The sequence below is a fragment of the Roseateles sp. FW301-B2 genome (assembly GCF_058788955.1).
Map to the genome: position 1 here is coordinate 68834 of NZ_JBYTBE010000003.1, position 55972 is coordinate 124805.

A 55972-nucleotide genomic window follows, 5' to 3' on the forward strand; every position below is an offset into this window, starting at 1 on the left:
GAGGGCTGGATCTGCGTCACGCCGATGCTGAGCCAGCGCGTCGCGCCCTTCTTGGTGACGCCGAACAGCGCCGTCGCCACCAGCAGCGCCACCCCCACGCTGTAGAGCGGCACGGCCAGCTTCATCAGCCGCTGCGGCGGTATCTGCGCCATCAGGAACATGATGGCGAGCGAGAGCAGCATATTGCGCGCATGGTCGACAAAGCGCGTGCCATGGTCGTAGCCGGCCGAGTACATGCACAGCAGGCCCAGGCCCATCAGCCAGGCGATCGCCAGCAGCAGCGGCAGGTCGAAGCCCTGGAACCAGGGCCGCAGGCGCTGCCAGAGGCTGGGGGCCTTGAAGGCAATATTCATCGCGAGGCTCCCGATGCCGCTGCGCTGGCGGCCGCCGGCACCGCCCCTGGCAGGGGCACTTGCGCGACCGGGCGCGGCTGGCCCACCGGCGCGGTGGTCTTGCCCTGCTGGGTCAGCGCGATGTCCTCCTCGCTGGGGTACTGGCCGGTCAGCACATAGTCGAACACGCGGCGCGCGATCGGCGCGGCCGAGGTCGAGCCGAAGCCGGCGTTCTCCACGATCACCGCCAGCGCGATGGTGGGCGCCTCAACGGGCGCAAAGGCGATGTAGAGCGAGTGGTCGCGCTTGTGCTCGTCGGCCTTGATGGCGCTGTATTTCTCGCCCGCCTTCAGGCCGATGGCCTGGGCCGTGCCGGTCTTGCCGCCGCTGCGGTAGGCCGCGCCCAGGAAGGCGGCGCGCGAGGTGCCCTCGATCGTCACGCCGTTCATGGCGTTGACGATCACCTCCACATGCTCGGGCTTGAGCGGCAGGGGCTCGAGCGCGTCGCTGGCGATGCGGCGCTTCTCATGCCTCACCACATCCTCGATCTCTCGCACCAGGCGCGGCTTGTAGCGCTGGCCGCCGGTGGCCAGGGTCGACACGGCGGTGGCCATCTGCAACATGGTGAAGTTGTTGTAGCCCTGGCCAATGCCCAGCGAGATCGTCTCACCGGGAAACCATTTCTGATTCGCCGGACTCTTGGCGAAGTAGCGGCGCTTCCAGTCCTGCGAGGGCAGCACGCCGGTGACCTCGCCCTGCACGTCGATCTCGGTCTTGCGGCCCAGGCCGAAAGGTTCCAGTTGATCGTGGATCAGGTCCACCCCCATCTCGTTGGCCAGGCTGTAGAAGTAGACATTGGACGAGCTGACGATCGCCAGGCGCATGTCCTTGGGGCCGGGCCGGTCGGTCTCCGGGCTGCCGAAGGTGCGGCCGCCGAAGCTGTAGGTCAGATTGTCCTGCACGATCACGCTGGGCCCGCGCTTGCCGCTGTTGAGCGCCGCCATCGCCATGAAGGGCTTGAAGGTCGAGCCGGGCGGGTAGGTGCCGCGCAGCGCGCGGTTCAGCAGCGGCTTGTCGATGTCCTCGTTGAGCTCGCGCCAGCTGTCGGCATCGATGCCGTCGACGAACAGGTTGGGATCGAAGGTGGGCTTGGAGACGAAGGCCAGCACCTCGCCGCTGCGCGGGTCGATCGCCACCAGGGCGCCACGGCGGTCCTTGTAGAGCTCTTCCACCAGGGCCTGCAGGCGGATGTCGATCGACAGCATCAGCGTGTTGCCGGGCGTGGGCGGCTGGTGCGCCAGGCGCCGCACAGCGCGGCCGCCGGCGCTGGTTTCCATTTCCTCGAAGCCGGTGCTGCCGTGCAGCTCCTTCTCGTAGGCCTGCTCCAGGCCCAGCTTGCCGATGTATTCGGTGCCGCGGTAGTTGGAGAGCTCCTCCTCGGGCCAATCCTCCATGGCCTTCTTCTCGGCCTGGTTGATGCGGCCGATATAGCCCAGCAGATGCGCGCCCACCTGCCCCATCGGATAGTTGCGGAACAGCCTCGCCTTGATCTCCACGCCGGGGAAGCGGAAGCGCTGGGCGGCGAAGCGCGCGACCTCGGTATCCGTCAGCTTGGTGCGGATCGGCAGGGACTCGAAATTCTTGCTCTCCTCCATCAGCCGCTTGAAGCGGCGGCGGTCACGCCCCTGGATCTCCACCACGCCGGCCAGCGCGTCGATGGTCTCGTCCAGATTGAGCACCTTGGAGGGCGTGATCTCGAGCGTGTAGGCCGAGTAATTGCTGGCCAGCACGATGCCGTTGCGGTCCTTGATGAGGCCGCGGTTGGGCACGATGGGCACCACCGTGACGCGGTTCGACTCGGCGCGCTCCAGCAGGGTGTCGTGCTGCACCACCTGCAGGAACACCAGGCGCGCCGCCAGCAGGGCAAAGCAGAACAGCACGAAGCCCGCCGCCGCAAGCACGCGGAAGCGAAAGCGCGAGAGCTCCTGATGGAGGTTCTTCAGAACCGTCATGGCAAGGCGCTAGAGCGGGCGATGCGCATCGGGGTCCGGCGGCCGGCGCTGCGGCGCCAGCAGGATCCAGCTGGCCACCGGCCACAGGGCCGCCTCGAACAAGGGCGCCAGCATCAGGCTCCAACCCGGCGCCATGCCACCCACCATCAGGCGCACCAGCAGCGAGGCCAGGTGCGCCAGCACGAACAGCGGCAGCACCTGTACCGCCTGCACCGGCAGCGAAAACCAGGGCAGGCGCCGGTGCAGGGCCACGGCGCCAAAGCTCAAGAGGCTGTAGGCCAGCGCATGCTGACCCAGCAGCGCGCCATGATGCACATCGATGAAGAGGCCGAACACGAAGGCGAAGCCCACGCCCACGCGGCGCGGCTGGTGCACGTTCCAGAACACCAGGGTGATGGCCAGCAGATCCGGCATGGCCGGCTGGCGGCCCAGCGGCACCATGTCCAGCACCAGGGCCAGGATCAGGGTGAAGGCGATGAAGAGGGGATTGGCGGGCAGCAGCAGCTGGCCCGAGCCGCGCGGCATGATCATCGCGTGTCCCCCTTGTCATTCCCCTTTTCATTCCCCTTGTCCCTGGCGCTTTCGCGCGCCGCATCCTTCTTGGCCTTGGCTTCCGCCTTGACCTGGGCCTTGCGCTCGGCGAACAGCGCGGCCTCCGAGGCCGCCGCCGCGGCCGCTTCGGCGCGCGCCGCCTCATGCACTTCCAGCGGTTCCAGGATCAGCACATGGCGCGCCGCGTCGGGCTCGGCCACCGGCGCCAGGCTCACGCGCGCAAAACTGGTATCGCCGCGGCGCTCCACCTGGGCCACCTTGGCCACCGGCAGGCCGGGCGGATAGACGCCGTCCAGGCCCGAGGTGGAGAGCAGGTCGCCGCTCTTGATGTCGGCATTCGCGGCCATGAAGCGCAGCTCCATCGGGCCCTCGCTGCGCTCGCCGCCATAGGCCACGCCGCGCTGCTGGGTACGGGTGTTGAGCACCGGGATGGCGGCGTCCTTGTCGGTCAGCAGCGTCACCTCGGCGGAGAAGTTGTAGACGCGCGTGACCTGGCCCAGCACGCCGGCATCGTTGATCACCGGCGAGCCGGCGCGCACGCCCTGGTGGCCGCCGCGGTCGATGATGACGCGCCGCGAATAGGGGTCGGCGGCCTCGTACAGCACCTCGGCCGCCAGCGATTTGACCGTCAGCGCCTCGCGCATCTTCAGCAGTTCGCGCAGGCGCTGGTTCTCGGCCTGCAGCTGTTGCGCACGCGAGAGCCGCTCGGCCTGCTGCACCAGTTGCTTGCGCGCCAGGTCTTCGGCCGCCATGGCGCGCTCCATGCCGCGCGAGTAGTCGCCCAGCTGCTCCCAGGCGTCCACCGGCGAGAGCAAGAGGCGCTGCACCGGGTGCAGCAGCAAGGCGAGGGCGGCGCGCGCCGGCTGCGCCACCTTGAAGCGCGCGTCCGCCACCATCAGGAACACCGCCAGCGCCGCGCACAGCAGCAGCTTGGTCAGCGCCGAGGGGCCTTGGCGAAAGAAGGGGGGCGGGGAGCGATCCAGGGTGCCGAAGGGCATGGCGCGTTCAGAACATGTTCACCAAGATGCACAAGAGCCGGCTCCGTGGGACACGTGCCGGCTCGCTGCAGACCATGGCCCGGGCTTATTCCGAGGTGAAGATCGAACCCAGGCGCTCCATGCGTTCCAGCGCCATGCCGCAACCGCGCACCACGCAGGTCAGCGGGTCCTCGGCCACCAGCACCGGCAGGCCGGTTTCCTCGGCCAGCAGGCGGTCCAGGTCGCGCAGCAGCGCGCCGCCACCGGTCAGCATCATGCCGCGCTCGGCGATGTCGGCGCCCAGCTCGGGCGGGGTCTGTTCCAGCGCGTTCTTCACCGCGGAGACGATCTGGTTGAGCGGGTCGGTGAGGGCTTCCAGGATCTCGTTGGACGAGATCGTGAAGCTGCGCGGCACGCCCTCGCTGAGGTTGCGGCCCTTGACTTCCATCTCCTTCACCTCGGAGCCGGGGAAGGCCGAGCCGATGTTCTTCTTGATCGCCTCGGCGGTGGGCTCGCCGATCAGCATGCCGTAGTTGCGGCGGATGTAGTTGATGATGGCCTCGTCGAACTTGTCGCCGCCGACGCGGACCGAGCCCTTGTAGACCATGCCGCCCAGCGAGATCACGCCCACCTCGGTGGTGCCGCCGCCGATGTCGACCACCATCGAGCCGCTGGCCTCGCTGACCGGCAGGCCGGCACCGATGGCCGCGGCCATCGGCTCCTCGATCAGGTAGACCTCGCTGGCACCGGCGCCCAGCGCCGATTCGCGGATGGCGCGGCGTTCCACCTGGGTGGAACCGCAGGGCACGCAGATGATGATCCTCGGGCTCGGCTTGAGCATCTTCGAGTCGTGCACCATCTTGATGAACTGCTTGAGCATCTGCTCGGTGACGGTGAAGTCGGCGATCACGCCGTCCTTCATCGGGCGGATCGCCTCGATATTGCCGGGCACCTTGCCCAGCATGGCCTTGGCCTCGCGGCCGACGGCCTGGATGGTCTTCTTGCCATTCGGGCCGCCTTCGTGGCGGATCGCGACGACCGAGGGTTCGTCCAGCACGATGCCCTTGCCGCGCACGTAAATCAGGGTGTTGGCGGTGCCGAGGTCGATGGCGAGGTCGGTGGAAAAGTAGCGGCGCAGGGAGGCGAACATGATGTGATGGGTTCGTCGGGCAGGCGCATCTGCAGCTGTGGCTCCAGATCACACCCGGTCCGAAAGCAGGCTTTGCGGGTCAGGGTAAGGCGGCAGACCAAGCTGCCACGGGAATCGTTCGCACCATAAACAGCGAGGCTGCGTGGACCTGAACGGCGCGCAGCCCCGATGGCATGGAGATAAGCGGAGATAATACCCGATCACCCCTAGGATCTGACCTAGCGCAAGCCCTTCCAGGGCTTTGTTTTTGACACTTTTGGACTTGCTTCCCCCATGGCCCTGACCCCTCAAGACGTGAGCCGCATCGCTCACCTGGCCCGGCTGGAATTGGCCGACAGCGAGCAGGCCGCCCTGCTCGGGCAGCTGAATGGCTTCTTCTCCATCGTGGAGCAGATGAGCGCGGTGGACACCAGCGGCGTCGAGCCCCTGTACACCCCGCTCTCCGCTGTGCAGGAGGTGGCCTTGCGCCTGCGCGAGGACGCCGTCACCGAGAGCAATCAGCGCGAACTCAACCAACGCAGCGCACCCGCCGTCGAAGACGGCCTGTTCCTGGTTCCCAAGGTCATCGAATGAGCATGAGCACCAAGTCCCTGCACGAAATGGGCGTGGCCGAACTGGGCCAGGGCCTGCGCGCCAAGGCGTTTTCCAGCGCCGAACTGACCCAACACCTGCTTACACGTGTTACCTCCCACCAGGCCCTGGGCGCCTTCCTGCATGTGGATGCGGCGGGTGCCTTGGCGCGCGCCCAGGCCGCCGATGCGCGCCTGGCGGCGGGTGAGGCCGGTGCCCTGATCGGCATCCCGCTGGCGCACAAGGACATCTACGTCACCGCCGACATGCCCACCACGGCCGGCTCCAAGATCCTCGCCGGCTACCGCAGCCCCTTCGACGCCACCGTGGTGGCCAGGCTCAATGGCGCCGGCACGGTCTCGCTGGGCAAGCTCAACTGCGACGAGTTCGCGATGGGCTCGGCCAACGAGAACTCGGCCTATGGCCCCGCCCACAACCCCTGGGACCTGGGCCGCGTGCCCGGCGGCTCCTCGGGCGGCTCGGCGGTGGCAGTGGCAGCGCGCATCGTGCCGGCCACCACCGGCACCGACACCGGCGGCTCGATCCGCCAGCCCGCCAGCTTCACCGGCATCACCGGCATCAAGCCCACCTACGGCGTGTGCTCGCGCTACGGCATGATCGCCTTCGCCTCCAGCCTGGACCAGGCCGGCCCGATGGCGCGCAGCGCCGAAGACTGCGCCCTGCTGCTCTCCGCCATGAGCGGCTTCGACGAGCGCGATGCCACCAGCGTGCAACAGCCGCCGCAGGACTTCCACGCCCAGATGCTGACCGCCCGCGAGGGCGCCACGGCCGCCCAGCCGCTCAAGGGCCTGCGCATCGGCCTGCCACGCGAGTTCTTCCCGGCCGCCCTGGCCGCGGACGTGAATGTGGCGGTGCGCGCCGGCCTGGCCGAGCTGGAAAAGCTCGGCGCCACCCTGGTGGACGTGAGCCTGCCCCGCACCGAACTGGCGATTCCGGTCTACTACATCATTGCCCCGGCCGAGGCCAGCTCCAACCTGAGCCGCTTCGACGGCGTCAAGTTCGGCCACCGTGCGGCCCAGTACGACGACCTGCTGGACATGTACAAGAAGAGCCGCGCCGAAGGCTTTGGTGCCGAGGTCAAGCGCCGCATCATGATCGGCACCTATGTGCTGAGCCATGGCTACTACGACGCCTACTACCTGCAGGCCCAGAAGCTGCGCCGCATGATCGCCGACGACTTCCAGCAGGCCTTCCGGCAATGCGATCTGATCGCCGGCCCGGTGGCCCCCAGCGTGGCCTGGAAGGCCGGCGAGGGCGCCGAGGACCCGGTCAAGGCCTATCTGGCCGACATCTTCACCCTGCCGGGCTCGCTGGCCGGCCTGCCCGGCATGAGCGTGCCGGTGGGCTTCGGCGAAGGCGGCATGCCGGTGGGTCTGCAGCTCTTGGGCAATTACTTCAAGGAGGGTCAGCTCTTGCACGCGGCCCATGCCTTGCAGCAGGCCACCGACTGGCACACCCAAGCCCCCGCAGGAATCTAAGCACATGGCATCTTCTAGCAAACTGATCCGTGGCTACGAGGTCGTGATCGGCCTGGAAAACCACGTCCAACTCTCCACCGCCTCGAAGATCTTCAGCGGCTCCTCCACCGCCTTCGGCGCCGCCCCCAACACCCAGGCCTCGCCGGTGGATCTGGCCCTGCCGGGCACGCTGCCGGTACTGAACCGCGGCGCGGTGGAACGCGCCATCCGCTTCGGCCTGGCGGTGGGCGCCAAGGTGGCGCCGCTGTCGATCTTCGCGCGCAAGAACTACTTCTACCCCGACCTGCCCAAGGGCTACCAGATCAGCCAGTTCGAGATCCCGGTGGTGCAGGGCGGGCGCGTGGAGTTCTTCGTCGGCGACGAGAAGAAGGTCGTCAACCTGACGCGCGCCCACCTCGAGGAAGACGCCGGCAAGAGCCTGCACGAGGACTACCACGGCCAGTCGGGCATCGACCTGAACCGCGCCGGCACGCCGCTGCTGGAAATCGTCTCCGAGCCCGAGATGCGCTCGGGCGCCGAGGCCTGCGAATACGCCAAGACCCTGCACGCGCTGGTGATGTGGCTGGGCATCTGCGACGGCAATATGCAGGAAGGCTCGTTCCGCTGCGACGTCAACGTCTCGGTGCGCAAGCCCGGCGAGCCCTATGGCACGCGCCGCGAGATCAAGAACCTCAACAGCTTCCGCAACCTGATCCAGGCGGTGGACTACGAGGTGAACTGGCAGATCGACGAGATCGAGGATGGCCGCAAGATTCAACAGGCCACGGTGCTGTTCAACCCCGACACCGGCGAGACGCGCGCGATGCGCAGCAAGGAAGACTCGGCCGACTACCGCTACTTCCCCGACCCCGACCTGCCACCGCTGTTGATCGCGCCGGAATGGGTGGAGCGGGTGAAGGGCGAGATGCCCGAGCTGCCCTCGGTGATGGCCGCGCGCTTCGAGCAGCAGGACGGCCTGACCGCCTACGACGCCGCCATCATGACGCAGAGCCTGGCCACGGCGCGCTTCTACGAGGCCGCCAAGCAGGTCTGCGGCGCACCCAAGCTGGTGGCCAACTGGCTGATGGGCGAGGTCTCGCGCCGCCTCAACAGCGAGGAGCGTGAGATCGAGGCCAGCCCGGTCAGCCCGGCCCTGCTGGGCGCGCTGATCCAGCGCATCCAGGACGGCACCATCTCCAACAACGCCGCCAAGCAGGTGTTCGAGGCGCTGTGGAGTGGCGAAGGTTCGGACGTCGACGCGCTGATCGAGGCCAAGGGCCTGAAGCAGATGAGCGACACCGGCGAGCTCGAGCGCATCCTCGACGAGGTGCTGGCCGCCAACCAGAAGTCGGTGGATGAATTCCGCGCCGGCAAGGACAAGGCCTTCAACGCCCTGGTGGGTCAGGCCATGAAGGCCACCAAGGGCAAGGCCAACCCCGCAGCGGTGAACGAGCTCTTGAAGAAGAAGCTCGGCGCTTAGTCGACGGAACCGGGAGCGGCGCCGGCCCAGAGCTTTCTGAGCCGCGCCAGCTCCGCGTCGTAGAGCTTGTTGACGCGCACCAGCTCGGCCTTCTGGTTCTCGATCAGCTCCTTCTGGGCCTGCGTCGATGCGTCGTTGGCATCGAGCTGCAGCTTCAGCTTGGCGGGAAACTGCCTGCCCTTGTAGAACTCGGCCTCGTCCAGCAAGGGCTTGCGCTCCGCGGCCAGGTCCTGCACGCGCTTCTCGGAGATCTGCATCGACTTGACGACGTCGTCCAGCGCCGACTCGCGCGCCTTCTGATGCTGGGCCTCATTGCGGTAGCGCGTCATCAGGTTGCGATCGCGCCGGGCCGCGTCGGCCCTGGCGGCCCGCTCGGCCGCCAGCTTGCGCTCGTTGGCCTCCTGCGCGGCACGCTCTTCGGGCGACATCGACGGCGGCACCACCGTGCGCAAGGAACCGTCGGCATTCAGCACGCGCTGTTCGCGCGCACTGCATTCGGCGATCGGCCGGTCCGAGGTCAGGCGTCGGCCATCGGCGGTGGTGCAGCTGTAAATGCCGCCCGCGGATTTGAGCGGGGTTTGCGCCAGCGCTGCGGCCGCAACGGCCAGCCAGCAGGTGGCGGCAGCAGCGCAGCGAGCGGCAACGACGCGTAGTTCGGAAGCGCGCATCAGACTCCGTAACGATCTCGGTAGGCTTGCACCGCGCCCGCATGGGCGGCGATGGCAGGGCTGCTCGTCGTTTGCAAATACTGCAGCAAGTCCGACAGGCCGGCAATTGCGCTCACGGGCAGTTGCAATTGCTCGCTCACATACTGTACCGCCGACTTCGGGCTCTCCACGCCGTTCTCCACCGCCTTCTCCTGGCGGTCCAGGGCAATCGAGACGCCGCAGGGCGTGGCGCCCGCGGCCTGGATCATCGCGATGGACTCGCGCACCGAGGTGCCGGCCGAGATCACGTCGTCGATGATGAGCACGCGGCCCTGCACCGGCGCGCCCACCAGGGTGCCGCCCTCGCCATGGTCCTTGGCTTCCTTGCGGTTGTAGGCAAAGGGCTTGTTGTGCCCCAGGCGCGCCAGCTCGATGGCCACCGCGGCGGCCAGCGTGATGCCCTTGTAGGCCGGCCCGAAGATCATGTCGAACTGGATGCCCGAGTCAATCAGGGTGCGCGCATAGAAGCCGGCCAGGCGGCCCAGCTTGGCGCCATCGTCGAACAGGCCGGCGTTGAAGAAATAGGGACTCAGGCGCCCCGCCTTGGTCTTGAACTCGCCGAAGCGCAGCACCCCCGCCTCGACGGCAAAGGCGACGAATTCCTGGGCCAGGGGGGTGGTGCGGGTGTTCATGGGCGGGGGCACGAGATGGGATTGGCCGGCATTGTAGGCGGCACAAAAAAGGCCCGGCCCCTTCTGAGGGCCGGGCCTGCGTACCAGGCGATCGGGCCTGTCAGTACGTGGCCTTGAACTGCACGCCGTAGCTGCGCGGTTCGTTCACGATGCCGGTGAGGTTGTTGAAGGCAATCGCCGCCACCGTCTGCAGGTGGTTGGTGATGTTGCGCGAGTAGGCCGCTACCTCGTACTTGCCATTGGCCCAGCCATAACCCACGCGCAGACCGCCTTCCAGCGCAGCCTTCGCCCGGTATTCGATGGCCTCATAGGCAAACATGTTGTACTTGTCCTTGTAGGCCCAGTCGGTCAGCACTGAGAGATCGCCGCCGGCGATCTCGGTGCTGTACTTGAGGGTCCAATTCCACACCACCTTGGGCGCGCGCGGCAGCGGGTTGCCATCGATCGAGACGATCTTGTCGGCCGGATTGGTGCCCGCCTTGATCGGGTCGAGCAGGGTGCAAGGCGCGCCACAGGTCTGCGTGAACAGATTGGGATCCTTGATCTTGGTGTCGTTGTAGGAGAAGCCCAGCGTGGTCTTCCAGTCACGCGCGATGATGGCCTGCGCATCCAGCTCGAAGCCCTGGCCCTCGGCCTTGGCAACGTTTAGCAGCACGTTCTGATTGACCTGGCCGCTGCTGGCGGTCAGTTGCATGTCCTTCATACGGTACTTGAAGATGGTGCCACTGACACGCGCGGTGTTGTTGAGCAGGTCGGCCTTGAAGCCGCCCTCCACCGACAGTACCTTCTCGGCCTTGGCCTCGGAGAAGGTGTCGCCAAACAGCACGCGCCCCTGGATCGAGGGTGCACGGTAGCCTGTGGCCACGCGGGCGAACAGACTGGTGGACTTGTCAACGTTGTAGTTGGCGCCCAGGTCCCAGCTCCAGTTGGTGGACTTGGGGTGCGTGCTCAGGGGGCCGACGGTGGTGAAGCCCTGGGTACGCGAACCGTCCCAGTCTTTCTTGTCGTCGGTATAGCGCAAGCCGCCGCGGATCTTGAATTCGGGCGTGACCGCGTAGTTCAGGTTGCCAAAGGCGGCCCAGGACTTGGCCTCCTGGTGTTGCACGGCATAGCCGTTCTGTGGGTCACCAGCGGCGAAGGTGTCGAAGTTGAAGCTGTCGACCTGCAGCTTCTCGCTGAAGTAATAGACACCGCCGATCCACTGCAAGGCCGCGCTGGTGTTGGACTGCAGGCGGAATTCCTGCGTGACTTGGCGCAGATAGGGGATGCCGTCGGCGGTCTGCGCGTCAAACGGAATGTAGGCTGGCTGGCCGGGATAGTCCGGGCCCATGGGAAGTTGCTTCGGGCCGCCAAAAATGGCATCGCTGCCGAAGCCGCCATCCACATCACCACGGCTGTAGAACTTGGCGCGGTCGTAGGCGGTGATGGAGTGCAGCGTCATGCCGTCCAGCTCCCAGCGCAGGCGCGCGCTCAGCTCATGGGACTTCAGCGTCTGACTGTTGTAGCCATCGGTCGGGTAGTACTTGTAATCGAAACCGTCGACCAGATCGTTGGTGCCCTTCTTCATGATGTTGGCACGGAAGGTCGTGGCCGAACCCTTGTAGTCGCGCCCCTGCAGCTTAAACAGGCCGTAGAAGCCGCCGTTCTTGTAGGCGGCCTGCAAGCGCAAGGCCTTGTCGCTATAGCCTTCCAGATCACTGGTGGCAGCAGGCAGCGGATTGTGGACACGGTTGTCCTGGCGCTGCAGCAGGCCAGCCACGCGCACCTGCCAGTCATCGTTCAGCGGCATGTTCAGGGCTGTCTCGACGTTGACGGCGTTCCAGCGGCCGTAGCCGATGTTGGCGTAGGCCTCCAGGCGCTTGCCGGGTTTGGCCGAGTCGAACTTGATCACACCGGCCGGCGAATTGCGGCCGAACAGCGTGCCCTGGGGGCCACGCAGCATTTCAACCTGATCAACGTCGAACACCGGGAAGCCCTTGAGCGCAATGCTTTCCTGCACCACATCGTCGTACACCAGGCCCACCGGTTGCGAGGCGTTCATGTCGAAGTCGATATTGCCGATGCCGCGGATATAGAAGCGCGGGAACGTGCGGCCGTAATCGGATTCGATGTTCAGGCTGGGCACGCGACCCGACAGCGCGCGGATGTCCTGGCCGCTGGCGTTGTAGGTCTCCAGCGCATCACCCTTGATGGCCGAGATCGACAACGGCACGTCCTTGATGTTCTCGACGCGGCGGCTACCGGTCACGATCACCGCCTCCAGCTGCGCGGGCTCCTTGCGGGCCTCGGCCGACTCGGCGCTCTGCGCCAGCGCGGCATGCATGGGGAAAGCGGTCACGAGTGCCAGCGCCAGGGCGCTCGGCTTGAGTCCTTGCTGTTTCATGGGTACATCCTTTGGCGGTTCCGTTTGCGCACCCAATGCCGGCAAACGTTTGCGATTGAGGGTGCACGAAATCTAGCAGCCACATCGGCACTTGCCAAATCCCCACCGATCGACGGTTGGAAATGTGGGTCGGCCACGACACCGGCAGCGAAGCCCCCTAGACTGCCAGACTTTCGTCCACGCCCCAGAAAGATCACCGTGCGCTTCATCTCCGCCAACCTCAACGGCATCCGCTCCGCTGCGAGCAAGGGTTTCTTCGAATGGCTACCCGAGCAAAAAGCCGATGCGCTGGGCGTTCAGGAGGTCAAGGCGCAGGACGAGCATGTCGCCGGCGTCTATTGCAGCTCGGGCCAGTTGCGGGGCCATTTCCACTACGCCGAAAAGAAGGGCTATTCGGGTGTCGGCCTCTATACGCGGGAGGAGCCCAGCGACCTGATCCTGGGCTTCGGCGTGGAGGAATTCGACAAGGAGGGCCGCTGGGTGGAGAAGCGTTTCGACAAGCCCGGCCGCAAGCTCAGCCTGATCAGCTGCTACTTCCCCAGCGGCAGCAGCGGCCCGGAGCGCCAGGAGGCCAAGTTCCGCTTCCTCGATGCCATCTACCCGCACCTGATGGCGCTGAAGGCGGAGCGCGAATTCATCCTGGTGGGCGACGTGAACATCGCGCACAAGGAAATCGATCTGAAGAACTGGAAGGGCAACCTCAAGAACTCGGGCTTCCTGCCCGAGGAGCGTGCCTGGGTCAGCCAGCTGATCAACCCCGACGCAGGCGGCCTGGTCGACGTGTTCCGCACCCTCAACGACAAGCCCGAGCAATACACCTGGTGGAGCAACCGCGGCCAGGCCTATGCGAAGAACGTGGGCTGGCGCCTGGACTACCACTTCGCCACGCCCGCGCTCGCCGCGCTGGCCAAGCGCGAGCAGATCTACACGGCGCAGAAGTTCAGCGACCATGCGCCGCTGACGATCGACTACGACTTCAAGCTCTGATTTCGCGGGCGGCCGACGACGGCACGCTGATCCATGGCGCTAGGCTTGGCGCGACGCGGGTTTGGATGCCGTCCAGCGCCGCAGCTTCTCACGCGCACCGTTCGTGGCTGGGTCCATGGCCTGATCATGCTCGGCGCGCTTGGTGCACAGCTCGATCACATAGCCATTGGGGTCGCGGAAGTAGATCGAGTCGATGAAATGGTGGTCCGACACGCCGCGGGTCTCGATGCCCGCACCACGGCCTTTGGCAAACATCTGCTCGAGCGTTTCCCGCGACACCTCCAGCGCAATATGCAGATCGAAATCGTGCTGCGCCTTGAACTCGAACGGCATGTCGGGCGCCTCGAAGAAGGCCAGGAAGGAGCCGTCGTCGAGCCGATAAAAGGTATGCAAGGTATGCGTCGCACGGCCGCTTTTCGTCTGCGTGATCTCCAGGGTGCCGCTCAGCGGCAGGCCAAGAAAGTCTTCGTAGAAAGCGCGCGTTGCCTCCGAGTCTCGGCAGCGATAGGCGTTGTGATGCAGCTTGCGAATCATCGTGGCCTCCTCGTCAGCGTCCGGCCGCCCTACACCGCCACCATGGCCTGGCCCTTCAGGGAAGCCGCGTAGCCATCGATCATCTGGTTCACGGCCGCCCAGCTGGGCAAGGCCTTCATGCGGCCCAACCAGGCCCGCAGCTGCGGATAGGCGGCCAGGTCGCTGCCTATGATTTCGGCCAGCGCCACGAAGGCGCTGGCGAAGTAGTCCGCGATCGTCATCTGCGCGCCGCATAGATAGGGATTCTGGGCGCCGAGGATGTGCTGGTCCAGCACCTTGAGCCAGGCCTGCGCGCGCTCGCAGCCCCACTGCAGCTGCGCGCTCTGCGCCTCGTCGCTGCGGCGCTTGTGCAGCGGGAAGATCTGCGGGTAGACCGCGCCATAGGCAAAGTCACGGCACAGCTGGGTGTTGACCCAGTCCATGCGCTCGTTGACGCGCGCACGCGCCTGCAACTCCTTGGGGTAGAGCGGCGAGTCGATCTTGTCGGCCAGGTACTTGAGGATGGCCGAACTCTCGGTCAGACGGAACGCGCCATCTTCCAGCACCGGCACCAGACGATTCGGATTGACGGCCTCGAAGGGCGCCTGGTAATGCTCACCGGTGAACAGGTCCACGAGCTGCATCTCCAGCGGAATCCGCTGCTCCGCGGCAAACAGCATCACCGGCCGGCTGGTGGTTGAGGCGGGGTGGTAGTACAGCTTCATCGATCGTCTCCTGCAGGGCTTGCATTGGAAGTACAGCATCGGGCCGTTCGCCGCGGCAATCCGCAATGTAGCCCTTTCCGCGCGCCTGGCGGAATCAGGTTTCCCCGCTGTCGGGCTTGGCGCCGGGCGGCGTGCAGGGCGTCATCATGTGGAGCGGGTCTGAACGTCGACTCGCATACACCCATCCCGGGGGTCAATGCCCCGGCACGCCAGCCACCGCCGCCCTACACTAGGCCGGCACCTGGCCATTGCCGCGCCGGGTTCGGAGTCGTCCCATGCCTAAGCTTTCACGCCGTTCCTGTCTGGAACTGATGCAGGGCCTGTTGGCCGTATGCCTGCTGTCGATGACGCTGGCCACGCCGGCGCTGGCGGGCGGTTCGGACAAGAAGGTCGGAACCCCGACCTACAGCTCCAGGAACTACGACTACTACCTCACCGGCAGCGCCGACAACCAGGCCCCGCCTACACCCGCCACGCCGATGTCGGTGCTGATGGGGGGTGGCACCGATGTCGACGCCGCCTTCATGGCCATGATTGCCAAGGCACGCGGCGCGGGCAACACGCCGATCGACGTGGTGGTGATACGCGCCTCGGGTGCCGATGGCTACAACGATTACCTCTACCAGATGGGCGGGGTCGACTCGGTCGAGACCCTGGTGGTGAAGACACGCGAGGGCGCCAATGACGCCAATGTCCAGCGCATCGTCGCCGGCGCCGACCTGCTCTTCATCGCCGGTGGCGATCAATGGGACTACATCAACCTCTGGAAGGGTACGGCGCTGGATCAGGCGGTGCAGGGTCTGATCGCCAGAAAGGTGCCGGTGGGCGGCACCAGTGCCGGCCTGGCGGTGCTGGCGCAGTTCGACTTCTCGGCACAGAACGACACCATCACCTCGGCCCAGGCGCTGAGCAACCCCTACGACCGCCGCCTCACGCTGGATCGCGGCTTCATCACCAGCGTGCCCGGCCTGGGCAACACGATTGCCGATGCCCACCTCGTCACCCGCGACCGCATGGGCCGCTTGATGACCTTCCTGGCGCGCATCATCAAGGACGCCTGGGTCCCCCGCCCTGATGACGCGCGCGGCATCGGCGTGGACGAGCAGACCGCCGTGGTGGTGGACGATGGCGTCGGCACGGTGATGGGCAATGGCGCCGCCTACTTCCTGCGCCCCAGCATCGCCGCCACCACCATCCAGCCCAAGACGCCGCTGACCTTCTCCAGCGTACGGGTGGACCGCCTGCGCGCCCAGGAGGGCACGATGGACCTGCGCAACTGGAGCCGCAGCCTCAATGTCGCGCCCTACTGGCTGGACGTGATCGGCGGCGTGCTGACCTCCTCGGGCGCCAACGGCAGCATCTACTGACTGGTGATGGCGGGGTAAGCCCCGAAGCCCTCGGGCCAGGGCGTCAGCAGCTCGAAGCCGCTGGCGGTGACCAGCACCATGTGCTCCCACTGCGCCGACAGCGAGCGGTCCATGGTCACCACGGTCCAGCCGTCGGCCAGATCCTTCACGCCACGCTTGCCGGCGTTGATCATGGGCTCCACCGTGAAGATCATGCCCTCCTTGAGGCGCAGCCCCTCGCCCGGCCTGCCGAAGTGCAGGACATGCGGCTCGTCGTGATAGACGTCGCCGATGCCATGGCCGCCGTATTCGCGCACCACGCTGAAGCCCGCGGCATGCGCGACGCGCTGGATCGCGAAGCCCACGTCGCCCAGCGTGGCGCCGGGGCGTACCTTCATGATGCCGGCGCGCATGGCCTCGTAGGTGGTGTCCACCAGGCGGCGCGCCAGCGGCTTGGGCTCGCCCACGTAATACATGCGGCTGGTGTCGCCGAACCAGCCGTCCTTGATGACGGCCACGTCGAGATTGACGATGTCGCCATCCTTGAGGATCTTGCTGGCCGAGGGGATGCCATGGCAGACCACCTCGTTGACCGAGCTGCACAGGGTCTTGGGATAGCCGTGGTAGCCGATATTGGCCGGCGTCACCTTCAGCTCGTCGACGATGTAGTCGTGGCAGATCTTGTCCAGCGCGTCGGTGCTGACGCCGGGCTGCACAAAGGGCGTGATCATGTGCAGCACCTGGGCGGCCAGGCGGCCGGCTTCGCGCGCCTTGGCGATCTCGTCCGCCGTGCGGATCTTGACGCCGCCGCCCCTCATTGCACGCCCTTGCGGCCGCCGTGCGGCTTGGCCGGTATGGCCGCGATCGCAGCCAGGTCCAGCCCCCCGCTCTGCTCGGCCCGTATCAGCAGCTGGCTGATCTCGCGGTGATCGAGGTCGGGGTGCAACTCGGCCAGCATGCCGATGCGCATCCAATGCTCCGCCTGCGCGTTGATAGAACGTGAAAGCGCGCCGCTGGCAATGCGCAGGCTCTCATGCAGCTGGTCTGAAATTTTGACGATACCCATGCCGACATTCTAAACGATTCGTATACGAAACGTATCTTCACCTCGCATCTGTGCCGGAAGTCATGCGCGCGCGAGTCTGGGCACAATGGCGCGCCCTCACCGGGGCATCCGAGACTCGACAAACAAGAGAGCACGATGAGCAAGACGAACTTTCTGACCGCCATAAGCGTCGCACTGAGCGCGCTGTGCCTGGCCGGCGCCGTACAGGCTCAGAGCCTGAGCTACCCCGCCACGCGCAAGGTCGAACAGACCGACAGCTACCACGGCAGCAGCGTGGCCGACCCCTACCGCTGGCTGGAAGATGACCGCAGCGCCGACACCAAGGCCTGGGTGCAGGCGCAGAACGCCGTCACCGACCAGTTCCTCGCCGCCATGCCGCAACGCCTGCCGGTGCGCCGCCTCTATACCGAGCTCTACAACTTCGAGAAGTTCGGCCTGCCCTTCAAGGAGGGTGGCCGCTATTTCTGGACGCGCAACGACGGCCTGCAGCAGCAGAGCGTGCTCTACACCGCCAGCACGCTGACGGCCGAGCCCGCGGTGGCGCTGGACCCCAACCAGCTCTCCAAGGACGGCACGGTGGCGCTGTCGGGCTACGCCGCCTCGCGCGATGGCAGGCTGCTGGCCTATGGCAGCTCCAAGGCCGGCTCCGACTGGCAGACCTGGCGCGTGCGCGATCTCGCCAGCGGCCGCGATCTGCCCGACACGCTCGAGTGGGTGAAGTTCTCCAGCGCCGCCTGGACGCCCGACGGCAAGGGCTTCTTCTACGCCCGCTACGACGCCCCCGCCGAGGGCGCGGCGCTGACCGGCAGCAACTACTTCCAGAAGCTCTACTACCACCGTATGGGCACGCCGCAGGCCGACGACGCCCTGGTGGCCAGCAACCCGCAAGAGAAGGAATGGGGCTTTGGCGCCGAGGTCTCGGACGACGGCCGCCTCGTCTACATCACCGTCTGGAAGGGCGGCAACAAGAACGGGCTGATGGTGCTGCCGCTTGCCAAGGGCGCTTACAGCGGTGGCGAACCCAAGCCGGTGACGCTGGCCTTCGATGCCGAGTACGTGCCGGTCGCCTCGATGGGCGCCAGCACCCTGATCGTCAAGACCAACCAGGACGCGCCACGCGGCCGCCTGATCGCGATCGACCTGAAGGGCTCGGGCAAGCAGGCCTGGAAGACCCTGGTGGCCGAGGGCAGCGACGCGCTCACCGGCGCCTCCACCGTGGGCGGCCGCCTGTTGCTGCGCTATCTGCGCGATGCCTCCACGCTGGTGCGCATCCATGGCATGGACGGCCGTGCGCTCGGCGAGGTGGCGCTGCCCGGCGTCGGCACGGCCTCGGGCTTTGCCGGACGCAGCGACGACGCCGAGACCTTCTTCGTCTACACCAGCCTCAACTCGCCGGCCACCCTCTACCGTTATGACGTGGCCGTCAACAAGGCCAGCGTGTTCAAGCGCCCGCAGACCGCCTTCGACGCCGAGCAATTCGAGACGCGCCGCGAGTTCGTCACCAGCAGGGACGGCACGCGCTTCCCCATCTTCATCGCCCACAAGAAGGGCCTGAAGCTGGACGGCAGCAACCCGACGCTGCTGTATGGCTACGGCGGCTTCAATGCCGCGATGACGCCCGGCTACAACGTCACCGCCGCCACCTGGATGAAGATGGGTGGCGTCTACGTGCTGGCCTCGATCCGCGGTGGTGGCGAATACGGCGCGGCCTGGCACGAGGCGGGCACCAAGCTGAAGAAGCAGAACGTGTTCGACGACTTCATCGCCGCGGCCGAATGGCTGATCGCCAACAAGTTCACCCAGCCCGCCAAGCTCGCCATCAACGGCGGCAGCAATGGCGGCCTGCTGGTGGGTGCGGTGGTGAACCAGCGCCCCGAGCTGTTCGGCGCCGCGGTGCCGCAGGTGGGCGTGATGGATATGCTGCGCTTCCACAAGTTCACGATCGGCTGGGCCTGGGTGCCCGACTACGGCTCGAGCGAGAACGCCGAGGAGTTCAAGGCCCTGCTGGCCTACTCGCCGCTGCACAACATCCAGAGCGGCGGCAAGCCCTACCCCGCCATCCTGGTGACCACCGGCGACCATGACGACCGCGTCGTGCCCGCGCACAGCTTCAAGTACACCGCGGCGCTGCAGGCGGCCGAGACCGGCGGCGCGCCCAAGCTGATCCGCATCGAGACGCAGGCCGGCCACGGCGCCGGCAAGCCCACCTCCAAGATCATCGAGGAGCGTGCCGACATGCTGGCCTTCATCGCCCACCGCTTCGGCATGCAGCTGCCGTAAGCGCGGCGCTGGCGTAAACGCCAACAAGGCGGCATGCGCCGGCAGGCGACAATCCGGCGCGCGCCACCGGGCCACCCGCCCGGCCGGCGCTTTACGCTATTCAACAGAGCACCGCCATGAGCACCGTGATCAGCACCACTCCGATGGGCGCCGCCGCCGGCAGCGCGCCCGCCACCCACACCATCCTCGGCCACCCCAACAGCCTGTTCGTGCTGTTCTTCACCGAGATGTGGGAGCGCTTCTCCTACTACGGCATGCGCGCCCTGCTGGTGCTGTTCCTGGTCACCGAGGCGTCCAAGGGCGGCTGGGGCTGGAGCCGCGCCGATGCCACCAGCCTGTACGGCTGGTACACCGGCCTGGCCTATCTGACCCCCATTCTGGGCGGCTATGTCGCCGACCGCTTCCTCGGCACGCGGCGCTCGGTGCTGTGGGGCGCCTTCATCATCGCCGCCGGCCATATCGCGCTGTTCCTGGAGACCGTGCCGACCTTCTATCTCGGCCTGGGTCTGGTGATCCTGGGCACCGGCCTGTTCAAGCCGAATATCTCGGCCATCGTCGGCCAGCTCTACAACAAGGACAACGAAGGCGCGCGCGACAGCGGCTACACGCTGTTCTACATGGGCGTGAACGCCGGCGCCTTCTTCGGCATCTCGCTGTGCGGCTATATCGGCGAGAAGGTGTCCTGGCACCTCGGCTTCGGCCTGGCCGGCGTGTTCATGATCCTGGGCGCGCTGCAGTTCTTCTTCAGCCAGCGCCTGTTCGGCAGCATCGGCGACCCGGCCAAGCCCGGCGAGCAGCAGGCCGAGGAAGCGCTCGACGACACCCCCGAGCATGTGGTGGCCGATCGCCTCAAGGCCATCTTCGTGTTCTCCTTCTTCACCATCTTCTTCTGGTTCGCCTTCGAGCAGGCCGGTGGCTCGATGACCATCTTCGCGGCCGACTACACCGACCGCGTGCTGGTGGGCACGAGCGGGCTGGTGTTCAAGCTCATCAACACCGCGATGACGGTGGTGCCGGCGGCCATCCTCTCTTGGCTGCTGTTCAAGCTCTATCGCAGCACCGGCGGCAAGGTCTGGGTTGCCAATCTGTCGCTCGCCACCGCCTTCGCCATCATCTGGGGCCTGTGCCTGTGGATGCTGGGCCGCGAATTCGCGATGGAGCAGAGCGATGTGCCGGCCACCTGGTTCGGCGTGCTGAACAGCTTCTTCATCGTCGTGCTGGCGCCGATGTTCTCCAGGATGTGGGAAGAGAAGTGGAACCCCAGCGGCCCGATCAAGTTCGGCGTCGGCCTGGTGCTGCTGGGCCTGGGCTTTGCGGTGCTGGCCTATGGTGCCCTCGGCATCGCCCCGGGCGCCAAGACCGCCCAGGTCAGCATGATGTACCTGACGCTGGCCTATCTGCTGCACACCATGGGCGAGCTGTGCATCTCGCCGGTGGGACTGTCCTACATCTCCAAGCTGGCGCCCAAGCGCCTGCTGGGCCTGATGTTCGGCGTGTGGTTCCTCAACACCGCGATCGCCAACAAGGTCGCCGGCTCCACCGGCTCCTACATCGACCAGATCTCGGCCACCTACTCGCTGTCGACCTTCTTCCTGATCTTCACCCTGATCCCGATCGCGGCCGGTCTGGTGCTGATGATGTTGAATGGCTGGATGCGCAAGAAGATGCACGGCGTGCACTGACGCGCCAGCGCTTGGCCCCGCAAGGCCGGCTCCCTTCGGGGGCCGGCCTTTTTTCATGCCCGCTCAACCCGCTGCCGCCGCCTGCGCCAGCAGCCATTGCTCGAAGGCCTGCACCGCCGGCCGCGCGCGCGAGGCCGGGTCGACGATGAGCTGGTAGGCGCGTGCCGAGGCGGTGTTGGCATCGAAGGGCGTGACCAGCTGGCCGCTCGCCAGCAGGCCATCCACCAGCGGTCGCCGCCCCAGGGCCACGCCCTGGCCCGCCACCGCGGCGGCGATCGCCTCGGCATAGCTGGTGAAGCTCAGGCGCGCCGCCGGGCGCAGATCGGCCAGGCCCCAGGCGCTCAGCCAGGGTTCCCACTCCATCGGCATGCCGCTGCCATCGCCAGCCATCGCCAGGTGCAGCAAGGTGTGGTGGGCCAGGTCGGCCGGCTCGCGCAGCGGCAGCGCCAGCTCGGCCACCAGGCGCGGGCTGCACACCGGCAGCATCGCCTCCTCGAAGAGCTTGCGCGCACCGCGCAGCGCGCCCAGCTTGCCGTAGCGCACCGCGACGTCGAAGCCCTCGGCGGCGAGGTTGCGGTTGTCCAGCGTCGCGTCAAGCCGCACATCGATGCCGGCGTGCGCGCGTGTGAAGGCCGTCAGCCGCGGGATCAGCCACAGCGCCGCAAAGCCCGGCGTGGTGGTGAGCGCCAGCACCTCGCGCTGCTGCGGCGCGCGGATCTCGCGCATGGTGCTGCGCAGATTGCCCAGCACCTGGGTGCAGCTGGCGAGCAGGCGCTGGCCCTCGGCGGTGAGCGCGAGCGCGCGGTGCCGGCGCGTGAACAGCGCCACCCCCAGCTCCTCCTCCAGCGCGCGCATCTGCCGGCTCATCGCCGACTGCGTCACGAAACGCTCGGCCGCGGCCTTGGTGAAGCTGAGATGGCGCGCCGCGGCCTCGAACGAGGCCAGCAGATCGAGCGGCGGCAGGCGGTCCAGGGGTTTTCTTTCTTGCATGCGCTGGAGGAATGCGATGGGTTCCGATTGATCGTTTGTCAGCGCCCCGGCGGGCGCCCAATATTCGCTCCACACCGGTGTCCCTGCAAGCACCTTTTGCCGGGACCGGCCAGCATGCAGACCTCGCATGCATCGCCCCTACATCAAGGAGCCCGCCATGTTGATCAGCACCGAACAAGCCCAGCTGCGGCTGGAACGCGGCCAGGTTTCGCGCCTGAGCGGCGCCAGGTCAGCCTACCTGGCCAGCGCGGCCGGCACCCTGTGGGTGACCATTGACCACGACCTGCGCGACATCGTGCTCGAGGCTGGCCAGGGCATGGCCGTGGGCGGCAGCGAAGAACTGCTGGTCTGCGCCCTGGGAGGCCCGGCGGTGCTGGAGCTGCGCCCGGCACACGCCGGTTGCGCAGCGCTGTGATGAGCACCGCAGCCATTGCCAGGCCGGGCCTGGACCTCAGCCCCGAGCGGCTGCGCCTGCCGCGCGGCCGCGCCGTGCTGCTGCGCGCCATCGGCGCACAGGATGCCGCCGCCACCCAGGCCTTTGTGGCGGGCCTGTCGCTGGACGCGCGCCACAAGCGCTTCCACGTCGGCCTGCGCCAACTCAGCCCAGAGCTACTGCGCCAGATGACCGAGGTGGACCAGCACCAGCATGTCGCCCTGGTGGCGCAGGCGCTGCGGCCAGCGCCCGCGCAACCAGCGCCGCAGCTGGTGGCGGACGCCCGCTATGTGCGCAGCCCCACGCAGCCCGACGAGGCCGAGTTCGCCATCGCCGTGGCCGACGACTGGCAGAGCCTGGGCCTGGGTCGCACCCTGATGGCACGCCTGGCCGGCCATGCGCGTGCGCGGGGCCTGCGCGCGCTCACCGGCGATGTGCTGGTGGAGAACCGCCGCATGCTGGTGCTGATGCGCGGCCTGGGCGCCGGCACGCGCGCCCACCCCGATGGGCCGCAGCTGGTGCGGGTGGTGTTTGAGCTGGACGCGCTTCAGGTGCTGGCGCGCGCCAGCTGAATCAGTTCATCCAGATGCGCCTGCAGCACGCCGCCGATCGAGGCGTCGATGCTGTTGCGCCCCTGCAGCTCCGCCATGAAGTGCGCCACCGCCTGGCGCGACAGGCCCGGGCGATAGGGGCGGTCCTGCACCATGGCCTGGAAGATGTCGGCCACGCGCAGGATGCGCGCCTCCAGCGCCAGCTTGGCGCCGTCCAGGCCATGCGGATAGCCCAGGCCGCTGGGCGCCTCGTGATGGTCCGCGGCCCAGCTGGCGATCTCCTCGAAGCCCCTCACCTTCTTGAGGATCTGCATGGTCTCGAAGCTGTGGCTGCGCATCACCAGGCGCTCGTCCTCGTCCAGCGGCGCGGGTTTTTCCAGGATCGCATCGGGCACGCGCAACTTGCCCAGGTCGTGCAGCAGGCCGGCGATCTCGAGCTTCTCGCAGTGATCCACCGAGACGCCCATATGCTCGGCCAGGCGGCGTGCGACCCTGGCCACGCCCAGCGAATGGGTGTGGGTGAAGCTGCTTTTCGCATCCACGATCTGCGCGAAGATCGTCGCCAGCTGCATCAGCTCGGCGTTGCTGGCCTGGTAGGGCTGGGCGGTGGCCAGCATGTCGGCCAGGTAGTTGGCAAGCGCATTCGATTCGAGGTTGAGCCAGAACGCCTCATGCGCCGACACCGCGAGAAATGCCTCCACCAGTTCGGGCGCGAAATAGCTGCCGGCGCGCGCGGCGATTTCCCGGCGGATCGGCTCGCGATGCTGCAGCACTTGGCCGCTGGCATAGAAGGGCGCGGCCATTGCATCCACGCGGTCCGCTAGCAGGACCAGATTGGCCTGGCGCGCCAACTCCAGCGGCAGCTGCCGGCCGGCCAGTAGGGCGTCCCAGCGCGTGTGGTGGTAGCGCACCGGCAGCGCCATGCGCGCCAGGGGGGCGAAGTCCTTCAGCAAGCCGTAGCCGGTTTCCGCATGGGCTTGCGAGCCGGCCCAGTCGAACTCGGCGATCAGGTGCTGGTGGGTGGCGGTGCTGGACACGCCGATGTCGTGCAGCAGGCCCAGGTCGAACAGGAAGTGCACCTCCGCCGCCGGCCACTGCATCGCCTTGGCGCATTCGGCCGCCATCACGCCGACGCGCTTGCCATGCGCGATGTCGTCCACACCCACCAGATCCAGCGCGTCCGAGAGGGCATAGACCAACTGGCGAAGATCGACATTGATGCTCATGGGATGGGTCCGGTTGGCGCGCGCCTAGCTCGATTCCACCACGGCGGCGGCATGCGCGTCCGTGACGCAGTTCGCTGCCGCGCCGCAAAGTTAGCTACATTGAGCGCCCCAACGATGTCTCGTCCCCAGGCCGCTCCCACCATGTCGCTGCGCTACCAAATCATCCCCGTCACCGCCTTCCAGCAGAACTGCTCCCTGGTCTGGTGTGACGAGACCCTGGACGCGGCGCTGATCGACCCGGGCGGCGAGATCACCAAGCTGCTGGCCGAGGTGCAGCGCCTGGGCCTGCACCTGAAGGCGATCTGGCTCACCCATGCCCATATCGACCATGCCGGCGGCACCGGCCAGCTGGCGCGCGAGCTGGGGCTGCCGGTGATCGGCCCGCATCCGGGCGACCAATTCTGGATCGACGGCCTGCCGCAGCAGAGCCAGATGTTCGGCTTCCCGCCGGCGGAGCCCTTCGCGCCCACGCAGTGGCTGCAGGACGGCGATCATGTGCGCATCGGCAAGCAGGAATTGCAGGTGCGCCACTGCCCCGGCCACACGCCCGGCCATGTGGTGTTCTTCTCGGCCGCGGCCAAGCGCGCCTTCGTCGGCGATGTGCTGTTTGCCGGCGGCGTGGGGCGCAGCGACTTTCCCGGCGGCAACCACAACGAGCTGATCCGCTCCATCACCCAGCGGCTCTGGCCAATGGGCGACGACACCGTCTTCATCCCCGGCCACGGGCCGGAGAGCAGCTTCGGCGTGGAGCGCCGCAGCAACCCCTACGTGCGCGGCACCTGAGTCGGGCTCAGCCCTGGCGCACCGGGATGGGCGGCGCGATCTCGAAGCGCCGCGTCGGCTTCTCGGCACGCTGGTACAGGCCCGCCACCTGGGGCAGGCTGGCCTCGATGTCGCGGATGCGCGTCGGGCCCGAAGGGTGGGTGGACAGCCATTGCGGCGGCGCGCCCTTGGAGACCTGGCCCATCTTCTGCCACAGGCTCACGCCGGCCGCCGGGTCGTAGCCGGCGCGCGCGGCCAGCTCCATGCCCACCAGATCGGCCTCGGTCTCGTCCTCGCGGCTGAAGGTCAGGGTGAGCAGCTGGCTGCCCATGCCCAGCAGCGCGTCGCCCACATTGCCCAGGCCCAGCAGCGAAGAGACCACGTTGGCGCCCAGGCGCGTCAGCCCGTTCTTGCCCATGCGCTCGCGCGCATGCTCGCGCAGCGCATGCGCGACCTCGTGGCCCATGATGGTGGCAACCTCGTCGTCCTCCAGCTTGAGCTTCTCGAGGATGCCGTAATAGAAGGCGATCTTGCCGCCCGGCATGCAGAAGGCATTCAGCTGCTGACTGGCGAACAGGTTCACCTCCCAGCGCCAGTCCTTGGCGCGCGGGTTCCACTCATAGGCGTGCGGGATGATGCGCTTGGCAATCTCGCGCAGGCGGATCACCTGCGGATGGTTGGCGGGCGCCAGCGCGCGCTGCTGCGCCGCCTCGCGCTGCATCTGCACATATTGCTGGGCGGCGGCCTGCTCCACCTGCTGGGCCGGCACCAGATCGGCGGCCCAGCTCTTCTTGCCCACGTTCACGCCTTCGCGCGCCCATAGCGGCGTGGCCGCGAGGGTGCCGCCCGCTGCCAGCAGGCCGGTAAACAGGCGGCGCTGCGGTTGCGCGGCCGCGCAGCCGCGGCACTCGCAGCGGCCAAAGCCGTAGCGCGGGGCGCTGGGGAGGTGGGCGTCGGCGCCCGCGTCGAAATTCGTGCTCATGATCAGTCGTCCAAGTTGGAGGCGTTCGCCGGGACTTCAAGCGCCTCCACGCTGGCGCGCAGCTTCTTCAGCAGCCACAGCGCCGGCAGCGCCAGCACGATGGAGACGAGGAAGAAATCGGGCCAGCCGATCGCCTCGGCCAGCACCCCCGCCAGCGGCCCCACCCAGACCCGCCCCACCGAGGCGAAGGCCGAGAGCAGGGCGAACTGGGTGGCCGTGAAGCGCTGGTTGCACAAGCTCATCATGAAGGCCAGGAAGGCCGCCGTGCCCATGCCGCCGCTGAGGTTCTCCAGCGCCACCACCATCAGCAGGCTGCCATCCACCTGGGTGGCCTGGGCCAGCTTCACGAAGCCCCAGTCGAAGGCCGGCACCGTGAGGGCGCCGAGGCTGCCGGCGCCGTACTGGGCCAGCCACCAGAAGCCCAGATTGCTGGCCGCCTGCAGGATGCCGAAGGCCATCAGCGCGCGCCACATGCCGATGCGCAGCATCAGTGCGCCGCCGACGATGGCGCCGCCGATGGTGAGCCAGAGCCCGAACACCTTGTTGGCCACGCCCACCTCGGCGGTGCCGAAATGCAGGGCCTTGAGCAGGAAGGGCGTCATCAGCGCGCCGGCAAAGGCATCGCCCAGCTTGTAGAGCACGATGAAGGCCAGGAAGGCCGCCGCGCCGGGCTGGCCGAAGTAGTTGCGCAGGCCGCCCAGCAGGGTCTCGAAGCGCGCCGCGCGCGCCGCCCAGGCGGTCAGCGGCAGGGTCAGCGCGATGCCGGCCAGCAGGATCAGCAGGTCGGTCCATTTGCCCTGCAGGCCGGTGGCCACGCTGCTGCCCGCCCACAACGGCGCCAGCAGGGCCTTGATCGCGGGGGTCAGGGCTTGCTCGGTGAGCACCACGCCAGCCACCACCGCCAGCACCACGGCGACAAAGCCCAGGATGTCATGGCGCGCCACGCTGGCCGGCGCGGCCGCCTGCCTGAGGCGCGGCAGCGCCAGCGCCGAGAAGGCGGCGGCGGCCAGCATCAGCCCGGCCATCAGGCGGTAGACCTCGGGCCAGCTCCAGCCGCCGCCCTGCGCCACGTCCACCCAGATGAAGGCCACGCCGCCCGAGAGAATCATCGCCATGCGGTAGCCCACCACCTGCAGCGAGCTGCCCAGGCCGCGCTCGCTGGCGGCCAGCACATCGGTGCTGTAGGCATTGATCACCACATCCTGCGAGGCCGAGAGAAAGGCCACCAGCACCGCCAGCAGCGCGAAGGCGCGCGTCGCCGCGCCGGGCGAGGTGCCTGCCATCAAGAGCAGGGCGCCGGCCAGCAGCAATTGGGTCAACACGATCCAGCCGCGGCGCCGGCCCAGGAGCGGCAGCTCGAAGCGATCCATCAGCGGCGCCCACAGGAACTTGAAGGTATAGGGCATGCCCACCAGGCTCAAAAAGCCGATGGTGGCCACGTCCAGGCCCTCGGCCGAGAGCCAGGCCTGCATGGCCTGGCCGGTCAACGCCAGCGGCAGGCCCGAGGCAAAGCCCAGCAGGCAGACCACCGCCAGGCGGTAGAGGGCCGCGGCGCGGGCGCTGAGGGTGGGCTGTTGCTGCGGGGGCGGCAGGGCGGCGCTGGGGGTCGATGACATGCGCGGATTCTAGGGAGTCCGGGCGGTCCGCCCCTGGCCTCGCAGCGCCTCGCCCAGCTCGATCTTGTTGCTGACCCCCAGGCTCAGATAGGCGTCGCGCAGATAGGTGCGCACCGTCGCCGGGCTCAGGGCCAGCTCGCGCGCAATCTCCTTGTAGGACTTGCCCTCGGCAAACAGATGCACCACCCGCATCTTGCGCGGCGCCAGCCCGGGCCGGCCACCGGCCTCGGCGCGCCGCAGCAACCAGAGCTGTTCGCCGCGGCGGCTGGCGTGCAGCGTACCGCCGGGCAGGCGCAGCTGCTGGGGCAGGCGCCGCAGCTGGGCCAGCAGTTCGGCCGGCAAGGTGATGCCGTCCCATTGCGGCCAATGCGACCACAGCAGTTCGCACAGGGCCGGGCCGGCGAACAGCAGGCGCCCGTCGGGCAGCGCCGCCACAGCGGCGCGCGCCAACTCCTCCTGCGCCACGGCCGACAAGGCGTCGCGCAGGCGCTGATGCCACAGCTGCAACGCATGCAGCAACAATTGCTTGAACAGCAGCGCCTCGGCCGCGTCGAACGGCGCAGCCGCGGCGTCGCGGTACACGACCATGAAGAAGCCATGCCCGCTCGCCAGCGCGTCGATGCGCAAGGCCATGCCATGGTGCAGGCCATGGCGCTGGCTGAATGCCGCGACCTCCGCGGGCGAGTCGTCGTCCTGCGAAGCCTCGAAGCGCTGCACCTGGCCGGCCTGCCTGAGCGTGGTCTCGGCAAAGCTGTCCACCAGCGCGATGGCGCGCCACTCGGCGGTAAAGCTGTCCGGCAGGCCGATCGTCTGGGTCTGATAGATGGCCGGCACCTTGCCGGGGCCGAGATCGGTGCCCAGGCCCCACCAACCGCGTGCAAAGGGGATCTGCGCCCTCAGGACGCTGACGGCCTGGCCCAGAAATTCGGCGGCGCTGGCCTCATGGGCCAAGGCCCCCAGCCGCAGCAGGGCGGCGCTGAAGCGCTCCAAGGTGGCGGGGCTGAGGGGGTCGGACATGCGGGCAGGATTCGCGCGGCGCCCCAGCTTAGCCGGCCGGCGCCTGCTTGCGAAGCCTCCTCATTTGCGGACCCTGCATCTGCGAACTCGTGCGCCGCGCGCCCCCCGCCTACCCTGCCGCCGAGGCCGACGCGCCTCCCCAAGCACCCACAAGGACGGAGACATGATGAGACCCACCTACAGCAGACGCGGCTCGCTGCAACTGATGAGCCGGCTCGCCTTGGGCAGTCTGCCCTGGCTGGCCGGCTGCGGCGGCGGCGCGGACGAGATTGACGAGCGCGTCTCGCCCAATCTGCTCACGACCACGCCGGAGAACCAGGTCGCGACCTTTCGACATGCCGACCGGCTGGCGCCCACCCGGGTGATACGGCGCGGCAGCGCTGCCAGGCCACTGACCGCGCATGCCCGCCAGCTGTCCGGGCTGAGCTACAGCCTGGCAGACCGTTCCTACAGCATCGACGACTACATGCAGCGCCAGCGCAGCAGCGGCCTGCTGATCCTGAAGAACGGCGAGGTGGCGCTGGAGCGCTACGCGATGGGCAACGACGCCAGCACGCGCTGGACCTCGTTTTCGGCAGCCAAGTCGCTCACTGCCACCCTGATGGGCGCGGCGCTCAAGGACGGCAGCATCGCCAGCCTGGACGAGCCCTTGACGCGCTACCTGCCCGAGTTGGCGGGCAGCGCCTACCAGGCCAACACGATCCGCGAGCTGCTGCGCATGTGCTCGGGCGTGGCCTGGAACGAGGACTACAGCGCCGGCGCTGACTCCGACATCGCCAGGCTGGCCCAGGCCTGCTCCAGCGGGGGCCGCGGCACGGTGATGGAGCTGATGCGTTCGCGCCCACGCGCCGCCGCGCCGGGCACGGCGTTCTGCTACAGCACCGGCGAAAGCTATGTGCTGGGCGCGGTGATCGCGCGCGCCACCGGCCGGACCCTGAGCGACTATCTGTCGCAAAAGATCTGGGCCCCGATGGGCATGGAGGCCGACGGCTACTGGATGCTCGACGGCGTCGGCGGCCTCGAGATGGGCGGCAACAACTTCAGCGCCACGCTGCGCGACTACGGGCGGCTGGGCCAGTTCGTACTTCAACAGGGCCGTATCGACGGCCTGGCCGTGTTGCCGTCGGGCTGGCGCGATCTCGCCGGCCACCCCGACTCGGCCACCACCGCCTGCGGCCAGCTCTACCCGGGCTACCCGCTGGGCTACGGCTACCAGTGGTGGTCCTTCCCCACCGGGGCGGATGCGCTGGAGATGCACGATGGCGCCTTCACCGCCGAAGGCATCTACGGGCAGTTCATCTACATCAACCCCGCCGAACAGGTGGTTGCGGTGGTATGGAGCGCCTGGCCGCAAGCCTGGGTGGACAGCGCCGAACTGGAAACCTATGTGCTGCTCGGCACCGCCGTGGCGATGCTGCGCTGACGCTGCCCCCTCAGTTCAAGCGCTTCAGCTCCACCTGCGGCACGTCGTGCACGAACCAGCGGTGCACCTCGCCCTGGGCGTCCAGCAGGTCCAGCCAGAGCCCGCCCGGCACCGCGCGCGAGCGCAGGCACAGGCCCGGCACCGGCCGGGCGCAAGGGCCGCTGAGGCGGATCGGCACCGCCGCCGCCGGTGCGGCGGCCAGCGCCGCGGCGGCCTCGGCGGGCGCGCGCATGCGCAGCCATTGCACCTCGCGCAGCGGCAGGCTCACGAGCCCGCGCTGGCGCGCCATGCGCAGGTCGATGGAGCGATCACCATCGTGAAACTGATCCAGCCGGCCGTGCAGGCGCTGCTGGTTGAGCAGGGTCAGATCGCAGTCGCCGCTGATCCCTTGCGGGCCGCAGGCGTCCAGGCCCGTGGGCAATATGGTCCAAGGCAACATAAGGGTCTCCCATCCTCTGCTGTCATGAGCGCAGTGCAACCCATCGCGGCGATCACGGTCATGAGGCAGCGCAAATTCCGCAGCCGGCGGATTTGATCTGCCGCAGAGAATGCGGGGGCATTCGCTCTGCCCTGACAATAGGCGCATGACCCTGTCGCCCTCCGTTCCCAGCCAGGCCACTGCCGCCGACCCGCTCGACACCCTGCAGTTCCGCTCGGCCCTGGGCATGTTTGCCACCGGCGTGACGATCGTGACCGCGCGCGCGCCCGACGGCAGCCTGGTGGGCCTGACGGCCAACTCCTTCAACTCGGTGTCGCTGGCGCCGCCGTTGGTGCTATGGAGCCTGGCCCAGCGCGCCGGCTCGATGCCGGTGTTCAGCCGCGGCTCGCACTACGCCATCAACATCCTGGCGGCCGACCAGAAGGCCCTGGCGCAGCGCTTCGCCACCCGCGACATCGACCGCTTTGCCGGCGTGGCCTGGCGCGAGGGCGCCGGCGGTGCGCCCGTGCTGGAAGGCGTGGCCGCGGTGTTCGAATGCGCCAACCGCAGCCAGTACGAGGAGGGCGACCACGTCATCTTCGTCGGCGAGGTGGAGCGCTGCAGCTTCGCCGAAAGCGCCCAGCCGCTGATCTTCCACGGCGGCAGGTACTACACCGAGCTGCCGCTGTAGGGCGTCCTGAGGCAGAGGTCCGAAAACGGCCAGACGCGCGTCGGCGCGCCGCCTAGCATGCAGGCTCATTCCTCGAGACCTGCCATGACCGCCTTCCACCGCTTCCAAGCCCTGCACCAGGCCCCGGCGCCGCTGCTGCTGCCCAATGCCTGGGACGCCGCCAGCGCGCGCCTGTTCGAGCTGGCCGGCGCGCCGGCCATCGCCACCTCCAGCGCCTCGCTGGCCTGGTCGCTCGGTTATGCCGATGGCGGCGCCCTGCCGCCCGCGGAGCTGCTGGCCGCGGTGCGCCGCCTGGCCCGGGTGCTGAGCGTGCCGCTGAGTGTCGACCTGGAGGATGGCTACAGCGCCGATCCGGCCGCCGTGGCCGCGCTGGCCCGCGCCGTCGCCGACGCCGGCGCGGTGGGCATCAATCTCGAAGACGGCGACCAGGCCCCCGCCCTGCTGGCGGCCAAGATCGCGGCCATCCGCGGCGCGCTGGGCAGCGACCGGCCCTTCTTCATCAACGCGCGCAGCGACGTCTATCTGCGCCGGCTGGCGAGCGGGGCGGCGGCCGCGGCGATGAGCCTGGAGCGGCTGCGCCTGTACCGCGAGGCGGGCGCCGACGGCGCCTTTCTGCCCGGCCTCGCCAGCGTCGACGAGGTGCGCAGCCTGGCCCCGGCCATAGGCATGCCGCTGAACCTGATGGTGATGCCCGGCATGCCGGCGATCGAGCAGCTGCATGCGGCCGGGGCGCGGCGCTTCAGCGTCGGGCCGGCCCCCTTCCTGCTGGCCTACGGGCAGGCCCAGGCGCAGATCCGCGATTTCCTGCAGCAGCAGGCCACGGCCGGCCTGTTCGGCCAGGGCCTGGGCCTGGGCTATGCGGCCATGAACTCAGCGCTGCAGGGCGGCGAGCTGCTGGCGTAGCACGGCGTTCTCCACCGTCAGCTCGGCCACGCGGGCGCGCAGGCGCTGCAGCTCGTCGGCCTCAGACTCGCTCAGCGGGGTCAGGTCTTGCGCGGCGGCCTGTTCGGCCCCCTCCGCCTGATCGGCCGCCGCCGCCTCGGCCGCCTTCGCCGGCCTGGCCTTGGCGGCACGCGCGCGCTTGGCGGCCTGCTTGAGCTCGGTCTTGCCGGCGGCGGCCGCGGCCACCTGCTCTTCCACCGGCAGGCTGGCCACCGCGGCGGCGGCGCTGATGGTGATCTCGCCCGACTTGACGGCCGCCACCAGCTCGGGCGCGGCCTGCTTCTGGATCTTCTCGATCAGCACCACCTGGTTGCTGCTGATGCGCGCCGCCTTGGCAATCGCCTCGCGCGTGTTGAGCGGGTCGGTGGGCGGCAGCTGCGGCGCATCGGCACGGCTCTCGTCGGGCTCGGTGTGCAGGGCGACCGCGCGGCGCGCCGCCACGATCTCCTTCTTGCGCAGCGCCAGCACGCCGCGCTGGAAGTCCGACACGCTGCGCCGGCCCAGATGCTGGTCGATCATCCAGAGGTGCACGTCCTCGATCGACTTGAAGCGCGGGTTCTGCACCGTCTGGAAGGGCAGGCCATGCTTGACGCAGATGCCGTAGCGGTTGTGCCCGTCCACCAGCACCTCGCCCCACAACACCAGCGCGTCGCGGCAGCCCTCGGCCAGGATGCTGCGCTCCAGCGCGGCATGCTCATCGGGGGTGAGCGGATCGATATAGGCTTTGAGTTCTTCGTTGACGACGATGTTCATGGACGCGCTGGCTGGGCGCCTGGATGGCGCCGGGGGGCGGATTCTAGAACGCCGCCGCCGGCAGGCTAGAAGCGGTAGCCCGCCTCCAGCACCCAGTTACGCCGCGCCAGCGGGAAGTCATTGGGGATATTGCCGGGCGCCGGGCTGGGCTCGCGCGCGTCGGCGTCCAGCGCGTTGCGCAGCCCCAGCTGCAGGCTCCAGCCCTGCTGCGCCTCGCGGCGCCAGTGCAGGCTCAGGTCCAGCAGGCTGTAGTCCTTGATGGGCGCGCGGGCGTCGCCGGCGGCGCGCGCGCGGTCGGCGACGTGGCGGGCCTGCAGGTTCAGCGCCCAGTCCGGGCCCCAGCGCCAGTCGGCCCCCAGCTTCAGCATCTGGCGCGGCGCATCGGCGCTGGCCCGCCCCGTCAGCCCGTCCACGCTGTGCTGGTAGGCATAGCTGCCCACCAGGCGCCAGTCCGGACCGGCCTGCCAATGCCCTTCCAGCTCCAGGCCGCGGCCATGCTGGCTGCCCAGGTTGGCCGCCGTGGTGCCGGTGAGCGGATCGGCATTCGGCACCGGCCGGATGATGTCGCGCATGCGGTAGTCGAACAGGTTCAGCACCAGGTGCAGATCGGCGCTGGCCTGCCAGTCGGCCACCAGCTCGGTGGTGCGCATGCGCTCGGGCCGCAGGCGCGGATTGCCCAGGTTCACCGGGTTGTTGATGTTGTGCAGCTCGGCGAAGCTGGGCGCGCGGAAGGCCTGGCCGTGCAGGGCCTTGACGGTGAGGTTGTAGGCGGCATCCCAGACCAGCGCGACGCGCGGGTTGGTGGTACCACCGACGTCGTCGTAGTGGTCGTGGCGCAGGCCGGCGGTGAGCGTCCAATCCTTGGCCAGCTGCCATTCGTCCTGCAGCAGCACATAGGCGACGCGGCGGCGCTGCGGCTGCACATAGCGGTCCGCATCGGCCACGCGCTGCAGCGCGCCCAGCGGCACCGGCACATTGCCGACGCCGGGGATGAACTCGAAATTGAAGTTCTTCACTTCCCAGGTGTCGTGCATATGGCTGTCCAGCAGGCCCAGGCCGGCGCGCCAGCGATGTCCGCTCCAGCCGCTGTAGACCGCGCCCAGCGACGCCTCGGCCACGCGCGAATCGCGGCCCGGCCCGCCCTGCATGCCCTCGGGGTAGGCGCCGCCAAAGGCGCCGGCGGGGAAAAGCACGAACCAGGAGTCCACGTGGTAGCGCGCCAGCGCGGCATGGGCCTGCAGATCCCATTGCGGCGCCACCCCCTGGCGCTGGTAGTCCACGGCCAGCGTGCTGGTGTCGGAGCGGGCCCAGTCGCGGTCGGACAGGGCCTGGGCCAGGCCGGCCCCGCTGCCGATGCCGTCGCGGCGCTTGAAGCCCGCCTGCAACCGCAGCTCCTGCCAGGCCAGCTGCAGGCCCAGATCGAGATCGCGGTGCCCGGTGTGCAGGCGCCCGGGCGCGAGCGAGGCCCGGGTGCCGAACAGCGCATCCAGGGCGGTCTGCGCGTCGGCCTCCACCACGGGGTCGGGCCCCGCGCTGCGCCCGGCGTGCGCATAGGCCGACCAGCTGCCGCTGCCCAGCGCCGCGCCCTGCTGCAGGCTGAGCGCGCGCGTGCCATAGCTGCCCAGCGTCAGGCGCGCCTCGCCGGCACGGCGGCCGGCACCGCGCTTGGTGGTGATGGCGATCACGCCCGAGAAGGCGTCCGCGCCATACAGGGCCGAACCGGGTCCGCGTATCACCTCGATGCGCTCGATCTGGTCCACCGGCAGGCTGATCCAAAGCTCGTCCTGCCCGCCCAGATCGGGGTTTTGCAGCCGCACGCCGTCGACCAGCATGAGGATCTGCTGGTTGAAGGTGTTGCCCACGCCGCGCAGCTGGTACTGCGGGTCGTAGACCAGCAGCGAGCGCGCCACATGCAGGCCCGGCACCAGCTCCAGCACCTGGGTCAGGTCGGTGGCGCCGCTGGCGCGGATGTCCTCGGCGCTGAACACGCTGGCCACCGCGGGGGCGCGGCGCAGCTGCTGGCTGGCGCCGCTGGCCACCGAGATGGTGGCGCTGTCGCCGAAGGCCAGGGCCAGGTCTTGCTCTTCGGCGGCCGTCTGGGCATGCGCCACCGCGCTCAGCATGCAGACCATCAGCAGGCAGGCGTGGCGGATCATGGCGGTCTCCTCAGTAGCGGAAGTCCAGCTCCACGCTCAGGCTGCGCGGCGCCAAGGGCAGGTCGTTGACGAGACGGCCCGGCGCCAGGCTGGGCTCGCGCTGGTCGCTGTCGGTGGCATTGCGCAGCAGCGCGGCCACCGACCAGCGCGCGCCCTGCGGCGCGTGGCGCAGGCTCAGATCGACATTGGTGTAGTCGGCCACCGGCGGGCGCACATCACCCGGCGGGCGCTCGCGGCCCGCCACCCGGTTGAGCTGCGCACCCAGCTGCCAGGCCTCGCTGACGCGCCAGTCGGCCAGCAGATAGGCATGGCGGCGCGGCGCATAGCCGGGGCTGCGGCCGCTGCTTTCGTCGCGCGAGCGCTGCTGGCTCAGGCTCAGCTGCAGATGCAGGCCGGCGCCCGGGTCCCAGCTGCCGCTCAGCTCCAGCCCGCGCCCGCTCTGGTCGCCGGTGTTGTTGAAGGTGGTGCCGGTGCCGGGCTGCGCATTGGGGGTGGTGCGGATGAGATCCCTGAGCCGGTGCTCGAAGGCCGCCAGGCTGAGCTGCAGATGGCGCCCGGGCTGCCAGATCAGCTGGGCCTCGCGCGTGGCCAGGGTCTCGGGCCGGATCGCCGGGTTGCCGCGCGCCACCGGGTTGCTGATGCTGTACTGCTCGTTGAAGGCCGGCGCGCGAAAGGCCTGGCCGTAGAGCAGCTTGGCGCTGAGGTTGTAGGCAGCCTCCCAGACCAGGGCCAGGCGCGGGTTGGTGGTGTTGCCGAAGTCGGAGTAGCGGTCGTGCCGCAGGCCCAGGGTGAGCGTCCAGTCGGGCGCCAGCTGCCAGTCGTCCTGCAGATAGGCATAGGCCACGCTGCGGCGCTGCGGCCGCATGAAGGGGTCGATGTCGCTGTGGTCGGTGATGGTCGGCAGCGGGATCGGCAGGCCGTTGGCGGCGAAGGCGAAGTTCTTCAGCTCGCGCGTGCGGTAGAGGTCCAGGTCCTCGTAGCCCAGGCCGGCGCGCAGCTTGTGGTGGGCCAGGCCCTCGTAGCCCAGGTAGGCATGCAGGCGCCACTGGCGCTCCCAGGTCTCGGGCGCGCCGAACATGCCGTCCGCAAACACGCCGGTGGGAAAGCGCACGCCCGCCGGGTAGATCTGCAGCGGCCGCGGAAACTGCTGGCTGTAATGCAGGGCGCTGAGCCCGAAGCCGGCGCTCAGGTCCGGCAGCAGCGCCGCCTGCTGCCAGCTCAGGTCGCTCACCAGGCGCTCGGTGCGGTACAGGCCCTGCGGGTCCAGCGCCTGCGAGATGCCGGCCCCGGTGCCGAGCTCGCGCAGCTTGTAGTTGATGCGCCAGCGCCAGCCCTCCAGCGCCAGATCGAGGTTCGCATCCCAGCTGTCGTGCCCGTTGTTGAGCGCCCCGGGCGCCAGGCTGGCATGCGAGCCGAAGGTGGCGTCGTTGAAGCTCTGGGCATCGGCCTCGACGAGATTGCGCGCGCCCTTGCCGCGGCCGCGCTGCACAAAGGCGGCGTATTCGGCCGGCCCGAGCTTGCCGCCCTGCTGCAGCCAGGCATCGCGCGCGCCGAAGGAGCCCAGGCGCAGGCCGGCCTCGCCGCCGTGCAGATCGCGCGGCCCCTTGGTGACGATGTTGATCACGCCGGCATAGGCGTCGGAGCCGTACAGCGCCGAGCCGGGGCTGAGCATGACTTCGATGCGCGCGATGTGCTGCACCGGCAGGCCGCCCCAGCCATTGCCGCGGTTGCCCACCAGCAGGGTCGTCATCGGCACGCCGTTCTGCAGCATCAGGATCTGCGGATTGAACTGGCTGTAGATGCCGCGCGCCACGTAAAGCGGCGTGTACGTGCCGCTGCCGCGCCCGACATGCAGGCCGGGCACGCGCTCCAGCACCTGGTCCAGATCGCTGGCGCCCATCGCCTCGATGTCGGCGGCGGTGATCACCGCGGCCACCGCCGGCGCGCGCCGCAGCGGCTGGGCGCTGCCGGTGGCGATGCTCACCAGGGCGCTGTCGCCAAAGGCCAGGGCCAGGTCTTGCTCTTCGCTGCTCTGCGCCTGCGCCAGCCCGCACAGCAGCAGGCCCAGGGCAAGGAGTGGCTTGCTCATGGCGCCTCGCTGCGGTGGCTGACCGCAAGTTGCTGCTGCTGCGGCGCCCGCCGCGGCAGCGTGATGAGGATGCGCGTGCCCGCGCCGGGCCGGCTTTCCACCACGATGCGGCCGCCCAGCAGGCCGGTCACCAGGCTGTGCACGATCTGCATGCCCAGGCCCGAGCCGCCCTGGCCGAAACGGGTGGTGAAGAAGGCCTCGAAGACGCGCGAGCGCACCGCTTCGTCCATGCCCTGGCCGTCGTCGCTGCAGATGATCTGCACCTGGTTGGCGCCCAGCGCGTGGCATTGCACCTTCAGCAGCCCCTGCGCGCGCCCGGCAAAGCCGTGCACCAGGGCGTTCTGGGCGATATTGCTGACCACCTGGCCGAGCGGGCCGGGATAGCTGTCCATGCGCAGGCCGGGCTCCAGCTCGGCCTCGATGCGGAAGGGGGTGTGGCGGAACATCGGCTGCAGGCTGGCGAGCAGCTCGTGGATGACCTCGTCGGCGCGGAACTCGCGCCGCATCTCGGTGGTCTGGTCCAGCGCCAGCTGCTTGAAGCCACGGATGATGTCGGCGGCGCGCTGCACATTGCGCACCACCAGGGCATTGCCCTCGATGCTGTTGGCCAGCATGCGATTGAAATCGCTTCTGCGCACCTGGCCGCTCTTCACCGCCTCGCTCATATGGTGTTGTTCGGCCTCCAGCGCCGAGGCCGAGATCAGGGCATTCCCCAGCGGCGTGTTGAGCTCATGCGCCACCCCCGCCACCAGCCGGCCCAGCGAGGCCAGCTTGTCGGCCTCCACCAGCTGCTTCTGCGCCTCGCGCAAGGTGTCGAGCGCGCCCTGCAGCTCGCGGTTGGCGGCAGTGAGCGAATGGGTGCGCTCGGCCACGCGCTCCTCCAGCGTGGCGGCATGGCGGGCCAGCTCGGCGTTCTTCTGCTGCAGCTCCTGTTCGCGCTGCTCCAGGCTCTCCATCATGCCGTTGAAGACCTGGGCCATGCTGGCGATGTCGCGCGGGCCCGAGAGCCGCGCGCGCAGGCCTATGCGCCCCTCGCCGGCGCGCAGCATCACCTCGGACAGCTCGCCCAGCGGCCGCGTCAGGCGCCGCGCCAGCAGGCGCAGCGCCCACAGCAGCAGGGCCGAGAGCGCCAGGCCGACGCCGAAATTGATCGCCACCAGGCGCCGCACCAGCTGCACCAGCGCCGCCTTGCCCTGGGTCACGCGCACATAGCCCAGCAGCTCGGCGCGCGGCGCCCGCGCCTCGAAGGGCGAGGCCTCGGCCGGCTGGGTGCGCACCGGCGCCACGAAGCTCCAGGCGTCGTCGGTCTCGGCCTCCAGATAGGGGCCCAGGGCATCGGACTGCGGCTTGGAGGCGGCCATGGGCGGGGCGTTGCCGCGCGCCACCAGGGCCTCGCCATCGGCGTGCAGCAGTTCCACGCGCAGCACATCGGGGAAGGAGAAGGCGCGCTCGATCGGCTCGCGCGCGTTCTCCGCGCCCTCGGTGAGCAGCGCCAGCTGGCTTTGCTGGGCCAGGCTGGTGGCCAGGTTCAGGCCCTGGCGCACCAGGGTCTCGCGCACCTGCAGGCTGCCCTGCCAACTCGACACCACCGCCGACACCGCCGCCACGCTGAGCACGCCCGCCGCCACCACCACGGTGAGCTGGCGGCGGAAGGTGGCATGGCGCAGCGCGTCCAGCCAGCCGCGTGATGACAGGAAGGAGACGGCGCTCATCGCTCGGGCAGCAGCAGCTCGAAGCTGCGCTGGACTTGGGGGCTGAGATCCAGCCCGAGGTGGCTGGCGGTGCGGGTGTTGAGCGCCGCATGCACATCGCGCAGCGGCTGGGCGCCGCGCGGGGCCCCGGCCTGGCGGGCCAGCTGCGCCAGCGCGCTGCTGGCCAGGCTGCGGCCGAGTTCCAGGTTGTTGGGATAGAGCGAGAACAGCGCGCCGCGCCGCACATGGCCCAGATTGCTGGAGAACAGCGCCAGGTTGCGGTTCCAGCATTCCTGCAGCACCAGCGGCAGCACCGCCGATTCATCCACCGTGAGCGGATCCTGCGGCAGCCACAGCGCGTCCTGCGGCGCGGCCTGGGCGAAGAAGTCCTGGTACTGGCGCAAGGCGCTCTTGAGCTCGTCCACCTCCAGCGCGCGCAGCTCCAGCCCGAGCTGGCGCGCCGCCGGCTGGGCATGGCGCATCAGCCAGGCGCTATGGCGCGGCGAATAGACCACGGTGACGCGCTTCACCCCCGGCTGCAGGCTCTTCAGGCGCTGCATCAGCAGCAGCGGGTCGGGCGCCAGGCTCAGCAGGGTGGCGGCGCGGGCGTCGGCCTCGTTGGGGCTGATGACGCCGCCGGCCACCACCTCGATGGCGGGGTCCAGCGCGGTCGCCACGCGCAGGCCGGCACGGCCCAGCGCGATCACCACCTTCAGCTCGCGGCGGCGCAGCTCGCTGGCGAGCGCCAGCGCGTCGGCATCGGCCGCCACCGCGATGCGCGGCACGCGCTGCTGGGCACGCTCATCGATGCCTTCCAGGATCTTGGCAAACACGGCGCGAAAGGGCTCGCCGATCTCGGGATAGATCACCGCCAGCCGGTCGCCGGCCAGGCCCTGGCCGAACGCCGGCCACCACGGCAGAACGCCGCAGCCCCAGGCGGCCCATTGCCGCAAGCATGAACGCCGCGCTGGCCGCGCGGCACGCCAAGCCATGCCCAAAGTTGTTTGCCTTTCGTCCGTGACGCCCTGCGCCGGCGAAGGCCATTTTTACGCCAATCGCACAACTCCCCGCGCTGAGTCTAAGCGATCAAGGCAGCCGCCCCGCCGGCCTCAGATCTGCACGCGCGTGCCCAATTCCACGACGGCGTTGTCGGGCAGGTGGAAGAACTCGGCCGCGCTGCCGGCGTTGCGGCTCAGCGCCGCGAACAGGCGCTCGCGCCAGTTGGCCATGCCGGCGCCGGGCGTGGGCACCACCGTCTCGCGGCTGAGGAAGTAGCTGGTCTCGAAGGGCTCGATCACCAGCCCCTTGGCGGCACACAGGGCCAGGGCCTGGGGCACATGGGGTTGGTCCATGAAGCCGTAACACAGGGCCACGCGCCAGAAGCCCGGCGCGAGCGCCTGCAGGGCCACGCGCTCGGCCTCCGGCACCCAGGGCCGCTCGGCGAACTTCACCGTGAGGATCACATTGGTCTCGTGCAGCACCTGGTTGTGCTTGAGGTTGTGCAGCAGCGCCTGCGGCACCGTCTCGGGGTTGGCCACCGCATAGACCGCGGTGCGCTGGGCGCGGTGGATGCTCGCATCGCTCAGGGTCTCGATGAAGGGTTCCAGCTCGAGGCCTTCGCTGCGTATGCCCTGCAGCAGCAGCTGGCGGCCGCGCTGCCAGGTGCTCATCAGCACGAACAGCAGCAGGCCCAGCAGCAGCGGGAACCAGCCGCCATCGAGGAACTTGATGGCGCAGCCGGCCACCAGCAGGGCATCGATGGCGAGGAAGAACAGCGTGGCGACGATCGCCAACGGCGCCGGCAGCTTCCAGCCGTCGCGCACCACGAAGAAGGTCAGCACGGTGGTGATCATCATGGTCAGCGTGACCGCGATGCCATAGGCGCCGGCCAGCGCCGAGCTGCTGCCGAACAGCAGCACCGCCGCCACCACGCCCGCCAGCAGCGCCCAGTTGACGCCCGGCACATAGATCTGGCCGGCCTCGCGGGCGGAGGTGTTGCGCAGCTCCATGCGCGGCAGAAAGCCCAAGAGGATGGCCTGCTTGGTCATCGAATAGGCGCCCGAGATTACCGCCTGCGAGGCGATCACCGCGGCCAGTGCGGCCAGCACCACGGCGGGCAGCACCAGGTTGTCGGGGAAGAGGCGGTAGAAGGGGTTCTCGATCGCGCCCGGGTCGCCGATCAGCAGCGCGCCCTGGCCCATGTAGTTGAGCGCCAGCGCCGGGAACACCAGGCCGGTCCAGGCCAGCCGGATCGGCCTGGCGCCGAAATGGCCCATATCGGCATAAAGCGCCTCGGCGCCTGTGAGCGCCAGCACGATCGCGCCCACCGCGGCAAACAAGTGCCAGCCGCGCTCGCTCAGGAAGGCCCAGGCATGCAGGGGGTTGAGCGCCGCCAGGATGGCCGGCTGCTGCTGGATATGCATGAGGCCGATCACCCCCAGCACTCCGAACCACAGCACGATCACCGGCCCGAAGATCTTGCCCACCGCGTGGGTGCCGAAACGCTGGATCATGAACAGGCCCACCAGGATGGCCAGCGAGATCGGCAGCACATAGGGCTTGAGCGCCGGCGTCAGCACCTCCAGGCCTTCGATCGCGCCCATCACCGAGATCGCCGGGGTGATGACGCTGTCGCCATAGAACAGCGTGGCGCCGAACACGCCCAGCAGCAGCAGGGCGCCACGCAAGGCCGGCCGGCCCTGCACCGCCTGTGCCGCCAGCGCGGTGAGCGCGAGGCCGCCGCCCTCGCCGCGGTTGTCGGCGCGCAGGATCAGGATCACATACTTGAGCGTCACCACCAGCATCAGCGCCCAGATGATCACCGACACCGCGCCGGTGATATTGGCCGGGTTGAGCGCCACGCCGGTGGCGGGCAGAAAGATTTCCTTGACGGTGTAGAGCGGGCTGGTGCCGATGTCGCCATAGACGACGCCGATGGCACCGAGCGTGAGGGCGGCAAGCCCTTGGCGGGCGGGTGTGTGGGTAGACAAGCTGATCACCTGATGCTGTGGATGGGCGCAGCATCGCGGCGCCGGCATCAGGAACGCATAAGGGTCGGCTCAGTCGGCCAGCCGGTACCCCACCCCCGGCTCGGTCAGCAGGCGCTGCGGGTCGGCCGGGTCGGCCTCCAGCTTGGCGCGCAGCTGCGCCATGTAGAGCCGCAGGTAATGGGTGTGCTCGGTGTATTCGGGGCCCCACACGTCCGCCAGCAGCGCGCGGTGCGTGACCACCTGGCCGGCGCTGCGCACCAGGCGCGCCAGCAAGTTGAACTCGGTGGGCGTGAGGTGCACCTCGGTGCCATCCAGGCTGACGCGGTGCGCCGCCAGCTCCACCACCAGGCCGCCCTGCGCGTAGCGCGTGATGGCCGCCTGGGTGTGCACGCCGCGATGGCGCAGCGCCACACGCATGCGCGCCAGCAGCTCGCTGACGCTGAAGGGCTTGACGAGATAGTCGTCGGCGCCGGCGTCGAGCAGGCGCACCTTCTGGCCATCGGCCTCGCGCGCCGAGATCACCAGCACCGGCGTCGACTTCACCTTGCGCAGCGTGGCCAGCAGCTGCTCGCCCTCGCCATCGGGCAGGCCCAGGTCCAGCAGCAGCAGATCGGGCGGCTCGCCATGCGCCAGCAGGGCCAGGCCCTCGGCCAGGCTGGCGGCGCTGTCGACCTCGTAGCCCTCGACGCGCAGCGCCCCCTTGAGCGTGGTGCGCAGCTCGCGGTCGTCCTCGACCAGCATGACTCGCAGACTCATGCTTCATCATCCTTCATGAGCGGCGGCGCCACGAGCGGCAGCCAGCATTCAAAACTCGCACCGCCATGGCTGCGCGCGCGGTAGCTCATGCGGCCGCCATGGGCCAGGGCGATGGCGCGGCAGGCGGCCAGGCCGACGCCGGCACCCCTTCGTTCTTCACCGTCGGGCCGCTCGCGGTTGAGTTCCACACCGCGCTGGAAGACGTTGAAGATGCGCTCGCGCCAGGCCGGCGCCACGCCGGGGCCGCGATCGCGCACCGCCAGCACCATGAAGCTCTGCTCGCCCTCGCTGGCGCAACGCACCAGCAGCTCGATGGCCGAGCCGGGCGCGTACTTGAGCGCGTTGTCCACCAGGTTGTCGAGCAGCTGGGTGAGCAGCAGGGCATCGCAGCGCAGCAGTGGCAGATCCGGCTCGAGCCGCGCACGCACGCGCCTGGCGGCCTCGCCGCGACGGCGGCGCACGCGCTGCAGCACCGCGCCGACGATCTCCTCGGCCGATTCCCAGTCCATGCGCAGCACCACGCCGGGCGCGTCCAGGCGCGCCAGCTGCAGGCCGTTGTCGGTGAGGCGGCTCAGGGCCTCGGTCTCGTCGACGATGGTGGCGGCCAGGCGCTCGCGCTGCGCCGGGCTGAGGCGCGCGTCCTGGTCCAGCAACGAGGAAGCAGCGCCCATGATGCTGGCCAGCGGCGTGCGGTAGTCGTGCGAGATCGCCGCCAGCAGGGCGTTGCGCATGGCCTGGCCGCTGGCCTCGTCGCGCGCGCGCTGCGCGGCCTGCTCGGTGGCCTGGCGTTCCAAGGCCAGGCCCAGCTGGTCGCACAGGGACTGGGCATGGGCGCGCAGCTGGGCATCCGGGGCTGTGTTGCCGGGCAGGCGCAGCCAGGCGGCGCCGTGGCTGGCGCGCCGCCCGCGCAGCGGCAGATACCAGGCCTGCAATTCCTCGTGCCGGCCGGTGCCGGGGCCGAAGGCACTGCCCTGGCGCAGGCAGGCCCACAGGCCGGCACGTTGGTCGGCATCCGGCGCGGCGCCCTGCCATTGCACCGCGGCGGGCTCGTTCACGGCCGGCAGGCGGTCTTTCAGCAGCATCAGCAGCACGGCATCGTCCAGCAGACCGGCCAGCGCTTCATGCAGCAGCGGCGCCTGGGCCAGCGGCTCCGGGCTGTCGCGCAAGGCCTCGCTGAAGGCGCGCAGCTGCTCGGCGCGCCTGGCGTGCAGCTGCGCCTGCGCGGCCTGCCAGCTCAAGCGCGCCATCAGCACGGCGGTGATCCAGTTCAGCGCCAGCATCGACAGCAGCAGCAGGCCATGCTGCGGCACATCCACCGCAAAGCTGCCGCGCGGCGGCACAAACGCCCAGTTGAAGGCCAGCACCGCCAGCAGGCTGGCGAGCATCGACGCCCAGGCCGGCAGCCAGATCGAGGCCAGCGCGGCCGCCAGCACCGGCAGCAGCGCCAGGTTCACCAGCCCCAGGCGGGCGTCCAGGCCCAGCATCAGGGCCCAGGCCAGACCCCAGACCGCGGCCGCGAGGGCCAGGTCTTGCCAGGAGGGGCGCCGGTTCGGCTGGATGAGAAGCATGCCGGAACCATAGCAGGGCGGGCATATGGATCCCATATGGGCGCCAGGCTTGGCTAAGATGGCTCGCGTCAGGTCAGCCGGAGTGCGGGCTATGGATGATCAAGGCGATGTGGTCTAGGCGCGCGGCCCTGGCGCTGCTGCTGGGCCTGGCGGCCGGCGCTGGCGCGGCCCAGCCGGGCGCCACCACCCTGCACCTGGTGACGGAAACCAGCCCCTTCGCCTATGCCGAGGGCGACCGCGTGGGCGGGCCGGCCACGGCGCGCCTGGAGCTGATCTTGCGCAGCGCCGGCATCGATGATTACCGCATCGACATCTACCCCTGGGCACGCGCCTACGACCTGGCGCTCAAGCAGCCCAATGTGCTGATCTACCTGATTGCCCGCACGCCCGAGCGCGAGCAGCAGTTCAAGTGGATCGGTGCGTTCATGGAGCAGAGCTATGACTTCTACCGCCTGCGATCGCGGCATGACATCGCGGTCGAGCGGCTCGCCGACGCGCGCCCCTACAGCATCGGCGTGGTGCGCGACGATGTGCGCCACCAGTTCCTGCGCGGCCAGGGGTTCACCCGCTTGCTGCTGGCATCGCAGAGCGTCGAGACTGTGCGTCATCTCCTGAACCAGCGGGTGGATCTGGTGCTACTGACCGAAGCGGATTGGATGGTGCTGTGCCGGCAGCCGCAACTCGATTGCGCGCAGCTGGAGAAGGTGCATCGCCTGGCCGAGCTGCACACCGGGCTCTATGCCGCCTTCAGCCAGTCCACGCCCGACGCGCTGGTGCAGCGGGTGCGGCGCGCCTTTGACAGCCTCAAGGCCGAAGGCAGGCTCAAGCTCTAGGGAAGCTACGGACGTCCACATGCATGATCAAGCGCGTCGCAAGCTGATGCTGGGCCTGGCCGGCGCCGCCGGGCTGGGCGCCTATGCGGCGCAGGCGCAGCAGCCCGGCCTGCTGATCGTCACCGAGGAGGCCGCGCCCTACAACTTCACCGAGAACGGGCGGCTCACCGGCATGTGCACCGAGCTGGTCCAGGAGGTCCTGAGCCTGCTGCAGCAAACGGCCGAGTTCAGCGTGCTGCCCTGGGCGCGCGCCTACGAGATGGCGCGCCAGGGCGAGAACGTGCTGATCTACTCGATCGCGCGCACCGCGCAGCGCGAGTCGCTGTTCAAGTGGGCGGGCGTGCTCACCCAGGTGGAGTACAGCCTGTACGCGCTGGCGAGCCGCGGCCTGCGCCTGGGCTCGCTGAGCGAGGCGATGCGCTGGCAGACCGCCACCGTGAACGCCGATGTCGGCGAGCAGTATCTGGAGGCGCATGGCTTTGCCAAGGGCAGGCAGCTGCAGTCCAGCGCCAAGAACCAGCTCAATTTCGAGAAGCTCAAGATGGGGCGGGTCGATCTGTGGATCACCACCGACCTGATTGCCCAGCAGCTGGCCAGCCAGGCCGGCGACGACGGCACGCGCCTGCTGGCCAAGGCCCTGCCCCTGCCCGAGCTGCAGGTGGATTACTACATGGCCTTCGGCCCCGCCACCGCCGACCCCCAGGTCGAGCGCTTCCGCAAGGCGCTGGAAACGCTCAAGAAGAACGGGCGCTATGCCGCCATCCGCAGGAAATGGCTCGGCGCTGCCGGCCCGGGATGAACGCCCGTGAAGCGAGGCCTGTTGCGCAGCCTGCTCAAGCACCGCGAGTCCCTCGGTACCCGCATGGTGCTGGCGACCCTGGCCTTCTGCCTGATCTTCACCCTGCTGGCGGTGGCGGCACAGACCTGGTCGGCCTGGCGCACGCGCCATGCGGCGATGCAGGCGGAGATCGAGCTGATCGCGCAGGTCTACCAGAGCACGCTGCGCAAGGCGGTCTGGGACATGGACCGCGAGGCCATCCAGGCGCACCTCAGCAGCGCCGCCTCGGTGCAGTCGATCGGCCATGCCGAGCTCACGCTGGGCGCGGCCGGCAGCCATACCGAGCGGCTTGAATTCACCCGCCCCGGCTGGACAGGCCCCGGGCGCGCGCCACAGCGCCAGGTGCCACTGATCTACCAGGCCTATGCGGGTGGACGCCAGGAGGTGGTGGGCGAGTTGCTGCTCGCCGGCGACGAGCGCCAGCTCTGGGCCTCGCTGCGCGAGGCGGTGCGCGCCATCGTGTTGACCCAGCTGGTGCAGTCGCTGCTGCTGGCGGGCTTCATCATGCTGATGTTCAGCCGCCTCGTCACCGTGCATGTGCGCCGCATCGCGATGCACCTGGCGCGCATGCGGCCCGAGGAGCTGGGCGAGCGCCTGAGCCTGGCGCGCCGCGCCGGCCGCTCCGACGAGCTGACCATGCTGGTGAGCGGCATCAACCATCTGCAGGACCGCCTGTCGGAATACCTGCAGCAAAAGCGCCGCTACGAGGAAGAGCTGGCCACCCACCGCGACCGCCTCGCCGAGCTGGTGCGCGAACGCACCGCGGAGCTCTCCAGCGCCAACCAGGCGCTGGGCAAATCGGCCGACGTGCTGCGCGAGGTAGGCAATGTGGGCATGGAGCTGACCACCAGCCTGGACATGCACGCCATCTGCCTGGCCCTGCACCAGCACCAGCGCCGCCTGCTGCCGCTGGACGGCTTCGGTGTGGCCATGCTGGCGCCCAGCGGCGACCGGCTGGACTTCGTCTACTACGTCGAGGACGAGATGCTGGCGCCGCCGTCCAGCCTGATGCTGACCGACCTGCGCTGGCTGACGGTGCGCACCTTCCTGAGCGAGGCCGAGATGATGGTGGCGGACGAGCAGGAATCCAGCCAGTCGCCCACGCCCGAGGGCGTGGTGGCGCAGGCGCCGATGCGCTCGGTGACGCTGTGGCCGCTGGTGGCCAACGGCAAGCGCATCGGCGTGGTGATTTCGCAAAGCCACCAGGCGATGGCCTACCAGGCGCGCGAGCTGGAGATCCTGCGCTCCACCGTGGCCTATGCCGCCATCGCCCTGGCCAATGCCAGCGCCTATGCCGCGGTGGAAGCGGCACGCGGCGAGGCCGCGCATGCGCTGGAGGAGCTGCGCCAGGCCCAGGGGCAACTGGTGCAGTCGGAAAAGATGGCCGCGCTGGGCCAGCTGGTGGCGGGCGTGGCGCACGAGATCAACACGCCGATTGCCGCGGTCAAGTCCAGCGGCCGCAATATCGCCGACGCCCTGCGCCACACGCTGGAACATCTGCCCACCGTGCTGCAGCTGCTGGACGGCCCGCAGCGCGACTGCTTCAGCCGCCTGATCGGCCAGGTCCTGGAGCCCGCGGCGCTGCTGAGCTCCAGCGAGGAGCGCCGCCTCACGCGCCTGCTCGCGGCGCAGCTGGAGGCCGCCGGCGTCGCCGAGGCGCGCCACAAGGCCGGCCTGCTGGTGCAGATGCGCGCGCAGCAGCGGCTGGACGATTACCTGCCCCTGCTGATGCACGCGCAGAGCCGGCTCATCCTCGACACCGCGCACAGCACCGCGACGATTGCCAGCAATACCGAGAACATCAACCTGGCGGTCGATCGCGTGGCCAAGATCATCTTCGCGCTCAAGTCCTACTCGCGCTTCGACCGCGACGCCGAATTCGCCGAGGCCGATCTGCGCGACGGCATCGAGACCGTGCTGACCATCTACCAGAGCAAGCTGCGCGGCGGCATCGAACTGCAGCGCGAGTACGGCGAGGTGCCGCCGGTCTGGTGCCTGCCGGACGAACTCAACCAGGTCTGGACCAACCTCATCCACAACGCCTTGCAGGCCATGCAATACAAGGGCCGGCTGCGCATTGCGCTGACGCGCCAGGGCGAGGAGGCGCTGGTGAGCATCTCGGACAGCGGCCCCGGCATCCCGCCCGAGCTGATGAAGCGCATCTTCGAACCCTTCTTCACCACCAAGCCGGCCGGCGAGGGCAGCGGGCTGGGGCTGGACATCGTGAGCAAGATCGTCGCCAAGCACCACGGCCGCATCGAGGTGCGCAGCGAGCCCGGCATGGGCAGCTGTTTCACGGTCTTCCTGCCGCTGGGCCAGGCATGAGAAAAATCCTTGCCAGGCGCATCGAAGTCGCACGTACCATTGAACCGGACGGCGCATGCGCCCCCGCCCCGACCGCCAGCAGGGAGACAAGCTGATGCAGGGAATATTGCTTTGCGTGGACGACGAGGTCATCGTGCTGAGCGCGCTGCGCGACCAGCTGCGCAAGGCCTACGGCGCGCGGCATCTGATCGAGATCGCCGAGAGCGCCGAGGAGGGCCTGGAAATCCTCGGCGAGCTGAGCGGCCAGGGCCTGGTGCCCCTGGTGGTGATCTCGGACTTCCTGATGCCGGGCATGAAGGGCGATGAGTTCCTCATCCAGGCCCGCCAGCGCTTCCCCTATGTGGTGACGGTGCTGCTGTCGGGCCAGGTCAGCGACGCGGCGGTGGACCGGGTGCGCCAGCAGGGCCATCTCGACAGCATGATTGCCAAGCCCTGGGACGCCCAGGCCTTGCTGGGCAGCATCGACGCGGGCTTGGCGCGCTTTGCCGCCAGCCGACCCGCCGTGCTCTGATTTCGCGCGAGGGAGGCACCATGGGCCATGAGGTGATTCTGTGCGTCGACGACGACGGCGGGGTGCTGACCTCGCTGCGCTCGCTGCTCGGCAAGAACCTGCTGCACGGGCAGATGATCGAGATCGCCGAGAGCGGCGCCGAGGCGCTGGAGCTGATCGACGAGATCGAACGCGAGGGCCAGACCCTGGCCGTCATCATCGCCGACTACATCATGCCGGGCATGAAGGGCGACGAGCTGCTGGCGCGCGTGCACCGCCGCATGCCGGAGGCGCTCACCATCATGCTCACCGGCCAGAGCAATCTGGACGGCGTGAAGCGCGCCATCAACGAGGCGAATCTGTTCCGCTTCCTGGAAAAGCCCTGGCATAACGAGGACGTGGTGCTGACCGCGCAGGCGGCGCTGCGCGCCTTTCGGCTCAACGCCGAGCTGCAGCGCCATGTGCAGGAGCTCAGGCGCATGAACGAGGAGCTCGAGCAGACCGTGGCCGAGCGCACCCAGGAGCTGGTGGACAAGAACCGCGAGCTCGAGCAGCTGGCGGTGACCGACCGCCTCACCAAGCTCTACAACCGCCTCTTCCTCGACCGCGTGCTGGAGCGCGAGTTCGCCAGCGCGGGCCGCAGCGGCCGCAGCTTCGCGCTGATCCTGCTCGACATCGACCGCTTCAAGCGCGTCAACGACACCTATGGCCACCATGTGGGCGACGAGGTGCTGATCGCACTGGCCCAGATCCTGCAAGTGCGCATACGCGCCAGCGATGTGGTGGGCCGCTGGGGCGGCGAGGAGTTTCTGGTGATCTGCCCCGACACGGATCTGGCGGGCGGCCAGCAGGTGGCCGAGAACCTGCGCCAGCGCGTCGAGGAGCATGTGTTCGCCCAACTCGGCCATTGCAGCGCCAGCTTCGGGGTGGCCGCCTACGCGCGCGGCGACACCATCGCGGCGGTGGAGGCGCGCGCCGACCGGGCTCTCTACGCGGCCAAGGCGCATGGCCGCAACCGGGTCGAGCTGGGCGAGCGCAGCCACGAAGTCCAGCCGCGCCGGGAGGCGCTCTGAAGCCCGCGCCAGGCGCGCGCACGCTGCTGCAGGTGCTGCTGGCATTCGCCGCGGTGCTGGCGCTGACCCTGCTGGCCTGCGCGCTGGTGGCGCGCGAGCAGCAGCGCCAGGTTGACGCCCGCTTCGCCAGCGACACCCGGCGCCTGCTGACCCAGGTGGACACGCGGCTGCAGTCGCACTTCGCGGCGCTGCGCAGCATCAGCGGCCTGTTCGCCGCGCAGCCCGAGCTCAGCCGCCTGCAATTCCATCAGTTCCTGGAGCGCTTGCGTCTGCGCGAAAGCACGCCGGGCTTTCAGGCCGTGCAGTATGTGCGCGTGCTGCCCGAGGCCGAGCGCGCGGCCTTCGTCGCCAGCGTGCGCGGCGACCGTACGCTGGAGGCCGGCGGCTACCCGCAGTTCGACGTCCATCCGGTGCAGGCGCAGGCGCTGCACTATGTGATCGAGTACAACGAGCCGATGCGCGGCAACGAGCGCGCCTTCGGCCTCGATCTGGCCGCCGCGCCGGCCCATCTGCAGGCCTTGGAGCTCGGGCGCGACAGTGGCATGCCGGTGGCCACCGCACCGCTCACGCTGGTGCAGGACGAGGCCGGCCGCACCGGCTTCGTGGTGCGCATCCCGATCTACCGTCGCGGCGCGCCGCTGGACGAACTGGCACAGCGCCGCGCCGCGCTGCAGGGCTTCGCCGCCCTGGTCTACCGCGCCGGCGACCTGATGCGCGGCGCCATCGATGCCCAGCTGCTGCCCGCGCTGCGCGTGCGCATCAGCGACATCGGCTATGCCGAGCCCCGGCCCGGCGGCGCCGCTGCGGCCGCGCCCATGCCCTTGTTCGACAGCGCCCCTGACACAGCAGCGGCGCCGGCCGCGGGCCTGACGCGGCGCGACACCCTGGTGGTGGGGCAGCGCCTGTGGGCCTTCGAATTCAGCGCGCTGCCCGGCGGCCGCTACGCGCCCGAGCACGCGCGCCTGCTCGCCATCCTGCTGCCCGGCCTGCTGATGGCGCTGCTGTGCGCCGGCCTGGTGGCGGCCTGGGCCAGCCGGCGCGCGCTGGCCCTGCAGCTGGCCAGCACCCTGGCCGAACAGAAAGCCATCTTCGACAACGCCGCGGTGGGCATCGAGTTCGTCAGAGACCGGCGCATCCAGGCCTGCAACAGCGGCCTGGCGGAGATGCTGGGCTATCGCGCCGAGGAGTTGGTGGGCGCCTCCACGCGCGTGCTGTTTGCCTCCGACCAGGCCTTCGAGGCGGCGGGCAAGGCCGCCTATGCCGCCATCGCCGCCGAGCAGCATTGGATCGGCGATGTCGAATGGGTGCGCAAGGACGGCAGCCCGATCCAATGCCGGCTGCACGGCCGGCATATCGACCCGCAGCACCTGGAGCTCGGCTCGGTCTGGGTGTGCTACGACATCAGCGCGCTGCAGGCCGCGCAGGCGCAGCTGATCCAGCACGAGAAGCTCGCCTCGCTGGGCCAGCTGGTGGCCAATGTGGCGCACGAGATCAACACCCCGATCGCCGCCATCAAATCCAGCAGCCTCAACCTCGGCGACGCGCTGGCGCTGTGCCTGAGCGAGTTGCCGCGGCTGTTCCGGCTGCTGGAGCCGCCCGTGCAGGCCCTGTTCATCGAGCTGACCCGGCGCGCCAGCCTGCCGGCCAGCCCGCTCAGCACCCGCGAGGAGCGCCAGCGCATGCGCGAACTCGGCGAGGCGCTGGAGCAGGCCGGCGTGAGCGAGGCGCGCCGCGCGGCCGGCGTGCTGGTGCAGCTGGGCGAAACAGGGCTCAGGCCCGAGCTGCTGGCGCTGCTGCAGCACCCGCAGCAGGCGCTGATCCTGCAGCTGGCCGAGGCCGTGGCCACCCTGCTGCGCAGCGCCGGCAACATCAATGCCGCGGTGGACCGGGTGGCCAAGATCGTGCTGGCGCTGAAGCGCTTCTCGCGCAGCGACCCCCAGGGCCAGCCAACCGCCACCGATCTGCGCGAGAGCCTGGACACGGTGCTGACGCTGTACCAGAACCAGTTCAAGCAGGGCGTGGAGCTGGTGCGCGACTACCAGGGCGATCTGCCGCCGCTGCCCTGCCTGCCCGACGAGCTGCACCAGGTCTGGACCAACCTGATCCACAACGCCCTGCAGGCCATGAACTACCGGGGCGTGCTGCGCATCAGCCTGCGCCGCCAGGGCGACGCGGCGCTGGTGTCGGTGGCCGACACCGGCAGCGGCATCCCCGCGCAGCTGCATGCGCAGATCTTCGAGCCCTTCTTCACCACCAAGCCGGTCGGCGAGGGCAGCGGCCTGGGGCTGGACATCGTCAAGCGCATCGTCGCCCGGCATGGCGGGCAGATCGAGGTGCACAGCGAGCCCGGCCAGGGCGCCCGCTTCGAGGTGCGGCTGCCCTACCCGGCCGCGTGAGCGCCGGGTAGGGCAGGCTCTCAAGTCAACGAAGGGCCGTTCCCGAGTTTGCTTGACCCCCTCGGGGGGCCTGACGCGAAGCGGCAGGTCTGGGGGTGCTCAGTAGTAGCGCGAGCGCAGATCGGCATGGGCGCGCCAGCGCGCCTCCGCGCGCGCGGCCCAGGCCTCAAACCAGCGGTCCAGCAAGGGGCGTGGCGCGGGCGACGCCTCGGCAAGCGCGGCCGGCGGGCGTGGCGCGGGCCCGGTACGGGGCAGTTGGGCAGGCGTGGCGGTCATCGCGATTCCTTTCGGGGCTGTCGGTGCGCCCTGTTGGCGTCCGATATGGCACATGCTATGTTTGCAACTTCGCACCAACAACTGCGTAACTTGCAGCGCAAGTTTGCAAATTTGCACATGGCCACCAGCCTGGAAAGCCTCAACTGGGATGACTTGCGCTATGCCCTGGCGATTGCCGAGGCCGGCTCGCTGGCCGGCGCCGCGGCGACCCTGGGCGTGCGCCACACCACCGTGCTGCGGCGCCTCGACGCCCTGGAGCAGCGCCTGGGCGCGCGCCTGTTCGAACGCCGCCGCCAGGGCTATGCGCCCACCGAGGCCGGCGAGCTGATGGCGGCGCAGGCGCGCGAGATGGCGCCGGCGATTGCCGAGATGCAGCGCCGCATCCTCGGCGCCGATCTGCAGCTGCAGGGCACGCTGCGCCTCACCACCGCCTTCGTCGCCACCCTCTATCTGCTGCCCGAGCCGCTGGCGGCGTTCCGGCGCAGCCACCCCGGCATCGAGGTGGAGGTGAACGAGAACTCCTCGCTGGTGGACATGTCGCGCCGCGATGCCGACGTGGCCCTGCGCATGAGCGCCAAAGTGCCCGAGCATCTGGTGGGGCGGCAGCTGGGCGAGCTGCGCATGCGCGTGTATGCCAAGCGCGGCGCGGCCAATCTGCCGCAGCGCGTGCTGCCCACCGCCCAGCTGTGCCGCGACTATCCCTGGATAGGCTTCGACCGCGAACGCCGCTCGCGCTTCTTCGACCGCTGGATGCTGGAGCATGTGCCGGCCGAGAACGTGGTGATGCGCCTGGACCTGCTGCACCCCGCGGTGGCGATGGCGCGCACCGGCCTGGCGCTGGCGCTGCTGCCCACCAGCGTGGAACGCTACGAGCCCGAGCTCGTGCCGGTGTCGCCGGTGCTTGACGATGTCAGCACCCCAGTCTGGCTGCTCACCCACCCGGACCTGCGCCACACCGCGCGCGTGCGAGCCTTCATGCAGGAGGTCGGCGCGGCGCTGGAGCGGGCGCTGGCGGATGCGCCGTGATGGCGGGCCTCACTTGCCGCTCTTCGCCTCGCCAAGACCCTGCACGTTCAGCTGCAGCTGGCCGGTCGGCGACGAACGCAGCAGCGACTTGCCGTCGTGCCCGTTGTACACATTGAACATCACCGGCCCGGCCATCACGGTCTGCACCGTCATCATCGAATAGGCGCGCTCCACCGAGGCCGACAGGTCCGAGCCGTAGATGGCCAGGTAGCGTTCCTGCGCATCGCCCGGGTTGAAGAACACCGTGCGCTCCAGGTCATTGCCGCGGTTGCGCAGGGTCTTCTCGTCGAAATAGCGCGTCAGCTTGTAGTTGGCATCGAACACCGCCACGCGCGGGATGAACAGGGCCGAGTCCTGCAGGCTACCCTGCGACTTGCTGCTCAGCGCCACCGAGTAGGGCGTGACATAGGCGGGCAGCTCGTAGAGCAGGAAGAAGGCCTTGTTGCCGCCGAAGTCGAAGGCCTGTGCCTGCGTGTCGATCAACAGCTTGGCCTCGCCCAGAGGCAGGGGCTGCATGCGGGCCTGCTGCAGGCTGACGCAGCACAGCGGCGCCTGCTGCAGGGCCTCACGTCCATCGGCCACCAGCTTGGCGGCATTCGGTACCGTGGCGCAGCCCATCAGCGCCACGCAGGCCAGCACCAGCGCGAACTGGCCCGGCCTCATGGGCGCTTCAGGTCTTGCGCGATCTGGGCCGCGATCGCCTCCAGCCCGGCCAGCAGGCCCTGGCGGGTCTTGACCGGATCGGCCACCAGGGCATCGATGTTGGCGAAGCGGTACTGCGGATCCGAGGCCATGTGGATGGTGGGTGCGTTCGGCACCGCATAGCCATAGGTGAAGGTGTCCTCGTAAAGCGTGGCGCCGCTGAGCGCGTCGAAGGTGCGCACATTGGCGATCAGGCGCGGGAAATAGTCGCTCGATGGGCCGGCGGCCCAGTAGCCGCCCGTCAGACGCACCGCCATCACCGCATCGCCCTTGCCCTGCGCCTTGGCCTTGCCCAGCACCTCCTCGTCGCGCAATTCCTTGGGCAGCATGGTGATCGAGGTCTGGTAGCCCAGGTCGCCCAGCTTCTGCGTCAGCTGCGCGCTGAAGCGTTCCTGCAGACGGGTCTCGCCGACATTGATGGCCGCGGTCAGCTTGGCCGATTTGCTCTGCATGTCGGCCGCCGCCACCAGGCCGCCGATGAGGCCGAAGCTCATGCCGGGATGCGCCAGGATGGCCACGTCGTAGCTCTCCTGGTTGGGGTTCTGGGTCACCAACACGGCCTTGATATGCCCGGCCGCCGCGGCGTTGAACGCCTGCTTCTTGGGCGCTTGCGCGCAGCCCGTGAGCAAGGCCAGCGCCACGCAGGCGCCCAGCAGCCATGTCTGCTTCGTCTTCTTCATCTTGATCCTCCCTGCGCCAACCGTGCACCTCGCCCGGTCTCATGACGGCGCCAGCTTTCTTATGGGGGCGGATTCTGGCAGGGCGCGATGACGCAAGTCAGCAGGGGAAGCCCGAGGGCGCTTGAAAAGTTTCGCGCGCGCCCCACATGGCCCAGATCGCCTGGAGCCGCCATGATCGTGACCTGCCCCCACTGCCTCACCAAGAACCGCGTGCCCGCCGAGCGCGCCACCCAGGACCCGGTCTGCGGCAAATGCGGCCAGGCCCTGCTGGCCGGCCAGGTGCTGGAGCTGGGTGAGCACAACTTCGACGCCATCGTGGCCGGCAGCGAATTGCCGGTGCTGGTGGACTTCTGGGCGCCCTGGTGCGGGCCCTGCCGCATGATGGCGCCGCAGTTCGAGCAGGCGGCGCGCCAGCTCAAGGGCCGCGCCCTGCTGGTCAAGGTCAACAGCGACCAGGCCCAGCAGCTCGCGCAGCGCTACGCGATCCGCAGCATCCCGACGCTGATCCAGTTCGGCAACGGCGGGCGCGAGGTGCAGCGCATCAGCGGCGCGCTGCAGACGGCGCAGATCGTCGGCTGGATGCGCTAAAACGCCCAGCGCGCCGGGCGCGGCGCGCAAGACCTGGCCCCGGCCATGCGCTACCATCAAGGCGCCATGAACCAACTGCCCGCCTCAGCGCAATGGCTGCACATCGACTGGATGCTGCTGATCGCGCTGGGCTGGTTGGCGGTGGGCATCGCCGGCGCGCTGGCCCTGCACCGGCTGGCTCTGGTGGCGCGCTGGCTGTTCCCGGCCGGCGGCTTGCTGGGCCTGGCGCTGTTCGGCGTGGCCCTGAGCGCGCTGCTGGCCACGCCCGAGACGGCGCTGCTGCCGGTGGGCCTGCCGGGCCTGCCCTTCCACCTGCGCCTGGACGCGCTCTCGGCCTATTTCCTGATGGTGATGGGCGGCGCCTCGGCCGGCATCTCGGCCTTTGCGGCCGGCTATTTCCGCTCCGGCGAGGGCACGCCGCCGGGCCTGCTGTGCCTGGAGTACCACGTCTTCCTGGTCAGCATGCTGGGTGTGCTGCTGGCCGACGACGCCTACTCCTTCATGGTGATGTGGGAGACCATGGCGCTGGCCTCCTTCTTCCTCGTCACCGCCAACCACCGCATCCCCGAGGTGCGCAGCGCCGGCTATCTCTACCTGACGATGGCGCGCATCGGCGCGATCGCGATCCTGCTGTGCTTCGGCGTGCTGCAGGCCAATACCGGCGACTACAGCTTTGCGAATATGCGCGCGCAGGCGCTCAGCCCCTTCTGGGCCTCGGCGGGCTTCGGGCTGGCGCTGCTGGGCTTTGGCGCCAAGGCGGGTGTGCTGCCCCTGCATGTGTGGCTGCCCGAGGCGCACCCGGCCGCGCCCTCACCGGTC

51 protein-coding genes (2 of these 51 cut by a window edge) are annotated in these 55972 nt (G+C 69.1%); 22 read left to right on the forward strand and 29 right to left on the reverse strand.

Annotated features, from left to right (window positions below):
• The 5 genes from rodA to AC3WQY_RS03575 all read right to left on the reverse strand — a co-directional run.
• Positions 1-353 carry the beginning of a rod shape-determining protein RodA gene (rodA, locus tag AC3WQY_RS03555; RefSeq protein ID WP_285234259.1) on the reverse strand. 805 nt of this gene lie to the left of the window's left edge, so 353 of the gene's 1158 nt are visible here — the first part of the coding sequence; it begins with the start codon at positions 351-353; its stop codon lies off the left edge, out of view.
• Positions 350-2344, reverse strand: a complete 1995-nt coding sequence (gene mrdA, locus AC3WQY_RS03560; RefSeq protein ID WP_285234260.1) for a penicillin-binding protein 2 — start codon at positions 2342-2344, stop codon at positions 350-352. Before mrdA ends, rodA begins: the two co-directional genes overlap by 4 nt.
• Positions 2345-2353: 9 nt before the next feature.
• Positions 2354-2875 carry a rod shape-determining protein MreD gene (gene mreD / locus AC3WQY_RS03565; protein WP_285234261.1) on the reverse strand — a complete coding sequence of 174 codons (522 nt, stop codon included), beginning with the start codon at positions 2873-2875 and terminating at the stop codon, positions 2354-2356.
• Positions 2872-3894 (reverse strand): rod shape-determining protein MreC, encoded by a 1023-nt coding sequence (mreC, locus tag AC3WQY_RS03570; RefSeq protein WP_285234262.1) that lies wholly within the window; start codon positions 3892-3894, stop codon positions 2872-2874. The genes mreD and mreC overlap by 4 nt, the downstream gene beginning before the upstream one ends.
• An 85-nt stretch (positions 3895-3979) precedes the next feature.
• Entirely contained in the window at positions 3980-5023 is a 1044-nt protein-coding gene (locus AC3WQY_RS03575; RefSeq protein ID WP_137945426.1) for a rod shape-determining protein, read from the reverse strand.
• Between the two features lie 273 nt (positions 5024-5296).
• On the opposite strand from AC3WQY_RS03575, the gene gatC reads away from it, so the two are divergent.
• From gatC to gatB, 3 genes are read left to right on the forward strand one after another with little or no spacing between them, the layout of a single operon-like run.
• Positions 5297-5596 carry an Asp-tRNA(Asn)/Glu-tRNA(Gln) amidotransferase subunit GatC gene (gene gatC / locus AC3WQY_RS03580; RefSeq protein ID WP_285234263.1) on the forward strand — a complete coding sequence of 100 codons (300 nt, stop codon included), beginning with the start codon at positions 5297-5299 and terminating at the stop codon, positions 5594-5596.
• Positions 5597-5598: 2 nt separating this feature from the next.
• Positions 5599-7092 (forward strand): Asp-tRNA(Asn)/Glu-tRNA(Gln) amidotransferase subunit GatA, encoded by a 1494-nt coding sequence (gene gatA / locus AC3WQY_RS03585; RefSeq protein WP_285234264.1) that lies wholly within the window; start codon positions 5599-5601, stop codon positions 7090-7092.
• 4 nt (positions 7093-7096) lie between these two features.
• Entirely contained in the window at positions 7097-8551 is a 1455-nt protein-coding gene (gatB, locus tag AC3WQY_RS03590) for an Asp-tRNA(Asn)/Glu-tRNA(Gln) amidotransferase subunit GatB (protein WP_492705851.1), read from the forward strand.
• Here gatB and AC3WQY_RS03595 read toward each other — a convergent pair.
• The 3 genes from AC3WQY_RS03595 to AC3WQY_RS03605 all read right to left on the reverse strand — a co-directional run bounded on the left by AC3WQY_RS03595 (position 8548) and on the right by AC3WQY_RS03605 (position 12273).
• Positions 8548-9219, reverse strand: coding sequence for a hypothetical protein (locus tag AC3WQY_RS03595; RefSeq protein ID WP_285234266.1), 672 nt, complete (start codon positions 9217-9219; stop codon positions 8548-8550). The genes gatB and AC3WQY_RS03595 overlap by 4 nt on opposite strands.
• On the reverse strand, positions 9219-9890 hold the full coding sequence (gene pyrE / locus AC3WQY_RS03600) for an orotate phosphoribosyltransferase (protein ID WP_492705853.1): 672 nt from the start codon (positions 9888-9890) through the stop codon (positions 9219-9221). Before pyrE ends, AC3WQY_RS03595 begins: the two co-directional genes overlap by 1 nt.
• A 100-nt stretch (positions 9891-9990) precedes the next feature.
• Complete coding sequence (locus AC3WQY_RS03605; protein WP_492705855.1) at positions 9991-12273, reverse strand: TonB-dependent receptor; 2283 nt, start codon at positions 12271-12273, stop codon at positions 9991-9993.
• A gap of 192 nt (positions 12274-12465) precedes the next feature.
• Here AC3WQY_RS03605 and AC3WQY_RS03610 point away from each other — a divergent pair, with 192 nt between their 5' ends.
• Positions 12466-13260 carry an exodeoxyribonuclease III gene (locus AC3WQY_RS03610; RefSeq protein ID WP_492706057.1) on the forward strand — a complete coding sequence of 265 codons (795 nt, stop codon included), beginning with the start codon at positions 12466-12468 and terminating at the stop codon, positions 13258-13260.
• A gap of 39 nt (positions 13261-13299) precedes the next feature.
• On the opposite strand, the gene AC3WQY_RS03615 is transcribed toward AC3WQY_RS03610, so the two are convergent.
• Positions 13300-13794 (reverse strand): VOC family protein, encoded by a 495-nt coding sequence (locus AC3WQY_RS03615; protein ID WP_285234269.1) that lies wholly within the window; start codon positions 13792-13794, stop codon positions 13300-13302.
• A 29-nt stretch (positions 13795-13823) separates the two neighbouring features.
• Entirely contained in the window at positions 13824-14498 is a 675-nt protein-coding gene (locus AC3WQY_RS03620; protein WP_492705858.1) for a glutathione S-transferase family protein, read from the reverse strand.
• Positions 14499-14773: 275 nt separating this feature from the next.
• Here AC3WQY_RS03620 and AC3WQY_RS03625 point away from each other — a divergent pair, with 275 nt between their 5' ends.
• Positions 14774-15865 (forward strand): cyanophycinase, encoded by a 1092-nt coding sequence (locus tag AC3WQY_RS03625; RefSeq protein WP_492705860.1) that lies wholly within the window; start codon positions 14774-14776, stop codon positions 15863-15865.
• Here the strand turns inward: AC3WQY_RS03625 and map are convergent.
• Positions 15859-16662 carry a type I methionyl aminopeptidase gene (gene map / locus AC3WQY_RS03630; RefSeq protein ID WP_285234272.1) on the reverse strand — a complete coding sequence of 268 codons (804 nt, stop codon included), beginning with the start codon at positions 16660-16662 and terminating at the stop codon, positions 15859-15861. The genes AC3WQY_RS03625 and map overlap by 7 nt on opposite strands.
• Positions 16659-16910, reverse strand: a complete 252-nt coding sequence (locus AC3WQY_RS03635; RefSeq protein ID WP_492705862.1) for a ParD-like family protein — start codon at positions 16908-16910, stop codon at positions 16659-16661. Before AC3WQY_RS03635 ends, map begins: the two co-directional genes overlap by 4 nt.
• A gap of 135 nt (positions 16911-17045) precedes the next feature.
• On the opposite strand from AC3WQY_RS03635, the gene AC3WQY_RS03640 reads away from it, so the two are divergent.
• Positions 17046-19190, forward strand: a complete 2145-nt coding sequence (locus AC3WQY_RS03640) for a prolyl oligopeptidase family serine peptidase (RefSeq protein WP_492705864.1) — start codon at positions 17046-17048, stop codon at positions 19188-19190.
• Between the two features lie 116 nt (positions 19191-19306).
• Positions 19307-20872 carry a peptide MFS transporter gene (locus AC3WQY_RS03645; RefSeq protein ID WP_492705866.1) on the forward strand — a complete coding sequence of 522 codons (1566 nt, stop codon included), beginning with the start codon at positions 19307-19309 and terminating at the stop codon, positions 20870-20872.
• A 63-nt stretch (positions 20873-20935) separates the two neighbouring features.
• Here the strand turns inward: AC3WQY_RS03645 and gcvA are convergent, their stop codons facing one another.
• Positions 20936-21862 carry a transcriptional regulator GcvA gene (gene gcvA, locus AC3WQY_RS03650; RefSeq protein WP_492705868.1) on the reverse strand — a complete coding sequence of 309 codons (927 nt, stop codon included), beginning with the start codon at positions 21860-21862 and terminating at the stop codon, positions 20936-20938.
• Between the two features lie 157 nt (positions 21863-22019).
• Between gcvA and AC3WQY_RS03655 the strand changes: the two genes are divergently transcribed.
• Together AC3WQY_RS03655 and AC3WQY_RS03660 are read left to right on the forward strand one after the other, a co-directional pair.
• Entirely contained in the window at positions 22020-22277 is a 258-nt protein-coding gene (locus tag AC3WQY_RS03655) for a DUF2917 domain-containing protein (protein ID WP_285234278.1), read from the forward strand.
• Complete coding sequence (locus AC3WQY_RS03660) at positions 22277-22867, forward strand: GNAT family N-acetyltransferase (protein WP_492705871.1); 591 nt, start codon at positions 22277-22279, stop codon at positions 22865-22867. The genes AC3WQY_RS03655 and AC3WQY_RS03660 overlap by 1 nt, the downstream gene beginning before the upstream one ends.
• Here the strand turns inward: AC3WQY_RS03660 and AC3WQY_RS03665 are convergent.
• On the reverse strand, positions 22843-24072 hold the full coding sequence (locus AC3WQY_RS03665; RefSeq protein WP_492705873.1) for an HD domain-containing phosphohydrolase: 1230 nt from the start codon (positions 24070-24072) through the stop codon (positions 22843-22845). The two genes, AC3WQY_RS03660 and AC3WQY_RS03665, sit on opposite strands and share 25 nt — an antisense overlap.
• A 114-nt stretch (positions 24073-24186) precedes the next feature.
• On the opposite strand from AC3WQY_RS03665, the gene AC3WQY_RS03670 reads away from it, so the two are divergent.
• The gene (locus tag AC3WQY_RS03670; RefSeq protein ID WP_492705874.1) at positions 24187-24855 is read left to right on the forward strand and encodes an MBL fold metallo-hydrolase; all 669 of its coding nucleotides are present in this window, start codon (positions 24187-24189) and stop codon (positions 24853-24855) included.
• A gap of 7 nt (positions 24856-24862) precedes the next feature.
• On the opposite strand, the gene AC3WQY_RS03675 is transcribed toward AC3WQY_RS03670, so the two are convergent.
• Genes AC3WQY_RS03675 through AC3WQY_RS03685 form a run of 3 tightly spaced genes read right to left on the reverse strand, consistent with a single transcriptional unit; the run spans position 24863 to position 28449 of the window.
• Positions 24863-25816, reverse strand: coding sequence for a M48 family metallopeptidase (locus AC3WQY_RS03675; protein ID WP_492705876.1), 954 nt, complete (start codon positions 25814-25816; stop codon positions 24863-24865).
• Positions 25817-25818: 2 nt separating this feature from the next.
• Positions 25819-27432 carry an AmpG family muropeptide MFS transporter gene (locus AC3WQY_RS03680; RefSeq protein ID WP_492705878.1) on the reverse strand — a complete coding sequence of 538 codons (1614 nt, stop codon included), beginning with the start codon at positions 27430-27432 and terminating at the stop codon, positions 25819-25821.
• Between the two features lie 9 nt (positions 27433-27441).
• The gene (locus tag AC3WQY_RS03685) at positions 27442-28449 is read right to left on the reverse strand and encodes a helix-turn-helix transcriptional regulator (protein ID WP_492705880.1); all 1008 of its coding nucleotides are present in this window, start codon (positions 28447-28449) and stop codon (positions 27442-27444) included.
• A gap of 166 nt (positions 28450-28615) precedes the next feature.
• On the opposite strand from AC3WQY_RS03685, the gene AC3WQY_RS03690 reads away from it, so the two are divergent.
• Positions 28616-29872 (forward strand): serine hydrolase domain-containing protein, encoded by a 1257-nt coding sequence (locus tag AC3WQY_RS03690; protein ID WP_492705882.1) that lies wholly within the window; start codon positions 28616-28618, stop codon positions 29870-29872.
• A 10-nt stretch (positions 29873-29882) separates the two neighbouring features.
• Here AC3WQY_RS03690 and AC3WQY_RS03695 read toward each other — a convergent pair whose 3' ends face one another.
• A complete protein-coding gene (locus AC3WQY_RS03695; protein WP_285234286.1) occupies positions 29883-30311 on the reverse strand; it encodes a hypothetical protein in 429 nt (142 codons plus the stop codon).
• A gap of 145 nt (positions 30312-30456) precedes the next feature.
• Here AC3WQY_RS03695 and AC3WQY_RS03700 point away from each other — a divergent pair, with 145 nt between their 5' ends.
• Entirely contained in the window at positions 30457-30981 is a 525-nt protein-coding gene (locus AC3WQY_RS03700) for a flavin reductase family protein (RefSeq protein ID WP_285234287.1), read from the forward strand.
• A gap of 84 nt (positions 30982-31065) precedes the next feature.
• Positions 31066-31884, forward strand: a complete 819-nt coding sequence (locus AC3WQY_RS03705; protein ID WP_492705885.1) for an isocitrate lyase/PEP mutase family protein — start codon at positions 31066-31068, stop codon at positions 31882-31884.
• Here the strand turns inward: AC3WQY_RS03705 and AC3WQY_RS03710 are convergent.
• From AC3WQY_RS03710 to AC3WQY_RS03745, 8 genes are all read right to left on the reverse strand, one after another.
• Entirely contained in the window at positions 31852-32676 is an 825-nt protein-coding gene (locus AC3WQY_RS03710; protein ID WP_285234289.1) for a ParB N-terminal domain-containing protein, read from the reverse strand. The genes AC3WQY_RS03705 and AC3WQY_RS03710 overlap by 33 nt on opposite strands.
• 65 nt (positions 32677-32741) lie before the next feature.
• Positions 32742-34832, reverse strand: a complete 2091-nt coding sequence (locus AC3WQY_RS03715) for a TonB-dependent receptor plug domain-containing protein (protein WP_492705887.1) — start codon at positions 34830-34832, stop codon at positions 32742-32744.
• Between the two features lie 10 nt (positions 34833-34842).
• Positions 34843-36921 (reverse strand): TonB-dependent receptor plug domain-containing protein, encoded by a 2079-nt coding sequence (locus tag AC3WQY_RS03720; RefSeq protein ID WP_285234291.1) that lies wholly within the window; start codon positions 36919-36921, stop codon positions 34843-34845.
• On the reverse strand, positions 36918-38633 hold the full coding sequence (locus AC3WQY_RS03725; RefSeq protein WP_285234292.1) for a sensor histidine kinase: 1716 nt from the start codon (positions 38631-38633) through the stop codon (positions 36918-36920). Before AC3WQY_RS03725 ends, AC3WQY_RS03720 begins: the two co-directional genes overlap by 4 nt.
• The gene (locus tag AC3WQY_RS03730; RefSeq protein WP_285234293.1) at positions 38630-39565 is read right to left on the reverse strand and encodes an ABC transporter substrate binding protein; all 936 of its coding nucleotides are present in this window, start codon (positions 39563-39565) and stop codon (positions 38630-38632) included. Before AC3WQY_RS03730 ends, AC3WQY_RS03725 begins: the two co-directional genes overlap by 4 nt.
• 156 nt (positions 39566-39721) lie before the next feature.
• Complete coding sequence (locus tag AC3WQY_RS03735; protein WP_285234294.1) at positions 39722-41602, reverse strand: potassium transporter Kup; 1881 nt, start codon at positions 41600-41602, stop codon at positions 39722-39724.
• A gap of 69 nt (positions 41603-41671) precedes the next feature.
• Positions 41672-42358 carry a response regulator gene (locus tag AC3WQY_RS03740; protein ID WP_285234295.1) on the reverse strand — a complete coding sequence of 229 codons (687 nt, stop codon included), beginning with the start codon at positions 42356-42358 and terminating at the stop codon, positions 41672-41674.
• Positions 42355-43926, reverse strand: coding sequence for a sensor histidine kinase (locus AC3WQY_RS03745; RefSeq protein WP_285234296.1), 1572 nt, complete (start codon positions 43924-43926; stop codon positions 42355-42357). Before AC3WQY_RS03745 ends, AC3WQY_RS03740 begins: the two co-directional genes overlap by 4 nt.
• 107 nt (positions 43927-44033) lie before the next feature.
• On the opposite strand from AC3WQY_RS03745, the gene AC3WQY_RS03750 reads away from it, so the two are divergent.
• The 6 genes from AC3WQY_RS03750 to AC3WQY_RS03775 are packed head-to-tail and all read left to right on the forward strand — an operon-like array spanning position 44034 to position 51881.
• On the forward strand, positions 44034-44759 hold the full coding sequence (locus AC3WQY_RS03750; protein WP_492705892.1) for a substrate-binding periplasmic protein: 726 nt from the start codon (positions 44034-44036) through the stop codon (positions 44757-44759).
• A 19-nt stretch (positions 44760-44778) separates the two neighbouring features.
• Complete coding sequence (locus AC3WQY_RS03755; protein ID WP_492705894.1) at positions 44779-45558, forward strand: substrate-binding periplasmic protein; 780 nt, start codon at positions 44779-44781, stop codon at positions 45556-45558.
• A gap of 6 nt (positions 45559-45564) precedes the next feature.
• A complete protein-coding gene (locus AC3WQY_RS03760; protein ID WP_492705896.1) occupies positions 45565-47922 on the forward strand; it encodes an ATP-binding protein in 2358 nt (785 codons plus the stop codon).
• Positions 47923-47977: 55 nt separating this feature from the next.
• Positions 47978-48433, forward strand: a complete 456-nt coding sequence (locus AC3WQY_RS03765; RefSeq protein ID WP_285234300.1) for a response regulator — start codon at positions 47978-47980, stop codon at positions 48431-48433.
• Positions 48434-48453: 20 nt separating this feature from the next.
• Positions 48454-49485 carry a diguanylate cyclase gene (locus AC3WQY_RS03770; protein ID WP_492705898.1) on the forward strand — a complete coding sequence of 344 codons (1032 nt, stop codon included), beginning with the start codon at positions 48454-48456 and terminating at the stop codon, positions 49483-49485.
• 32 nt (positions 49486-49517) lie between these two features.
• Complete coding sequence (locus AC3WQY_RS03775) at positions 49518-51881, forward strand: CHASE domain-containing protein (protein WP_492705901.1); 2364 nt, start codon at positions 49518-49520, stop codon at positions 51879-51881.
• A 99-nt stretch (positions 51882-51980) separates the two neighbouring features.
• Here the strand turns inward: AC3WQY_RS03775 and AC3WQY_RS03780 are convergent, their stop codons facing one another.
• Positions 51981-52157 (reverse strand): hypothetical protein, encoded by a 177-nt coding sequence (locus AC3WQY_RS03780; protein WP_492705903.1) that lies wholly within the window; start codon positions 52155-52157, stop codon positions 51981-51983.
• Between the two features lie 117 nt (positions 52158-52274).
• Between AC3WQY_RS03780 and AC3WQY_RS03785 the strand changes: the two genes are divergently transcribed.
• Positions 52275-53183 carry a LysR family transcriptional regulator gene (locus AC3WQY_RS03785; protein ID WP_492705905.1) on the forward strand — a complete coding sequence of 303 codons (909 nt, stop codon included), beginning with the start codon at positions 52275-52277 and terminating at the stop codon, positions 53181-53183.
• A gap of 9 nt (positions 53184-53192) precedes the next feature.
• Here the strand turns inward: AC3WQY_RS03785 and AC3WQY_RS03790 are convergent, their stop codons facing one another.
• Both AC3WQY_RS03790 and AC3WQY_RS03795 read right to left on the reverse strand, forming a co-directional pair.
• Positions 53193-53846: a hypothetical protein gene (locus tag AC3WQY_RS03790; RefSeq protein WP_492705908.1), complete on the reverse strand. Its 654-nt coding sequence runs from the start codon at positions 53844-53846 to the stop codon at positions 53193-53195.
• Positions 53843-54565, reverse strand: coding sequence for a hypothetical protein (locus AC3WQY_RS03795; protein ID WP_492705911.1), 723 nt, complete (start codon positions 54563-54565; stop codon positions 53843-53845). The genes AC3WQY_RS03790 and AC3WQY_RS03795 overlap by 4 nt, the downstream gene beginning before the upstream one ends.
• Positions 54566-54736: 171 nt before the next feature.
• Between AC3WQY_RS03795 and trxC the strand changes: the two genes are divergently transcribed.
• Together trxC and hyfB are read left to right on the forward strand one after the other, a co-directional pair.
• A complete protein-coding gene (gene trxC, locus AC3WQY_RS03800) occupies positions 54737-55153 on the forward strand; it encodes a thioredoxin TrxC (RefSeq protein WP_492705914.1) in 417 nt (138 codons plus the stop codon).
• A gap of 66 nt (positions 55154-55219) precedes the next feature.
• Positions 55220-55972, forward strand: the 5' portion of a protein-coding gene (hyfB, locus tag AC3WQY_RS03805; protein WP_492705916.1) for a hydrogenase 4 subunit B. It continues 1272 nt past the right edge of the window; 753 of the gene's 2025 nt are visible here — the first part of the coding sequence; its start codon is at positions 55220-55222; the stop codon falls past the right edge of the window.

Bases quoted from the DNA above. Each gene is read 5' to 3' on its own strand.
- mrdA (WP_285234260.1), bottom strand. From the start codon at position 2,344: ATGACGGTTCTGAAGAACCTCCATCAGGAGCTCTCGCGCTTTCGCTTC.
- mreD (WP_285234261.1), bottom strand. From the start codon at position 2,875: ATGATCATGCCGCGCGGCTCGGGCCAGCTGCTGCTGCCCGCCAATCCC.
- mreC (WP_285234262.1), bottom strand. From the start codon at position 3,894: ATGCCCTTCGGCACCCTGGATCGCTCCCCGCCCCCCTTCTTTCGCCAA.
- AC3WQY_RS03575 (WP_137945426.1), bottom strand. From the start codon at position 5,023: ATGTTCGCCTCCCTGCGCCGCTACTTTTCCACCGACCTCGCCATCGAC.
- gatC (WP_285234263.1), top strand. From the start codon at position 5,297: ATGGCCCTGACCCCTCAAGACGTGAGCCGCATCGCTCACCTGGCCCGG.
- gatA (WP_285234264.1), top strand. From the start codon at position 5,599: ATGAGCACCAAGTCCCTGCACGAAATGGGCGTGGCCGAACTGGGCCAG.
- gatB (WP_492705851.1), top strand. From the start codon at position 7,097: ATGGCATCTTCTAGCAAACTGATCCGTGGCTACGAGGTCGTGATCGGC.
- AC3WQY_RS03595 (WP_285234266.1), bottom strand. From the start codon at position 9,219: ATGCGCGCTTCCGAACTACGCGTCGTTGCCGCTCGCTGCGCTGCTGCC.
- pyrE (WP_492705853.1), bottom strand. From the start codon at position 9,890: ATGAACACCCGCACCACCCCCCTGGCCCAGGAATTCGTCGCCTTTGCC.
- AC3WQY_RS03605 (WP_492705855.1), bottom strand. From the start codon at position 12,273: ATGAAACAGCAAGGACTCAAGCCGAGCGCCCTGGCGCTGGCACTCGTG.
- AC3WQY_RS03615 (WP_285234269.1), bottom strand. From the start codon at position 13,794: ATGATTCGCAAGCTGCATCACAACGCCTATCGCTGCCGAGACTCGGAG.
- AC3WQY_RS03620 (WP_492705858.1), bottom strand. From the start codon at position 14,498: ATGAAGCTGTACTACCACCCCGCCTCAACCACCAGCCGGCCGGTGATG.
- AC3WQY_RS03625 (WP_492705860.1), top strand. From the start codon at position 14,774: ATGCCTAAGCTTTCACGCCGTTCCTGTCTGGAACTGATGCAGGGCCTG.
- map (WP_285234272.1), bottom strand. From the start codon at position 16,662: ATGAGGGGCGGCGGCGTCAAGATCCGCACGGCGGACGAGATCGCCAAG.
- AC3WQY_RS03635 (WP_492705862.1), bottom strand. From the start codon at position 16,910: ATGGGTATCGTCAAAATTTCAGACCAGCTGCATGAGAGCCTGCGCATT.
- AC3WQY_RS03640 (WP_492705864.1), top strand. From the start codon at position 17,046: ATGAGCAAGACGAACTTTCTGACCGCCATAAGCGTCGCACTGAGCGCG.
- AC3WQY_RS03645 (WP_492705866.1), top strand. From the start codon at position 19,307: ATGAGCACCGTGATCAGCACCACTCCGATGGGCGCCGCCGCCGGCAGC.
- gcvA (WP_492705868.1), bottom strand. From the start codon at position 21,862: ATGCAAGAAAGAAAACCCCTGGACCGCCTGCCGCCGCTCGATCTGCTG.
- AC3WQY_RS03655 (WP_285234278.1), top strand. From the start codon at position 22,020: ATGTTGATCAGCACCGAACAAGCCCAGCTGCGGCTGGAACGCGGCCAG.
- AC3WQY_RS03660 (WP_492705871.1), top strand. From the start codon at position 22,277: ATGAGCACCGCAGCCATTGCCAGGCCGGGCCTGGACCTCAGCCCCGAG.
- AC3WQY_RS03665 (WP_492705873.1), bottom strand. From the start codon at position 24,072: ATGAGCATCAATGTCGATCTTCGCCAGTTGGTCTATGCCCTCTCGGAC.
- AC3WQY_RS03670 (WP_492705874.1), top strand. From the start codon at position 24,187: ATGTCTCGTCCCCAGGCCGCTCCCACCATGTCGCTGCGCTACCAAATC.
- AC3WQY_RS03675 (WP_492705876.1), bottom strand. From the start codon at position 25,816: ATGAGCACGAATTTCGACGCGGGCGCCGACGCCCACCTCCCCAGCGCC.
- AC3WQY_RS03680 (WP_492705878.1), bottom strand. From the start codon at position 27,432: ATGTCATCGACCCCCAGCGCCGCCCTGCCGCCCCCGCAGCAACAGCCC.
- AC3WQY_RS03685 (WP_492705880.1), bottom strand. From the start codon at position 28,449: ATGTCCGACCCCCTCAGCCCCGCCACCTTGGAGCGCTTCAGCGCCGCC.
- AC3WQY_RS03690 (WP_492705882.1), top strand. From the start codon at position 28,616: ATGAGACCCACCTACAGCAGACGCGGCTCGCTGCAACTGATGAGCCGG.
- AC3WQY_RS03695 (WP_285234286.1), bottom strand. From the start codon at position 30,311: ATGTTGCCTTGGACCATATTGCCCACGGGCCTGGACGCCTGCGGCCCG.
- AC3WQY_RS03700 (WP_285234287.1), top strand. From the start codon at position 30,457: ATGACCCTGTCGCCCTCCGTTCCCAGCCAGGCCACTGCCGCCGACCCG.
- AC3WQY_RS03705 (WP_492705885.1), top strand. From the start codon at position 31,066: ATGACCGCCTTCCACCGCTTCCAAGCCCTGCACCAGGCCCCGGCGCCG.
- AC3WQY_RS03710 (WP_285234289.1), bottom strand. From the start codon at position 32,676: ATGAACATCGTCGTCAACGAAGAACTCAAAGCCTATATCGATCCGCTC.
- AC3WQY_RS03715 (WP_492705887.1), bottom strand. From the start codon at position 34,832: ATGATCCGCCACGCCTGCCTGCTGATGGTCTGCATGCTGAGCGCGGTG.
- AC3WQY_RS03720 (WP_285234291.1), bottom strand. From the start codon at position 36,921: ATGAGCAAGCCACTCCTTGCCCTGGGCCTGCTGCTGTGCGGGCTGGCG.
- AC3WQY_RS03725 (WP_285234292.1), bottom strand. From the start codon at position 38,633: ATGAGCGCCGTCTCCTTCCTGTCATCACGCGGCTGGCTGGACGCGCTG.
- AC3WQY_RS03740 (WP_285234295.1), bottom strand. From the start codon at position 42,358: ATGAGTCTGCGAGTCATGCTGGTCGAGGACGACCGCGAGCTGCGCACC.
- AC3WQY_RS03745 (WP_285234296.1), bottom strand. From the start codon at position 43,926: ATGCTTCTCATCCAGCCGAACCGGCGCCCCTCCTGGCAAGACCTGGCC.
- AC3WQY_RS03750 (WP_492705892.1), top strand. From the start codon at position 44,034: ATGTGGTCTAGGCGCGCGGCCCTGGCGCTGCTGCTGGGCCTGGCGGCC.
- AC3WQY_RS03755 (WP_492705894.1), top strand. From the start codon at position 44,779: ATGCATGATCAAGCGCGTCGCAAGCTGATGCTGGGCCTGGCCGGCGCC.
- AC3WQY_RS03765 (WP_285234300.1), top strand. From the start codon at position 47,978: ATGCGCCCCCGCCCCGACCGCCAGCAGGGAGACAAGCTGATGCAGGGA.
- AC3WQY_RS03770 (WP_492705898.1), top strand. From the start codon at position 48,454: ATGGGCCATGAGGTGATTCTGTGCGTCGACGACGACGGCGGGGTGCTG.
- AC3WQY_RS03780 (WP_492705903.1), bottom strand. From the start codon at position 52,157: ATGACCGCCACGCCTGCCCAACTGCCCCGTACCGGGCCCGCGCCACGC.
- AC3WQY_RS03785 (WP_492705905.1), top strand. From the start codon at position 52,275: ATGGCCACCAGCCTGGAAAGCCTCAACTGGGATGACTTGCGCTATGCC.
- AC3WQY_RS03790 (WP_492705908.1), bottom strand. From the start codon at position 53,846: ATGAGGCCGGGCCAGTTCGCGCTGGTGCTGGCCTGCGTGGCGCTGATG.
- AC3WQY_RS03795 (WP_492705911.1), bottom strand. From the start codon at position 54,565: ATGAAGAAGACGAAGCAGACATGGCTGCTGGGCGCCTGCGTGGCGCTG.
- trxC (WP_492705914.1), top strand. From the start codon at position 54,737: ATGATCGTGACCTGCCCCCACTGCCTCACCAAGAACCGCGTGCCCGCC.